This window comes from Actinotignum sp. UMB0459 (assembly GCF_051905915.1).
In the GTDB taxonomy this organism is placed as follows: domain Bacteria; phylum Actinomycetota; class Actinomycetes; order Actinomycetales; family Actinomycetaceae; genus Actinotignum; species Actinotignum sanguinis.
In genome coordinates this window covers 14,471-72,141 of record NZ_JBQAIK010000002.1, presented here as the reverse complement: position 1 = coordinate 72,141, position 57,671 = coordinate 14,471, and the positions used below count along the sequence as shown (strand labels likewise).

General features: G+C 61.8%; 39 protein-coding genes and 2 tRNA genes (1 of these 41 cut by a window edge). 15 read left to right on the top strand and 26 right to left on the bottom strand.

Annotated elements, in window-relative coordinates:
- The 3 genes from rho to ACTFPK_RS00695 all read right to left on the bottom strand — a co-directional run.
- On the bottom strand, nucleotides 1-1,883 hold the 5' portion of the coding sequence (gene rho / locus ACTFPK_RS00705; protein WP_274732431.1) for a transcription termination factor Rho. Its footprint begins 70 nt before the window's first position; 1,883 of the gene's 1,953 nt are visible here — the first part of the coding sequence; the start codon lies at nucleotides 1,881-1,883; its stop codon lies beyond the left edge, outside the window.
- Nucleotides 1,884-1,981: 98 nt separating this feature from the next.
- Entirely contained in the window at nucleotides 1,982-2,866 is an 885-nt protein-coding gene (thrB, locus tag ACTFPK_RS00700) for a homoserine kinase (protein ID WP_274732430.1), read from the bottom strand.
- Nucleotides 2,866-4,152, bottom strand: coding sequence for a homoserine dehydrogenase (locus tag ACTFPK_RS00695; RefSeq protein WP_274732429.1), 1,287 nt, complete (start codon nucleotides 4,150-4,152; stop codon nucleotides 2,866-2,868). The genes thrB and ACTFPK_RS00695 overlap by 1 nt, the downstream gene beginning before the upstream one ends.
- Nucleotides 4,153-4,455: 303 nt before the next feature.
- Here ACTFPK_RS00695 and aroD point away from each other — a divergent pair, with 303 nt between their 5' ends.
- Entirely contained in the window at nucleotides 4,456-5,262 is an 807-nt protein-coding gene (gene aroD / locus ACTFPK_RS00690; protein WP_439910883.1) for a type I 3-dehydroquinate dehydratase, read from the top strand.
- Nucleotides 5,263-5,278: 16 nt separating this feature from the next.
- Here the strand turns inward: aroD and lysA are convergent, their stop codons facing one another.
- Complete coding sequence (gene lysA, locus ACTFPK_RS00685) at nucleotides 5,279-6,721, bottom strand: diaminopimelate decarboxylase (protein ID WP_439910882.1); 1,443 nt, start codon at nucleotides 6,719-6,721, stop codon at nucleotides 5,279-5,281.
- Between the two features lie 8 nt (nucleotides 6,722-6,729).
- The gene (gene argS, locus ACTFPK_RS00680) at nucleotides 6,730-8,406 is read right to left on the bottom strand and encodes an arginine--tRNA ligase (RefSeq protein WP_439910881.1); all 1,677 of its coding nucleotides are present in this window, start codon (nucleotides 8,404-8,406) and stop codon (nucleotides 6,730-6,732) included.
- 128 nt (nucleotides 8,407-8,534) lie between these two features.
- Here argS and ACTFPK_RS00675 point away from each other — a divergent pair.
- Nucleotides 8,535-8,607: transfer RNA gene (locus ACTFPK_RS00675), tRNA-Arg, on the top strand.
- A gap of 119 nt (nucleotides 8,608-8,726) precedes the next feature.
- On the opposite strand, the gene ACTFPK_RS00670 is transcribed toward ACTFPK_RS00675, so the two are convergent.
- The 5 genes from ACTFPK_RS00670 to ACTFPK_RS00650 form a co-directional block, all read right to left on the bottom strand.
- Nucleotides 8,727-9,671 carry a zinc-binding dehydrogenase gene (locus tag ACTFPK_RS00670; protein ID WP_274732425.1) on the bottom strand — a complete coding sequence of 315 codons (945 nt, stop codon included), beginning with the start codon at nucleotides 9,669-9,671 and terminating at the stop codon, nucleotides 8,727-8,729.
- Between the two features lie 220 nt (nucleotides 9,672-9,891).
- Nucleotides 9,892-10,734 (bottom strand): glycerophosphodiester phosphodiesterase family protein, encoded by an 843-nt coding sequence (locus ACTFPK_RS00665; RefSeq protein ID WP_439910880.1) that lies wholly within the window; start codon nucleotides 10,732-10,734, stop codon nucleotides 9,892-9,894.
- Nucleotides 10,734-12,386 carry a M23 family metallopeptidase gene (locus ACTFPK_RS00660; protein WP_439910879.1) on the bottom strand — a complete coding sequence of 551 codons (1,653 nt, stop codon included), beginning with the start codon at nucleotides 12,384-12,386 and terminating at the stop codon, nucleotides 10,734-10,736. Before ACTFPK_RS00660 ends, ACTFPK_RS00665 begins: the two co-directional genes overlap by 1 nt.
- Nucleotides 12,387-12,579: 193 nt before the next feature.
- Nucleotides 12,580-13,605: a hemolysin family protein gene (locus tag ACTFPK_RS00655; RefSeq protein WP_274732422.1), complete on the bottom strand. Its 1,026-nt coding sequence runs from the start codon at nucleotides 13,603-13,605 to the stop codon at nucleotides 12,580-12,582.
- Nucleotides 13,598-14,899 (bottom strand): hemolysin family protein, encoded by a 1,302-nt coding sequence (locus tag ACTFPK_RS00650; protein WP_126134854.1) that lies wholly within the window; start codon nucleotides 14,897-14,899, stop codon nucleotides 13,598-13,600. The genes ACTFPK_RS00655 and ACTFPK_RS00650 overlap by 8 nt, the downstream gene beginning before the upstream one ends.
- A gap of 167 nt (nucleotides 14,900-15,066) precedes the next feature.
- Here ACTFPK_RS00650 and ACTFPK_RS00645 point away from each other — a divergent pair, with 167 nt between their 5' ends.
- Complete coding sequence (locus ACTFPK_RS00645; protein WP_126134853.1) at nucleotides 15,067-15,657, top strand: GDSL-type esterase/lipase family protein; 591 nt, start codon at nucleotides 15,067-15,069, stop codon at nucleotides 15,655-15,657.
- Here the strand turns inward: ACTFPK_RS00645 and ACTFPK_RS00640 are convergent.
- Nucleotides 15,654-16,439: an L-threonylcarbamoyladenylate synthase gene (locus ACTFPK_RS00640; protein ID WP_439910878.1), complete on the bottom strand. Its 786-nt coding sequence runs from the start codon at nucleotides 16,437-16,439 to the stop codon at nucleotides 15,654-15,656. The two genes, ACTFPK_RS00645 and ACTFPK_RS00640, sit on opposite strands and share 4 nt — an antisense overlap.
- Before the next feature lie 334 nt (nucleotides 16,440-16,773).
- Here ACTFPK_RS00640 and ACTFPK_RS00635 point away from each other — a divergent pair, with 334 nt between their 5' ends.
- Together ACTFPK_RS00635 and ACTFPK_RS00630 are read left to right on the top strand one after the other, a co-directional pair.
- Entirely contained in the window at nucleotides 16,774-20,040 is a 3,267-nt protein-coding gene (locus ACTFPK_RS00635; RefSeq protein ID WP_439910877.1) for a DUF4011 domain-containing protein, read from the top strand.
- A gap of 22 nt (nucleotides 20,041-20,062) precedes the next feature.
- Nucleotides 20,063-23,059, top strand: a complete 2,997-nt coding sequence (locus ACTFPK_RS00630) for an AAA domain-containing protein (protein ID WP_439910876.1) — start codon at nucleotides 20,063-20,065, stop codon at nucleotides 23,057-23,059.
- Between the two features lie 144 nt (nucleotides 23,060-23,203).
- Here ACTFPK_RS00630 and ACTFPK_RS00625 read toward each other — a convergent pair whose 3' ends face one another.
- The 10 genes from ACTFPK_RS00625 to ACTFPK_RS00580 form a co-directional block, all read right to left on the bottom strand.
- On the bottom strand, nucleotides 23,204-23,473 hold the full coding sequence (locus ACTFPK_RS00625) for a Txe/YoeB family addiction module toxin (RefSeq protein WP_320757586.1): 270 nt from the start codon (nucleotides 23,471-23,473) through the stop codon (nucleotides 23,204-23,206).
- The gene (locus ACTFPK_RS00620) at nucleotides 23,467-23,703 is read right to left on the bottom strand and encodes a type II toxin-antitoxin system Phd/YefM family antitoxin (RefSeq protein ID WP_320757587.1); all 237 of its coding nucleotides are present in this window, start codon (nucleotides 23,701-23,703) and stop codon (nucleotides 23,467-23,469) included. Before ACTFPK_RS00620 ends, ACTFPK_RS00625 begins: the two co-directional genes overlap by 7 nt.
- A 53-nt stretch (nucleotides 23,704-23,756) precedes the next feature.
- The gene (locus tag ACTFPK_RS00615) at nucleotides 23,757-24,551 is read right to left on the bottom strand and encodes a hypothetical protein (RefSeq protein ID WP_439910875.1); all 795 of its coding nucleotides are present in this window, start codon (nucleotides 24,549-24,551) and stop codon (nucleotides 23,757-23,759) included.
- Complete coding sequence (locus tag ACTFPK_RS00610; protein ID WP_439910874.1) at nucleotides 24,548-25,399, bottom strand: ABC transporter ATP-binding protein; 852 nt, start codon at nucleotides 25,397-25,399, stop codon at nucleotides 24,548-24,550. Before ACTFPK_RS00610 ends, ACTFPK_RS00615 begins: the two co-directional genes overlap by 4 nt.
- Nucleotides 25,392-25,793 carry a hypothetical protein gene (locus ACTFPK_RS00605; RefSeq protein WP_439910873.1) on the bottom strand — a complete coding sequence of 134 codons (402 nt, stop codon included), beginning with the start codon at nucleotides 25,791-25,793 and terminating at the stop codon, nucleotides 25,392-25,394. The genes ACTFPK_RS00610 and ACTFPK_RS00605 overlap by 8 nt, the downstream gene beginning before the upstream one ends.
- Before the next feature lie 2 nt (nucleotides 25,794-25,795).
- A complete protein-coding gene (locus tag ACTFPK_RS00600) occupies nucleotides 25,796-26,593 on the bottom strand; it encodes a DUF5808 domain-containing protein (protein ID WP_439910872.1) in 798 nt (265 codons plus the stop codon).
- The gene (locus tag ACTFPK_RS00595; RefSeq protein ID WP_320768159.1) at nucleotides 26,580-26,930 is read right to left on the bottom strand and encodes a PadR family transcriptional regulator; all 351 of its coding nucleotides are present in this window, start codon (nucleotides 26,928-26,930) and stop codon (nucleotides 26,580-26,582) included. Before ACTFPK_RS00595 ends, ACTFPK_RS00600 begins: the two co-directional genes overlap by 14 nt.
- Before the next feature lie 253 nt (nucleotides 26,931-27,183).
- A complete protein-coding gene (locus ACTFPK_RS00590; protein WP_439910871.1) occupies nucleotides 27,184-27,756 on the bottom strand; it encodes an MIT C-terminal domain-containing protein in 573 nt (190 codons plus the stop codon).
- Nucleotides 27,757-27,934: 178 nt separating this feature from the next.
- Complete coding sequence (locus ACTFPK_RS00585) at nucleotides 27,935-30,106, bottom strand: thrombospondin type 3 repeat-containing protein (RefSeq protein ID WP_439910870.1); 2,172 nt, start codon at nucleotides 30,104-30,106, stop codon at nucleotides 27,935-27,937.
- A gap of 699 nt (nucleotides 30,107-30,805) precedes the next feature.
- Entirely contained in the window at nucleotides 30,806-31,678 is an 873-nt protein-coding gene (locus ACTFPK_RS00580; RefSeq protein ID WP_320756099.1) for a LysR family transcriptional regulator, read from the bottom strand.
- Nucleotides 31,679-31,863: 185 nt separating this feature from the next.
- Here ACTFPK_RS00580 and ACTFPK_RS00575 point away from each other — a divergent pair.
- Nucleotides 31,864-31,937, top strand: a tRNA-Met gene (locus ACTFPK_RS00575).
- 390 nt (nucleotides 31,938-32,327) lie between these two features.
- Here ACTFPK_RS00575 and ACTFPK_RS00570 read toward each other — a convergent pair.
- The 3 genes from ACTFPK_RS00570 to ACTFPK_RS00560 form a co-directional block, all read right to left on the bottom strand.
- Entirely contained in the window at nucleotides 32,328-33,734 is a 1,407-nt protein-coding gene (locus ACTFPK_RS00570) for a Na+/H+ antiporter family protein (RefSeq protein WP_320756057.1), read from the bottom strand.
- Nucleotides 33,735-34,102: 368 nt separating this feature from the next.
- Nucleotides 34,103-37,183, bottom strand: a complete 3,081-nt coding sequence (locus tag ACTFPK_RS00565) for a UPF0182 family membrane protein (RefSeq protein WP_320756056.1) — start codon at nucleotides 37,181-37,183, stop codon at nucleotides 34,103-34,105.
- A gap of 138 nt (nucleotides 37,184-37,321) precedes the next feature.
- A complete protein-coding gene (locus ACTFPK_RS00560; protein WP_439910869.1) occupies nucleotides 37,322-38,458 on the bottom strand; it encodes a YlbL family protein in 1,137 nt (378 codons plus the stop codon).
- A gap of 238 nt (nucleotides 38,459-38,696) precedes the next feature.
- Between ACTFPK_RS00560 and ACTFPK_RS00555 the strand changes: the two genes are divergently transcribed.
- Both ACTFPK_RS00555 and ACTFPK_RS00550 read left to right on the top strand, forming a co-directional pair.
- Nucleotides 38,697-40,265: a zinc-dependent metalloprotease gene (locus ACTFPK_RS00555; protein ID WP_016441697.1), complete on the top strand. Its 1,569-nt coding sequence runs from the start codon at nucleotides 38,697-38,699 to the stop codon at nucleotides 40,263-40,265.
- Nucleotides 40,266-40,444: 179 nt separating this feature from the next.
- Nucleotides 40,445-41,503 carry a hypothetical protein gene (locus tag ACTFPK_RS00550; RefSeq protein WP_016441698.1) on the top strand — a complete coding sequence of 353 codons (1,059 nt, stop codon included), beginning with the start codon at nucleotides 40,445-40,447 and terminating at the stop codon, nucleotides 41,501-41,503.
- Nucleotides 41,504-41,529: 26 nt separating this feature from the next.
- Here the strand turns inward: ACTFPK_RS00550 and ACTFPK_RS00545 are convergent, their stop codons facing one another.
- On the bottom strand, nucleotides 41,530-43,524 hold the full coding sequence (locus ACTFPK_RS00545; protein WP_016441699.1) for an ATP-dependent helicase: 1,995 nt from the start codon (nucleotides 43,522-43,524) through the stop codon (nucleotides 41,530-41,532).
- Nucleotides 43,525-43,628: 104 nt separating this feature from the next.
- Here ACTFPK_RS00545 and ACTFPK_RS00540 point away from each other — a divergent pair, with 104 nt between their 5' ends.
- Nucleotides 43,629-43,886, top strand: a complete 258-nt coding sequence (locus tag ACTFPK_RS00540) for a mycoredoxin (protein ID WP_016441700.1) — start codon at nucleotides 43,629-43,631, stop codon at nucleotides 43,884-43,886.
- 20 nt (nucleotides 43,887-43,906) lie between these two features.
- On the opposite strand, the gene nudC is transcribed toward ACTFPK_RS00540, so the two are convergent.
- Nucleotides 43,907-44,932 carry an NAD(+) diphosphatase gene (gene nudC, locus ACTFPK_RS00535; RefSeq protein WP_231366634.1) on the bottom strand — a complete coding sequence of 342 codons (1,026 nt, stop codon included), beginning with the start codon at nucleotides 44,930-44,932 and terminating at the stop codon, nucleotides 43,907-43,909.
- A 46-nt stretch (nucleotides 44,933-44,978) separates the two neighbouring features.
- Between nudC and glgX the strand changes: the two genes are divergently transcribed.
- The 6 genes from glgX to glgB all read left to right on the top strand — a co-directional run bounded on the left by glgX (nucleotide 44,979) and on the right by glgB (nucleotide 57,498).
- Nucleotides 44,979-47,213, top strand: a complete 2,235-nt coding sequence (gene glgX / locus ACTFPK_RS00530; protein ID WP_439910868.1) for a glycogen debranching protein GlgX — start codon at nucleotides 44,979-44,981, stop codon at nucleotides 47,211-47,213.
- 89 nt (nucleotides 47,214-47,302) lie between these two features.
- Nucleotides 47,303-48,403 (top strand): tryptophan--tRNA ligase, encoded by a 1,101-nt coding sequence (gene trpS / locus ACTFPK_RS00525; RefSeq protein WP_126134888.1) that lies wholly within the window; start codon nucleotides 47,303-47,305, stop codon nucleotides 48,401-48,403.
- A 740-nt stretch (nucleotides 48,404-49,143) separates the two neighbouring features.
- Nucleotides 49,144-51,540: an alpha-1,4-glucan--maltose-1-phosphate maltosyltransferase gene (locus ACTFPK_RS00520; RefSeq protein ID WP_279058338.1), complete on the top strand. Its 2,397-nt coding sequence runs from the start codon at nucleotides 49,144-49,146 to the stop codon at nucleotides 51,538-51,540.
- Between the two features lie 4 nt (nucleotides 51,541-51,544).
- Nucleotides 51,545-53,416, top strand: coding sequence for a maltose alpha-D-glucosyltransferase (treS, locus tag ACTFPK_RS00515; protein WP_274778654.1), 1,872 nt, complete (start codon nucleotides 51,545-51,547; stop codon nucleotides 53,414-53,416).
- Nucleotides 53,413-54,855 (top strand): hypothetical protein, encoded by a 1,443-nt coding sequence (locus ACTFPK_RS00510; RefSeq protein ID WP_279058335.1) that lies wholly within the window; start codon nucleotides 53,413-53,415, stop codon nucleotides 54,853-54,855. Before treS ends, ACTFPK_RS00510 begins: the two co-directional genes overlap by 4 nt.
- Before the next feature lie 288 nt (nucleotides 54,856-55,143).
- Nucleotides 55,144-57,498, top strand: a complete 2,355-nt coding sequence (gene glgB / locus ACTFPK_RS00505; protein ID WP_439910867.1) for a 1,4-alpha-glucan branching protein GlgB — start codon at nucleotides 55,144-55,146, stop codon at nucleotides 57,496-57,498.
- Nucleotides 57,499-57,671: the final 173 nt, after the last annotated feature.

The following is a 57,671-nucleotide window of genomic DNA, read 5'->3' as shown; positions in this document are numbered from 1 at the left end:
CGCATCCGCTTGAGCACGAAGTCCGCCGCTTCATCCACTCCGAGAGTTCCCAGGGCCCGGCGCAGCTGCCAGATGACCTTGAGTTCTTCGGGCTTGTAGAGCATTTCTTCGCGGCGGGTACCCGAGGCGTTGATATCGATCGCCGGGAAGATACGCCGATCCGCGAGCTGGCGCGAGAGGCGCAGCTCCATATTGCCGGTGCCCTTGAATTCTTCGAAAATAACTTCGTCCATCTTCGATCCGGTTTCCACCAGCGCGGAAGCGATAATCGTGAGCGAGCCACCATTTTCGATATTGCGCGCCGCACCGAAGAACTTCTTGGGCGGGTAGAGCGCCGCGGCATCCACACCACCGGAAAGGATACGCCCCGAAGCCGGTGCCGCGAGGTTGTAGGCACGCGAAAGGCGGGTGAGGGAATCGAGAAGAACCACCACATCCTGACCGAGTTCCACCAGGCGCTTGGCGCGCTCAATAGCCAGTTCGGAGACGATAGTGTGATCCGAAGCCGGGCGGTCAAAGGTGGAAGCAATCACTTCGCCCTTGACGATGCGACGCATATCCGTCACTTCTTCGGGGCGTTCATCCACGAGAACCACCATGATATGAACCTCGGGATCATTCGCGGCAATCGCCTTGGCGATCTGCTGCATAATCATGGTTTTCCCGGCCTTCGGCGGGGAAACAATGAGGCCGCGCTGGCCCTTGCCAATGGGGGCAACCAAATCGATGGCGCGGGTAGACAGGCCCTTGCGTTCGGTTTCCAGGCGCAAAATCTCATCCGGGTAGACCGGGGTGAGCTTATTAAAGTCCGGGCGGCGCGCTGCTTCAGCTGCGGGCAGGGAGTTAATAGTATCCACCTGGACGAGCTGGTTACCGGACCGGTTATTGTTTTGATTATTGTAACGACGGCGCGGATTACGCTTGTTATTGCGGTTATTATGCGAGGAATTATCCTCATCGTGCTGGCGAATAGCACCCACCACGGCATCCCCGCGGCGCAGACCGTACTGGCGCACCAGCGCGGTGGAAATCTGCGCGTCATTGGGGCCGGGCAGGTAGCCGCCGGTGCGCAGCACCATCTGGTTACCCTGGGTATCCACAATGCCAGCGACGGGAACGAGGGTATCCTCCGCCTGGCGCTTACCGGCCGGGATCTCCTGGCGTTCTTCACGTTCGGGCTTCGCAGCCGGGGCGGCATCCTCCACCTCGTGATCCGCGCGATCAGTACGTTCGGCGCGTTCCGAGGTGCGCCGGGAGCGGCGGGCTTCTTCGTGTTCCTCACCGCGCCGGTTGCGCTTGCGACGGCGGCGCTCCGAGGTGGTGTCATGGTGGTCACCAGCGCGGCGTTCCGCGGCATCGCCAATGGCATCCAGGGCCGCGAGGGTGTTTTCATCACTGAGGGAATCGGAACGGCGGGCAGTCGAGGCAGCTTCCTGCTTCGGTTCGGGCAGATCGATATGCACCGGTTCGCGGTGATCCCGGCGCACCCGGCGCCGCACTTTACGTTCCTCACGATCATCGTGGCCGGCGGTACTGGGCGCCGCCACCGGTGCGGCATCAGCACTGGCGGCACTTACCGCGTGGGTGCGGGTGGCTGCTTCCGCGGCGGTGGACACCGATGCGGCTTCATCCGCGCTTTCCTTCTTCGCTGCGGGCTTTGCCGTGGTGGCAGCAGCGGGCTTTTCGCGTGTCTTCTTGATATTAGCGAGGCTATCTTCCTTGCGGGGCCGCCCGCGCCGCGCGGGGCGAACTTCGCGAATGGCCGCGAGCAGGTCCGCCTTCTTAGCTTTCGGGTCAATGTCCAGGCCGAGTTCTTCGGCGAGCGCGCGCAGCTGCGGCACCCGCATCGTTGAGATTGCGCCTGATGTTGGGGTTTCCGTCACGAGGTTCCTTCCTCGGAATTCAGGGGTTGTTAACGCACTTATGACAATTTCAAGTACGTGGGAAATAACCGGTATAAGAACGTCGGTTAGACCTTAGTCTACACCAGATAGGCGCCCCGTGTGGACATTCCAGCGGTATTCACCGTAAATCCACGCCGCTGCATCATAGAAACTGTGTCAGCGTCAAGGCGTGAAAATACTAGCACGGATGGGCCCGCACCGGAAATAACGGCCGGGAACCCGGCCGCGCGCAGTGCCCGCACCGCGTCCGCGGAGGCCGGCATCGCCCCGGCGCGATAGTCCTGGTGGAGGCGATCCTCGGTGGCCTGCCACAGCAAATCGGGGTAGTGCTCCAGGGCAAGGGTGAGCATGGCGGTGCGCGACGCATTAAAAGCGGCATCTGCGTGCGGAACGGTATCCGGCAACGCGGCCCGCGCCTTTTCGGTCAGGAGCTGTTCACCGGGAATAAGGAGGGTGGTGTCCACCGCGGTGGGGATACGCGCCGCCCGGGCCTGCGTTCCTTCCATCCATGTAACGACGGCGCCCCCGAAAATCGCCGGTGCGGCATTATCGGGGTGCCCTTCAAATTCGGTGGCGAGGGAGAGGAGCACGCCGTCGTCGAATATATCGGGGCGATCTACCAGGCCGCGCACTAACAGTAAGCCGGCCACCACGGCCGCCGCGGAAGAACCGAGGCCGCGCCCCTGCGGAATTGCGTTAACGCAGTGCAGTTCAAAACCGACGCCGGGCAGGGCCGCCGCCTCAAAACCGCGGCGCAGAGCCCGTACGATGAGGTGATCTTCACCGGTGGGAAGAACATCCGCGCCTTCCCCTTCGATACTCACCCGGGTAGCGCCGGTGGTGAGGCGCACGCTCACCTCGTCCCAGAGGTTATGCGCCATGCCCATGCAGTCGAAGCCGGGACCGAGATTGCCGGAGGTCGCCGGGACCCGCACCCGCGCTTCGGAGGTGGCGATACGCATTAGGCCACCTCCACCCGCACGAAGCTCGCGGTGCGTACGGTTGCCAGACCCGCGGCGGCGGAGAGATCCGCAATGGTTGCTTCCACATCGGCTTGGAGGGCTTCGTGGGTGGTAACCGTGAGGCGGCACAGGTGATCCGCGGTGGGCGATTCTTGGCTCACCCCGCTAATGGAAACATTATGGCGGGCAAAAGTCCCGGTAACTTCGCTGAGAACACCCACGTGATCGGCCACGTCCATGCTCAACTGGAAGCGCGAACGCGCCTGGGAAGGGGGCAGAATCGGCAGCTCGCCGTACGCCAGTTCGCGCGGAGCCAGCCCACCGTGCACGCGGTGATGCGCGGCGGCCACCAGATCGGAAAGCACCGCGGTGGCGGTGGGGTTCCCGCCGGCACCCGGCCCGTAGAACATGAGCCGATCCGCGGCTTCGCCCTCCACCACAATGGCGTTATAGGCGCCGTGTACGGTAGCGAGCGGATGCTGGGCGGGAATGAGGGTGGGGCCCACGTACAATTCAATGCCGTCCGCGCGCCGCTTGGCGGAGGCCACCAGCTTGACCACGTAGCCGCCACGCCCGGCCGAGGCAATCATATCCGGGGTGATATCGCGGATTCCGTGGGTGTGCACATCCGAAAGCTGGACGCGGGTGTGGAAAGCGAGAGAAGCCAGGATGGCGCATTTCGCCGCGGCGTCGTACCCGTCCACATCGGCGCTCGGATCAGCTTCGGCGTAGCCGAGCTCCTGCGCCTTCTTCACCGCGGCATCGAAACTTTCCCCGTTGGTGGTCATTTCGTCAAGGATGTAATTGGTGGTGCCGTTGACGATTCCGAGGATATGGGTAACGCGGTCCCCGGCGAGGGATTCGCGCAGCCCGTAAACCACCGGGACGGCCCCGCCCACCGCGGCTTCGTAATAGAGATCGACGCCGGCACGCGCCGCGGCGTCGTACAATTCTGGACCGTGTTCGGCCAGCAGCGCCTTATTTCCGGTGACCACCGAGGCACCGGCGGCAAAAGCGGCCAAAATATATTCGCGCGCCGGTTCGATGCCGCCCATGAGTTCAATAACAATATCCGCCTGGGCAATAATGGCGTGGGCATCGGTGGTGAGCAGTGTGCGATCAATGGCCGGATCGCGCGGGGCCTCCAGGTTGCGCACCGCAATTCCGATCACGCGCAGGCGCGCCCCGGCTCGCAGGTTAAATTCTTCCGCATTGGCTTGCAGCAGGCGGACGACGGCGCTTCCTACCGTTCCCGCCCCCAGCAGGGCAACCTTGACTTCCTTCACGCCTACTCCTTATCTTGACGAACGCGCCGCGCGGATGCCGGCTCGGCCTGCGCGGATACCGGCTTGGTCCGGGCGATGCGCCGGCCCCTCATCTGTCCTCGCGTGTCCTAGCCTAGCGAAGGTGGAGCCGGTGCGCGCTGTCGGCCCGCCCGCTGCGGGTGGACGAGCTCCGCGTGCGGGCACACGCGAGTGTATGAGCTCCACGCGCGGCCATACGCGGGTGTGGCGCTCACCACCCGGATGGGTACAATATCCCCATGGAAAATGCATCGAGCGATGCACAAAGAGAAAGCGAGGTGCGCGATGCCCACTGTGAAAATCAAGGACGTCACCTTCGGCTCCGGGCCGACGAAAATCCTCGTGTCCATAACGCCCGCCAATGGTGACGAGCTACGGACACAGGTAGCGAAGCTTCCCGCACAGGACATTGACGTCCTGGAATGGCGCGTGGATTTCCTCGAGGATCTTTCCACCCTCACCGAGGTGGGAACCCTCTTGCGCCAGGCCACTAACCTGCCGATTCTGGGCACTTTCCGCTCCGCGGCGGAAGGCGGTCAGAAAGCGATCATGCCCGATGATTACGGGCCTTTGGTGATCCGCCTTATCCAATCCGGGCTGGTGGATGCGGTGGACGCGGAGCTTTTCCGCACCGGGGCTTGGACCGAGCGCATTATTCAGGAAGCGGCGCGGGCCCAAATTCCGGTGATCGGGTCCTACCATGATTTTCGTTCCACTCCGCCCGAAGATGAAATCGTTAACCGCTTGCGGCTCTTGCAGGTACACGGGGCCTCCATCGCGAAAATAGCGGTGACGCCCGCGCATCCGGGCGATGTGGTGACGGTGCTCAATGCAACCTATCGGGCCAGCCAGGAGCTGCACGTTCCGCTCATCACCATCGCCATGGGGGCCTTGGGCACCATGAGCCGCATTACCTCCGCGATTTTCGGCTCCGCGGGCACCTGGGGCCAGGCCGGGCATACCACGGCGGCCGGGCAGATTGCCGTGCATGAGCTGCGCCCGGTCGTGGACGCTATTTCGGCCTGGAGCAGCGCCCCGGATACCTGGGAAAAGCCCGCGCAGGTGAGCGAGGCGGTTCTTCCGGAGGGATAACGATGTTTCCGGAGGGCTAGTTGTCCCCAGCGGTGGCCGGAGATTCCACCGCCGGGGAATCCGCGGCCGGGTAATCCGCGTCCAGCGCGAAGAGATCGGCCACGGTCTCCCGGCGAATAAGCCAACGGGCCCGGCCATCGCGCACGGCAATAACTCCCGGGCTGGGAAGCATATTGTAATGGGAGGCCATGACCCGCCCGTAGGCGCCGGTGGCCGGCGTGACAAGCAGGTCACCGGCGTGAATATCCTCCGGAAGGGCGACGGCGCGCACCACAATATCGCCCGATTCGCAATGCTTACCGACCACACGGCATACGCGCGAATATCCGGGCTCTCCCGGGGCGGTAGGAGCGCGGTCCACGAGCGCCGCGGTGTAATCCGCACCGTAGAGTGCGGGGCGGATATTATCGGACATTCCCCCGTCTACCGACACATAGGTGCGGGTGCGGGTGGCATCCACGTGGACATCCTTGATGGTTCCCACGGTGTAGAGCGTCATACCGGCCGGGGCAATAATCGAACGGCCCGGTTCCACGGATACCCGCGGGGCGGGAATGCCACTCTGGGCGCTGTGCCGGGCCACTTCCGCGGCGAGCACGGCGGCGAAGTCGCGCGGGGAGGGCGGAATCGGATCCGCACCGGTATAGCGCACCCCGTAGCCGCCCCCCAGATCTATTTCAGGGATAACGGTTCCCAACTCGCCTGCCACCCGAGCCCGCAGGTCAAGGATGGCGCGTGCCGCCGCCACAAAAGCATCCGTCGCCACGATTTGGGAACCGATATGCGAATGCAATCCCACCAGGCGCACCCACGGATTGGCGCTAATACGCCGGATAGCCTCCCAGGCGGCGCCACCGGCAAGAGACAACCCGAATTTTTGGTCCTCATGAGCGGTAGCAATGAAATCGTGGCCGCCCGCGTGAATACCGGAAGTCACCCGCACCACGACGGCAGCTACCTGCCCGCACCGCGCGGCTGCGGCCGCCACCATCTCCACTTCGGCCAGCGAATCAACCACGAGGTGAGCAACCTCGTGGTCCAGTGCCAGCTCAATTTCCGCCGCGGATTTATTATTTCCGTGCAATCCGAGCTGTTCCCCGCGCGCTCCGGCCGCCAGGGCGATGCGCAACTCACCTTCGGAGCAGGTATCCAGGTGGAGACCTTCCTCCAGCATCCACCTAGCCACGCCCACGCTGGCAAAAGCCTTGCAGGCGTAGTAGACATCCGCTCCTGCCAACTCCGCAAAAGCCTCGCGCATGGTACTCACCCAGGCTGCGGCCCGCGCGCGAGCATCAGCTTCGTCCAGGATGTAGAGCGGGGTGCCGAATTGCGCGGCCAGCTTACTTACCGAGCAGCCGCCCACCTCAAGATCGCCAGGAACGCGGCGCACCGTGGTAGACCACAGCCCGGTAGCCGAGCCATCCGGGACGGGCGCGGGTAGCTGCTCGAGAGCACTCACCGCGGCGCTCACATTTTCTCCGGAGCGCTGACCCCGAGCAGGTGCAGCCCGTTAGCGAGAACCTGACGGGTCGCATCATTAACCCACAGGCGGGTGCGATGCAGATCGCTGACTTCCTCATCCGCGCGCGGGGTGACCCGAGCCTTGCCGTACCAGGTGTGGTAGGCACCCGCGAGCTCTTCCAGGTAGCGGGCCACCCGATGCGGTTCGCGATTGGCCGCGGCCAGGGAAACCACTTCCGGGAAACGGGCGAGCTGCCCGATCAGATCAGAATCGGCCTGCTCCAGCAGTTCCGGGGTGAAAGCGTCCGCGCGCCGCACCCCGTGTTCGGCCGCATTACGGGCCACATTAGCGGTGCGGGCGTGCGCGTATTGCACGTAGTAGACCGGGTTGTCATTAGTGTGCGAAGCGAGAACATTGAGATCCAGGTCCAGGGTGGTATCCACCGAGGCCCGCACCAGCGAATAGCGTGCCGCATCCACACCCACGGCATCCACGAGGTCTTCCAGGGTCACCACGGTGCCCGCGCGTTTGGACATGCGCACCGGAACGCCATCACGCTTGAGATTGACCAACTGGCCGATGAGGATTTCCATATTGCCGCCCTTACCGGCGGTATCCCCGAACGCGCGGGCCATGGCATACATGCGCCCGATATAGCCGTGATGATCCGCGCCGAGCATATAGACGGCGTGATCTGCCCCGCGGTCCCGCTTATCGAGGTAGTAGGCGATATCACCGGCGAAGTAGGCGGTTTCCCCATCCGATTTGACGATAACGCGATCCTTATCATCACCGAAATCGGTGGAGCGCAGCCACACCGCATTGTCTTCTTCGTAAATAACACCGTGTTCACGCAGTTTTTCAATGGCTGCGGCAACCGCTCCGGAATCGTGAAGGGATTGTTCGTGGAAGAACACATCAAATTCGGCCCGGAAATCTGCCAGGGAGTGCTTGATCTCCGCGAACATGAGCTCAACGCCCCCGGCGCGGAACACTTCCTGCGCTTCGACTTCCGGGAGGGTGCGCGGATCGGGATGGCCAGCAGCTAGCTCCTGGTCAATAACCTGCTGCGCAATATCGGAAATATATGTTCCACCGTAGCCATCTTCCGGTGTTTCGCGGCCCAGCGCCGCGGCCAGCAAACTTTCCGAGAAATGATTGATTTGGTTGCCGTGATCATTGAAATAGTATTCGCGCACGACATTCGCGCCGGTGAAGCTGAGAATCCGGGCGAGGGTATCCCCCACCGCAGCCCATCGCGCTCCCCCGATATGGATAGGACCGGTGGGATTTGCCGAAACGTATTCCAGATTAACGGTGGTCCCGGCACCGGCCTGTGAAGAACCGTAGCGTTCCGCCTGCTCCACGATGGTACGGGCCAGTTCCCCGGCCGCACCCGCGGAGAGGCGAATATTAATAAAACCGGGGCCGGCTACCTCTACCTGGGCGATACCGGCGACGCCCTCAAGGCGCCCGGCCAGCAGGGTGGCCAGGTCACGCGGGGGCATTCCCGCGCGCTTGGCGAGCTGCATAGCCACATTGGTGGCCCAATCCCCGTGCTCACGCGAACGCGGGCGCTCGATTTTCACCGCGGGAATATCACCATCGAGGTGAAGCTGACCTTCATTACGTGCGGCGCTGATTTCCGCCGCGATACATGCACTGAGTTCTTCCGGAGTCACGTATCTAAGTGTACGTGCTAAGCCCGACAAAATTGCACGCCACCCGCAGCCACATACGATATGGCACTCCGTTGGAGAATCCGCGTATTTTTCCTGGCGCCCACCAACGTGGTAAAGTAGCGCAGTGCGCCCCGATAGCTCAGGGGATAGAGCGTTCGCCTCCGGAGCGAAAGGCCGCAGGTTCGAATCCTGTTCGGGGCACAAATCGCACAAAGATGGGCCCGCGTATCGAAAGATACGCGGGCCCATCGTGCTGAGCTGGTGGCCGCAGCTGCGCCGTCGTTCCTACACCGCGTGAGGCGCGAGAACGCTACCGGCGCTTAGTACTCAACAACTAAACGCCCCACAACCTCGTGGTTCTTGAGCTTTTCAATACCTTCGGGGATCTCCTCGAAGGGGATGGTGGTCACCTGCGGGGCGAGCTTGCCGGTGGCCATGAAATCGTATACGCCGGCAATATCGGCCTTGGTGCCGCCATTAGATCCAATGAGGCGGCACTGGTTGAGGATGAGGCTCTTCGTGGAAATAAGGGATTCCAACTTGCCCATGCCCACAACCACCACGGTGCCATCGCGGCGAATAACATCCACGGCATCCGCGGTGGTGGTACCGAAACCTGCAAAGTCCACGATGAGATCAAAGGTGATGTCCGAGAAGTCCTTAATGCCCTTCTTCACGCCCTTGGCACCGATCTTTTCCGCCAGCGGCCACACCTTCTCATTGATTTCAGCCACGTACACATCCGCGCCGGCGAGCACCGCCACCCGCGCCCCGATTTGCCCCAGGCCGCCCAAACCAATAATCCCCACGGTCTGGCCCTTGCGCAGGCCGCCCTGGGTCACAACCGCCGCGTGCGAGGTCATCCCGGCATCCGTTGCTGCGGCACCGAGAATGAAATCAACTTCATCCGGAAGGGGAACAAGCGCTTCAGCCGGAACGGCCATCTTCGGGGCGAAACCGCCGTCGAAGCTATATCCGGGTGCCCCGGCCGCGGTGGTGGGGCACACACCCACGCGATCCCCGACCTGATACTCCGTGACGCCCTCACCAACTTCGGCCACAACTCCCGAATTTTCATGCCCGATGGTGATAGGACGCTTGGCGAGCATGGACAGCCAGCCCTCATCCGTGAGCAGCCCAACATCCGAATGGCAAATACCCGCCGCCTTCATCTCCAGCACCACTTCACCCGGACCGGCCTTCGGTTCGGGCACCTCGTTGAGAACAAGCGGTTCATTGGTATTCGTAAATTGCCAAGCCTTCATCACATCTCCTTTGCATGTGGCGGGAGCAGCGCTTCGATACGCCGCAAGGTACTTTCAGCCTAACAGCCCCTGTGCACTTCGTCACCGCTGTCGCGGCAGTTGCGCTGAGAGCGTGGCGCGGGAATAAGCGTGGGCACGCGCTCGTGCGGTGCAGCTTTCCGCGCGGAATATAAGCACGACGCCGCCGCTACCGGCAGCGTTCCCCTCCCGCTACCGAGATTTAAATCCGCACCGAGTACTGCGAACGGTCGAAATAGCTGCGCATAGTGCTCGGTTCGTCGGTAATAATGCCATCAACACCCAGGTCAAGAAGCCGCTCCGCCTCAGCGGTCGAATTAATCGTCCAGGCGTGCACCGCGAGGCCCTGCGCGTGGGCAAGCTGCACGAAACGCGCGGTGAGCACGGGAACCGGGCGCCCCAGCTTGCCGCCACCCGCAGCCCGGCGGGAGCGCGAAAGCGGGCGGGGCAGCGCGATATCGACCGGCACCTGAACAGCCTGGAAGCCGCGCTGCGAGCCGGGGAATTTGGCGATGCGCACTCCCTGCACCCCGGGCAAGCGGGAAAGAGCCATGAGCCAGGCCACCGCGGAGCGACCCAGCGAAAATGTGGCGCCCGGCAGCTGGCTACGCATACGCTCCACGCGAGCCTGGGAGAAACTGGCCAGGCAGACCCGGCCGGCAGCCCCGGTGCGCCGCACCGCCGCCACCAACGGTTCCACGGCCGCATCGGATTTCGCGTCAAGATTAAAAACAGCATCCGGGAAGGCATCGAGCACTTCGTCCAGGCGCGGCGGGCGTTCTCCGGCTTCGTTACGGACCTGCGCGACTTCCGCCCAGGTGTGCGCGCTGACCGGGCCGACGCCGTCCGTTGTGCGATCCAGGAGCGGATCGTGAAGGATAACCGCCACCCCGTCCGCGGTGGTGTGCACATCCGATTCGATATGCCGAAATCCCGCGCGGTACACCGCATCAAAAGCGCGCAGGGAGTTTTCCGGGTATTCGTTACCGCCACCGCGGTGGGCGATGATGAGCGCCGGCCCATCAATATCGTAGAGTCGCCCCATTACTTGCAATCCGCCTCGAGGGGCTGGGCTTGGCGTTCTTCCAAGAAGGCGAGCGGGTCGAGGAGTTCGTCATTCGCGGCGTGAATCTCCAGGTGGAGGTGCGGGCCGGTGGAATAGCCATTCGAACCCACCGCTCCGATCACGTCACCGGCCTTGACCTTGTCACCGGCCTTGACGAACACTCCGTCGTCGTACATATGGATATACCAGGAACTGAATTTTTCCCCGTTAATGGTGTGCTCGATAATAATGAGATTATTTGAGCGGCCCTGGATGCCTTCGCCAGCGTGCTTGACCACGCCGTCGGCAATGGCGTGGATCGGGGTGCCGGCCGGAGCGCCGAAATCCTGCCCGGCGTGGGAAGATACCTCACCGGAGATCGGATCCACGCGGGTGCCGAACGGCGAGGTGAGGCGGTAACTCCCCTCGGGAAGCGGCTTGACGATGAGGCTATCCGTGGGAATATCAAAAGCGGCGCGGGTGCCGGAGGCGCCGGCGGAGGTGGGGCAGGCGCGGCGCGGATTTTCTGCCGCGGTGCGAGCCTGGGCGCGTTGAATAGCGCCCACTTCCCCGGTGAGCTGGGCCGGGGTGGTGAATTCTTCGGCCATGGGGGCCACAAAAGCCGGGTTGACGGCCTGCGCCGCATTGCCCTGCAAGGTGGACATAACAGGAAGTACCATGCCCAGGCAGGCCACCGCACCGATAAGAATATTGCGGTAGGGAGAAACGGAACGCGCCACCGCCCATTGTGCGGCAGCTCCGGCCAGGATGCGGTCCGAACGCTCCCGGTTCTGCGCGCGCCCGCGGGCTTCTCCCGCGCGGACCGCCGCATCGATATCCGATTCGGAGAGGACTTCCGTGCCCTCGCTATCGGTGGTAATTCCCCCGGCGGGTGCTGCCTCGCAGGCAGCGACGGTCAAAGAAGAAGGAAGAACGACGCCGAAAGCGGCCCCGCGCCCCACTTCCACCTGCGGTTTCAGTTCCGGGGTGGGGTGCGCTGCACTGATTGGGTTAGGTTCTGGCAGCGTGCCTAACCGAGTAGCTTCCGACTGCGAGGTAGCTTCCGGCGGTGCGGTAAGCGGTTCGGTGCTTGCCGGCACCGCAGCGCGGGCACGTTTGCCGCGCGCGGGAAGTTCCCGCACCGTTGCGAGCGTTGCGCCCGCCGCGGCGGTGGTAACGGGAGCGAGCGATGCGGGTGGAGCAACCGTTACGACCGCTGCAACCGTTACATCCGTTACAGCAGGAGCGACGGCGGCGGCACGGCGCCCGCGCCGCGTGGGTTGCGAAGCTTCGGCCCGTTTACCGAAGGTGCGCACCTGGCCAGTACTTTCTGCGCTAGCCACCACTCGGGAAGTTGCACGGGATACCGGCGCGGCGGCACGGCGGGCATGGCCGGCAGCAGGCGCAGGAGTTTCAGGCGAAGCGGGTGCCACATGCGGAGTGGGAATTGCGTGCACCGCGTGCACAGCGGGCGCAACGTGTGATGCATGCGCTGCGCGTGCAGCCACCGCGCGCGAGCCCGCGGGCCGCGAAAGCCCCGCACCCGCATCCGCAGCGTTGCGCACGGCGCGTTTCCCGCCACGCTCCTGCGGAGCCTCACTCGCCCGGACGGCCCTGCGCCCGCCGCGAGAGGTGTGGTGTGCCGCGCTCACTGCTCTCCTAATTTTCCCCGCCCTGAGACCGGTCAATCCACCGGCCTATCACTGTTACAAAATGATAACGGTCAGCGCTCGAAAGGCAAAGAGTTTTCACCACATGAGCCGTAGCGCACCCCGCGCTCCCCGCGCCGATGCGCTCGCTGAGTACCGCCACCGCGCCCCACTAAATCCGCGCTATCTTGCGGTTTTAGGAGCGGCGCTGCATGGAATCACGCACGTCACCCACGAGGTCTTCAATGACGTCTTCGAGGAAGATCACACCCGTTACCGTTCCGTTATCTTCCACGATGGCCATATGCGTTCCCGAGGTTTGCATGGTTCGCAGGGCATCCTCCACGCTGGTGCTGGCAGCGAGGCTGCGGACCGGGCGCACCAACCGGGCAGAGATAGGCAGGTCGCGCTGCGCGGCGTCGAGAATATCTTTCACGTGAATGTACCCGACGATATTCCCGCCACTGACCAGCGGGAAACGCGAATACCCGTGATCCGCGACCAGGCGTTCCACCTGCGCGGGCGTGGCGTTACGCGGGCAGGTCACCACTTTTTCGAGGGGCAGCATGGTATCCCCCACCCGGTGTTCGGAAAATTCCAGCGCTCCGGTGATGAGCCCCTGGGTATCTTGGAGCACCCCGGCCGCCTGGGAGGCGTGCACAATCGCCGCCACTTCCGAGGCGGTAAAAGCGGAAATGACCTCGTCTTTAGGTTTCATCCCCATCCAGGAAACGATATGCACCGCGAGCCAGTTGAGCGATCCGGTCACCGGGCGGAATACTCGATCAAACACCAGGAGCGAGGGCACAAAAAGCATGCCGAGGCGTTCGGGGTGGGTGACCGCGAGATTCTTCGGCACCATTTCTCCCAGAATCACGTGCAATGCCGTCACGAGCAGCAGGGCCAGCACGAAGGCTATCGTGTGGGCAAGGACCGGCCCGGCACCCACCGCGGCTAACGGCACCAGTAGCAGGGCCGCGAGCGCCGGTTCCGCGAGCGCCCCGAGCGCCACCGAGCACAGGGTCACGCCGAGCTGACAGGCCGCCAGCATTTCGTTGAGGTTACGGGATGCCGCCAGGGTTTTCGCGGCGCGCGGGTTGGTTTCCGCCAGGGGTTCCAGGCGGGAGGGCCGCGAGGCGGTCAAGGCGAATTCGCAGGCCACGAAATAGGCGTTTCCGGCGAGCAACAGTACGGTGAGGATAAGGGCGAGGGTATTACTCATGGATTTTCACCTCCACCGTTTCCACGCGTCGCTCGTCCATAGCACGCACGGTCAGCTGGGCGTCGTCGACCTCCACCGTGTCCCCCACCACGGGAATGCGGCCAAGTTCCGCCATAATCAACCCGCCGAGGGTTTCGTAGGGGCCGTCTTCGGGCAGGCGCACCCCGCAGATACGGAAAGCTTCGTCCGGGCGCAGCAATCCGGGCACCACCCAGGTTCCCGGTGCGGTGCGGCGCGCGCCGCCGCCGCGACGGTCGTGTTCGTCCGCGATATTGCCGACGATTTCTTCCACGGCGTCCTCGAGCGTCACGATTCCGGAGGTACCGCCGTATTCATCAACGACGACGGCCGTTTGGCCACCGATATCCCGGAGCACCACCAGGAGCTCGGGCAATTCCATCGTTTCGGGCACCGCAAATGCTTCGCGCATCACCGAGGAAGACGTAACGGGCACATCCGCGCGCCGCTCGGCGGGAATGGCCACCGCGGGGCGCAGGTGCGCGAAACCGCGGATATCGTCCAGGCCGCCCTCGCCCACCACGGGGAAACGCGAGAAGCCGGTGGTGCGGGCCGCGGTAATAACATCCGCCGCCGAGGCTGTTTCTTCCAGGTACTCCACCCGGCCGCGGTCGGTCATAATATCGATGGCGGTGAGCCCGCCCGCGCCAATGGAGGCGGTGAGCAGGCGCGCGGTGGAAGGCTCCAGGGTGCCGGCCGCCGCGGATTGGCGTACCAGGGCGCCCAGTTCCGGGCCCGAGCGCGCCCCGGAGATTTCATCGGCCGGCTCCACGCCCATGCGGCGCAGCAGCCAGTTCGCGGTGGCGTTAAAGGAAACGATCACGGGTTTGAAGACCACGCTGAAGGCGTGTAACGGGCCGCCCACCCGGGCCGCCGTGCGCAGCGGTTCGGCCAGCGCCATATTTTTCGGCACCAGTTCCCCGAAGAGCATGGAGAAGAGATTGACGAGGAGGAAGGCCGCGGCCGCGGCAATAGCAACCGCCGCGGCACGTGCCACCCCGGCCGCACCGAGCCAGCCCGTCAGTATCTCCGTGAGGGGTTGCTGGGCCACGTAGCCGAGCAGGATCGTGGTGATGGTAATGCCCACCTGGCACGCGGACAGGAAAAGGGAGAGGTGGTGGAGGCGTCCGGCCACGCTGGCGGCGGCCGGGTCCTCCGCAGCACGCGATTCCACCGCGGCCGGATCCAGGGCCACCAGGGAGAATTCCGCGGCCACGAAAAGCGCGGTTCCCAGCGTGAGGAGGATGCCAAGAAGTAAGAGAAGAGCGTTGGTCACATAAACTCCAAGATAGGTACTTCTTGCAGTCTAGCGATTCCCACCTCCCGCGCGGGAGCCGTAGTGCGTGAGCCGAACCGCGGGCGTGAGCCGTGCGGGCGCGCGCATACGTAACCGGACCCCGCGGCAAGCACGGTAGGATTTACGTAGTAACAAGGGAGGCAGCCGTGGATTCTTTACGTGTCATCTTCATAGGCGATGAGTTGGTGGCCGGGTACGGCGATGCGCGGGCGCTCGGGTGGACGGGCCGCGTTATGGCACGCACCCTCACCGATCCTCCGCTTCTCCCTCTCACCTTGGCGGTTCCCGGTGAAACCATTTCGGAGATGGCCGAGCGCTGGGAGCGGGAAGTTGCTTTACGTACCGGGCCGGAAATTGAAGCACGCCTGGTTATCGGGCTGGGCAGTCACGATCTGGAGCGCGGCGGCACCATGGCGCGGGCGCGCCTGCACCTGGCGAATCTGCTGGATTCCGCGGACCGGATGCGGATGCGCCCCTTCGTGGTAGGCCCGCCCCCGCGCCCGGATCTGCCCCGCGATGTGCAGCTCAATTTGTCCAATGCCTACCGGGATGTCACAGAGCGGCGGCGGTTCCCCTTCGTTGATACTTTCAGCCCGCTCGTTGATCACGAACAGTGGAATACCGATATGGACCTGAGCGGGGGTTACACTCCCCGCCAGGCCGGTTACGGGCTCATGGCCTGGCTGGTTCTCCACCACGGGTGGAACCAGTGGCTCGGGATTCGCGAAGCTCTTTAGTAGTACGCTCCCTGCCGGAAATCCCAGCTGAGGAAGGATTCCGAAAGCAGCTGGAGAATCCGATCCAGGTACACACCCTTACGGATAAGCACCGGCGCGGGGGTGACCATGCGCTGCCCGTTCTGCTCGGGAACAAGGTTCCCCGCCGCATCAACGAAGGACACCATAACGCCCTGCTCCCAGCGCGTAGCTTCGGAGGCATCAGGCTGGATGGACGTCACGTAATCATCGGCTTCGATCACCAGGTCCGCTTCGGTGGCAATATCGGTTCCGATCCCTTCCACCTTGCCGCGGTTCCCACGCCCGGAGGGGTTCGCCGAGGAAGCGAAAACGAGCTTCTCATCTTTTTCCCACAGCTCCGCGGCGATCTGCTCGGCGGCCTTGCCGTAGCGGATCACGAAGCAGGAGGTTCCGCGCCCGTCGCGCACCAGGTTACGCGCTTCACCTTCTTCGGGAATGTATTTTTCAGCCGCCTCGGCCCGCCACGGCAGGATGCAGCCCATGAGGATATCTGCATCCCAGTTCTTCTGGTAAAAATCGCGGATCTCCGGGGTCAGCTGCGCCAGGGTTTCCAGTTCTTCCATAGAGCCGCACAGCACCACGGCAGGCTTATTGCGCTTGCGGTTCTTCACCGCAAATTTCCGTTCCAGCCCGGCCGAATCCGTGGTGGCGATAATATAGCCGACCTTGGTGGGGAGCACGCACATGGCGCCGCCCGCGCGAAGTAGCTGGGTGGCTTCCGTATTCAGTTCGCCATTCCAGTGCACATATCCTTCAGCCACGCGGGCCTCCTTATTTCTCTCATCCGTGGGTGCTTGCGTTTCTCCGCGAAACGTTCGCGCAAGGTTCCTTGCCGCGTTCTTTTCGGTACGACGCCGCCCGGCGCGTGCCGCGCCGGGGAAACCGCGCGCTCTCGAGACTAATGTAAATTCCAGATTTTGAGACATCTTGTTCACATTCTGGACGTTCGGGAAGTGTTTCGCGGATCAAAATACCCGCCTGTGCGGGGACTATCCGGAGTAACATAGCACGTGGACTGTCGAGGATATTGCCGTTTGCCAATGGGGACACGGCGAATGAAAACCATACGGAAAGGCACTAGCGGGAATGAGCGGAGTGGGATCTGAGGGAGTCGACGTTCTTGTTGTGGAATCCGGAATCCTCCGTGTTGAGATCTCCTATGCCGGGAAAACTGGCTGGGCGCTCGCCCATAATCAGGTTCCGGTTGTCAAAAATATCCTCGTTTCCAATGGCTCAGAAAGCGAGGCGAGCGAATGCGCACATCTGGAACTCACCGCCCGCATTGGCTCGAATCTACTATTTGACATCACCGTTCCCGTCCCCGAACTTCGCCCCGGAAAAACTACCGCGATAGCGCCTCGTTTCCTTGAACAGACTCGCCTAGATCCGAATAATCCTCTGTTACAAGCTACCGAATCACAACCGGGCACCCTTGAGGCGCACCTGCGGTGCGAAGGAAGTAGCACGGCCGAAAGCGCCCGCACCAGTTTGCGTATCCTCGCTCCGAATGAGTGGTTCCACGCTCCGGCGTATTTTGAGTCCCTGGCAGCTTTCGCTCAGCCCAATGCGCCGCAAATTCCCGCGCTTGTGCGCAAGGTTTCTGATTTGCTCAAAGAGGCTACCGGGGATGCCTCAGTGCAGGGGTACCAGGCCGGTACCGAGCGGGTTCTCCAGATTATGTCCGCGGTCTACGCAGTCTTAGCTGCTGAAGATATCCGTTACGTCACCCCGCCTGCCTCTTTCGAGAATACCGGCCAGCGCATTCGCACCACTGAGGAAGTTCTCACCGCACAAGCGGGGACCTGTATCGACCTGGTCCTCGCGTATGCGGCTTTAGCGCAGGCATGCGGCCTTCTTCCGGTCATTATCCTGGTGCCGGGCCATGCCCTTGTCGGCATTGCAACCACGGAGGATGGCCTGCGCGAACCGGTTATTACCGAACCGGCCGCCATCAATAATTATTTACGCTCCGGTGCGGTCCTTGCCTTAGATGCCACTTTTTACGATGCCTCACTCAGCTTCTCCGATAATCTCAACCGCACCAAGGCACAGCTCACAGACGGTACCGTCCTTGCCCTCATCGGACTGACAGAATCCCATAGAGACGGCCTGCCGGACACCGCAACCGCAGGAGACACCTCCACTTCTAGAGCTCAGCTGTCCTCCCCCGCGGCTGATATTCGGGCTGCCGGAAAGCTGGTACAGCAATTGCGGTTGGAAGACTCCGCGGATCATCTCACCTTGGATACAACAGATCCGGCCCCCGCGCGTGTCCAGCGCTGGAAGCGCGAGCTATTGGATCTCACCTTGCGCAATCGACTCCTCAATATCAAACCGGCTAAGGAAGTTCTTGAATTCGAGGTCCGGGCCGGAATGCTGGCGGATATCGATGATCGCATCTCGCGCGGGGATCGTATTACGATGCGAGCTCAGGATGATCTTTCCGATAATCGTTTCCTACGCGGAACCACGGATGTCAGTGATTTATCCGATTCTGAGGTGAGCTCCGAATTGAGCGAACGTGGAATCCTCTTCGGGCACGTGACGGACTACCGTTACGCCGACTTCTTTAAAAACTTGGCCCGTACCACGAAAACTCTTGCAGAAGAAACGGGATCCGCCAATCTTTACCTCATGCTCGGAACGATGCGCTATACGAGCAAAAACGGAAAAGATGCCCGCGCACCGCTTTTCCTGCTCCCGGTACGGCTACGGGGCGGTTCGGGCCGTTCTCGTTTCACGATCCAAGCCGATAACAGTGCCGAAGCCACCCCCAACCATTCTCTGGTGGAATGGCTCCATCAGGAACACGGCGTGCATATCACCGCACTTTCCGAACCGAAGCTTGATGACTCCGGTCTCGACATCGACTACGTTCTACGTGAGATTTCTGCCGCCCTTGTCCGCGAAAATCTTCCCTTTACCGTCACCCGGGATGCGTACCTTGGGATCGCAAAGTTCTCCACGTTCGGAATGTGGCGTGATCTGCGCGATCACTGGGATATTTTTATGGAATCTCCGGTGTTTGAACACCTAACGCTGCATCCCGGGGAAAGCTTTGTGGAACCGGGGGACCTCCCACCGATTGAGGACATTACCCCGAATGAGGCGGAGCTTAATCTTCCTATTCCCGCGGATGGCGCGCAGATGCGCGTGGTATCGGCTGCCGGCAAGGGATATAGCTTCGTGGTGGAAGGCCCTCCGGGAACCGGGAAATCTCAAACAATTACGAATATTCTGGCCCATCTCCTAGAACAGGGGAAACGGATACTGTTCGTAGCGGAGAAGCAGGCTGCGCTCGACGTCGTTAAAACACGTATGGAGCGTATCGGCCTGGCACCTTTTATTCTCGATTTACACGGTGGAGAGCAGCGCCCGCAGGCGATTCGGGATCAATTGCGCGGCGCGATTGATGCGAGTGTTCATTACGATATGCACCGCTGGGATAATGCGCGCGCACTCTTACGCTCCCGTTTAGAACCTCTCGCGGCCTATCCGGCGCTCGTACACGGAATGAATGCGGCCGGGCATTCGCTATGGTCAGCTGTCACCGCCTCCCTCGATCTTGGCGAGGGTGCGGTAGCGGTAGTTCCGCAACGCTGTGTCACCGATCCGAATGCACGTGCGACTATTGCTGCTATTGACGAAGCTCTGCCCAATATCGCGGTGCGAGCGCGCAGTACCGATCTGGCCGCTATGTCCGCCTGGCGGCTGGTAGGCCCTCATCACGCCCCGCTCCCTGAGCTCATACGCGCTTTTGAGGGGCTCGCGATCATGGCCGCGCACTGCGAGCACTACCCTGAGATTGCCGATACCCTCGAGAGTGTTCCGCTTGCGGACGTGCGCAAAGCACTCGATGGCACAACGCCTTTATTGGATCCGGCTGAAGCACGGCATCTGGCCTCGTCCACGTGGAAAATCGCCTCAGTTGCCGATAAGCTTGCCCGGCTCGCTCCCGAACTGAAGTTTTTCACCGACCTTTTCTCTCCCACATTCTTCGCGTACGGCGAGACCTCCTCACTCACTCACGCGCTCGATGATCTCGCGGAGGGCGGCTTCTTCGGGAAAAAGAAACGCTTGGCAGCCTATCGTTCGGCCCTCATCCCGGCGCTGCCCGCAGGTAAAGAGCCAGATATCGAGGGAGAGCACTCTCCCGATGCAGTCCGAGCAGCGCTCGGTCGGCTCAGCTATATGCGCCGCGCGGTTGCGGATCTGGAGACCGAATTAGAGAGTATTCCAGGAGCCCGGCAGCGAGTGAGCGTTCCCCTCAGCGACCCGAGCGCTCCGACAGCTCTCGCGGAGGCCGCGAGCTCTCTCGAGCGTTCTGTGGAACTTATCTACCCGCTTCCCCGCCTTGGTTGAGTTGACTCGCCGCGCAAACAACATGGATGATGTACGCGCCGCGCTCGAGGTGATCAGCGCCAGCTGGAATTCCTGGGTGCATGCCGCCGATCTACAGCTCCCCGCGGAGAACCGGTGGATGAGCGTTTTTAAAGAATGGTATCCGCGCTGGTCAGCAGCCGGGCGAGATTCCCTAGCTGCCGCGGTTGAGTGGCGCCGCGCCACCGCTATCTTGCGCGACAACGGTCTGGAAGAATTCCAACACCAAATCGAAATGGGTGAAGTGCCAGACCGCGATATCTCCCTCGCGTTCCGCCGTGGAGTAGCCTCCACCAGCGCCGAAGAACGCATGCGTTCCTTCAGCGGTCATATTTCCCTATCGGAACAAAATAGCTCGGATCTTGCACGTCTCCAGGAAGCGTTCGCCACCATTCAAGGTGAAGCCACCCAGGCACTGCCGGCCACTCTCATGGCGCGTCGTTCCTTCCGGCCCGGGGAACTCCACGGAAAAGTAGGCACTCTGCGGCGCAACCTGGATCGCAAACGCGGGGCGCGCAGCTTCCGCTCGTTGCTTGAAGAATTCACCGAGGAGATCCTAGAAGCCACTCCCTGTTTCTTTGCGAGTCCGGCATCGCTCGCCACTTTCGTAGATCCCACTGCCGTAGTTTTCGACGTCGTCATTTTTGATGAAGCGAGCCAAATTACGGTTGATCAGGCAATGGGTGCGATCGGCCGTGCCAAAGCGGTTATTATTTCCGGAGACAGCCGGCAGATGCCGCCTACTCGTTTCGGGAAAACCGGTCCTTTCAGCGGCGACGATGAGGACCTCGACGATCCAGATCGCCCGCTTGTGGAGACAGTCGTAAGCGATTTGGAGTCTATTCTTTCTGAGGCCGTTGAATCGGGCCTTCCGCGCCTCTGGCTGTCCTGGCACTACCGCTCGCGGGATGAATCCCTCATCGCCTTCTCTAATGAGGCATATTACGAAGGCAAACTCTCCAGTTTCCCTTCGCCCGGTAGCGCGGGACTTTTCGGCGGCGCGGGTGTGAGTATGCGGCGTGTAGATGGAACATTCGACCGCAGCCGCGGTGCCACGTTCCGAACCAATCGGGTGGAGGCCGAAGAAATTGTGCGTGATATTCACCGGCGCCTTAATTCTCCGGCGTTAGCGCACCAGTCAATCGGCGTCGTCACCTTTAATATCCAGCAGCGCAACCTTATCCTGGACTTGCTTGAAGACTCGCGCGATCCGCTTATCCGCGCCGCAATGGAACAGGAAAAAGATCCACTTTTCGTGAAGAACCTCGAAAACGTTCAGGGCGACGAACGCGATGTCATTATTTTCTCAACAGCATTTTCACCGCGCGAGCCCGGTGGTCCACTCCCCCTCAATTTTGGTCCGCTCAGCCGCGAAGGCGGTGAGCGCCGTTTCAATGTGGCCATTACCCGCGCACGCAGTGAGGTTCTGGTGGTCACCTCGTTTGATCCGGAAGACATCGATCTCAATCGCACCCGGTCGCGCGGAATGCAGGACTTGCGTGAATACATGCTCCGGGCTCGCGCCCGCACGCACAACGACGGCGCAGCTGCCGCGCCAGCGGATACGGATGCGGAAGGGAGCTCCGCAATTCCCCGCGCCCTGAGCATTAATGACAACCCGGTCCGTGACCGACTCATGCACGAGCTGCGTGAGCGCGGCTGGGAAGTGGAGGGCGATTACGGCCTCTCGAGCTACACCCTCGATATCGTGGTGCGCGAGCCGGGGAGCAAGGTGTGGCTTCTGGCTGTCATGTTCGACGACGAAAAATGGAGTTCGCTCCCCACCGTGACTGATCGTGACATCACTCCGCAGCTTCTCACCTCTATGATGGGTTGGCTCGCGGTGGAACGAGTGTGGCTTCCGGAGCTGCGTCGCGATGCGGCTGGGGTTATTGACCGCATTGATGCTTCGGCGCGCGCAGCCAGGGAACGGTACCTGGAAGAGGAACGGAAGGCAGAAAAACGCCAGGAGCGTGCCGCGAAAAAGCTGGCTGGCCGCAAAGCCGAACTCGTCCGCGAGGCTGCAACGGATCGTGATGCCGTGCCCGGCGAGGATCTCTCTCAACATGGGGAACTCACTCCGAAGCCTGACCTCACCCGCCGCGACCCGGTAAGTGCCAACCGCGCCCCGGTACGCACCCACCAGGACCCGGATGTCGAACCGGCCCTCACCTGGCGAGAAGTACCTTCTGTGCAGCGCAGCACGCCCACAAAAGCGAAACGTGCGGCTGAGCCAGCTCAACGCGGCACCCAGGAGGATCCGCAACCAACCCCGCAATCTGCCCCGCAACCGAAGCGAAGTACAATTCGGGTCGCTCTCAAACCAGCCACCCCAGAAAATCCCACTGATACTTCTGAGGAACGCTGGCGTTTTGGTGAAGCCTGGGAAAAACACGGCACGCAACCCGGAAAATCCGCCCGTCAAACAAGCGCGAGCGTTGATGACTGGGGCGCGGATATTCCGCCGTGCCCAGCACCTCTAACCCTCCCGGACACGTCACCCTTGGGGAGTCGGGAGGAGCTAGAATTCCCCATGTCTACCGCGCGAACAGCCGAAGTACGCGAAGCTGTGCGGGAGATGATCGAAGAGAGTGCACCACTTCCTTTGCAGTCCTTGCGGGTAGCGATTGTTAAGAGGTTCGGGCGGCAACGGACTTCCGAGAAGGTTAACAAAATACTCGATACGTTCATCCCTCAGGATCAGATTTTCGTTGATGATTCCGAGGGCCAAGAATTCGTATGGCCTGAGGATGTCTACCCGGAGAATTGGCATTACTACCGGCCCTATCCTGGCCGGATTCTCAGTGAGATTCCGCTGCGCGAAATTTATAATATGGCGCGCGTATTGGTGGAAAAGTATCCCGGAGAATACCAGTGGGGCCAATTCCCTGATGAGGATTTCGTGCGCCGTATTCTCAAAGAATTTAGCCTTTTGCGGCTCAGCCCGGATTCCCAGGCTCGGGTGAGCGAAGCGCTGCTTTTGTACGGAAAGCGCCAGTAATAAGCGCAAATAATTCGACATCCGCACGTACCTTGTTTAAAGCGCGGCCTAGTTTTACTGCTCAAGCGAACCGCTTGCCCCGCCCGCGCGACGGGCTTGGTTCACCGATGCAGTGAAACTGGGGTTTCCTAACGCTTGCTAGTTTTACTCGTAGTGCGTCCACATCCTTAGAATCGTGACACACCTACGTTCTTCATCCACTTCGTAAACAAGGCGATGCTGAATATTGATCCTTCGCGAAAAGCATCCCGAAAGTTCACCAATAAGCTTCTCGTATCGCGGCGGTGTCTCAAAGGGATCGCGCGTTAAGATTTCGAGCAACTTGGCGGCTTTGATTTTAAGGCCGCTTTGAGAGAGAAGTTTCGCGTCCTTTCGAGCCTGACGAGAGAATTCTAACGACCACGCCTCTACCAATCGAGAGCCTCACTCGTGCCGCCCTCACGCCGAGCCTCCTTTACCGACTCAACGAAACCGGGAATCTTCGACAAATACAAGGTTTCTTGAATAGCACGCCAGTCATCTTCCCCAACCAGGACAGCGTTATGGCGTTGCCCCGAAATGGTAACCGGCGTGCTTTCCTCGTTCACGTCATCGATAAGACGATACAGATTCGCTCTAGCCGCGGTCGTGGTTATAACGTCCATACCAGTAGCGTACGCCATTCCGTACGAACTCTCTAGAGGCACTTCCCTCCCGCTTACCCGAGCGGGCGGCGCCGGTAGAGGCGCAGCGCGAGCCAGAGGAGCGCGCCGGCAGCGAGCGCCGTCGTAGTTACTATCCACCACAGCCCCTGGGCCGCAGCGCCACTCGCCACGGCACCCACCGCATCATTCAAACCGAGCGGGCTATAGCGCGCGCCCGCCTCCCACATGCCGCCGAAAGCCAGCACGAGGTAGGCAACGAAACCGATACCGGCGCTGGCCAGCATATTTCCCGTCGCCACCGCGGCCAGAACCACCACGGAAAGCAGGAAAATAATCGCGAGCAGCCAGAGCGCCGCGGCTCCTAGGAGCGCGCACACGGCGCCGTCGTCGAAAAGAATACGGGTGAGGATGCCGGCCACCGCGCTCCCACCGAAGGCCACCGCCGCCACCAACAGAACCGTGCTTAGCATTTTCCCGGCGAAAACGGCCGCGCGGCTCACCGAACGCGTGACGATCACAACCACCGTGCCACCGAGCAGCCCGGTAACAATCTGGTAGGCGCCGAGCATCACAAAAAGGATCCCGAAAATCTGGTGGAGGTTTTTCACCCATTGCGCGTGCGCCTGGATCCAGGTCGGCTCGGGCATGGCCGCGCCGAGTGCGGCCGCGGTATCAGGCCCGGCCAGCGCAGCAATAATATCTGGGGCGTAAAGCGCCGTCAGTGGGGAGATAACCGCGAGCAACAGCGCCAGGCCGAGCACCACCCACGTGCTGGGCACCCGCGCCAGCCTGCGCAGGTCGTACCGCAGCACCGCGCGGTTTCCGGTACGAATTTCTGCAGAATTCATTGGCTTACCTTTCTGCGCGAGAGGTACTCGTACACATGCTGGAGCGAGGGCGGGGCGACTTCCAGGCGCGCTTCCACACCCGCGGCCTCGCACGCCGCCGCGATGGCGGTACGGGCCGCCGCGGTATTCGCGCGCTCCACGCTCACCTGCACCGTGGCGCGTTCGGGCCGATAAAGAGCGAGCACCTCATCGAGGGGGCCTTCCGCAAGAAGGGTGCCCTCGTGCAACATCCCCACGTGGTCACACACCTGCTGCACATCCGCGAGCAGATGCGAGGTGAGAAGCACCGTGGTGTGCCCGGAAAGCTCGCGAATAATATTGAGCACATCCGCGCGCCCCAGCGGGTCGAGGGCGCTCGTCGGTTCGTCCAGAACCAGGAGCCGCGGGGCACCCACCAGGGCCAAGGCGATGCCCAGGCGCTGCGTCATGCCGCGGGAAAATCCGCCGATATTCCCCGGGGCGCGGGTCAGGCCCACCAGCTCCAGCAGATTGGCGGCGCGACGCCGGGCAATCGCGCGTTCCACCCCAGAAAGCTCACCGAAGAATTCGAGGGCCTGCGGCGCGCTCATCCACCCCGGCAAGCTGGGCACGTCCGGAAGATAGGCGACGCCGGGCACCGGGGCGGCCGGCAGCGTCCCCCGCTCACGCCCGAGCACCCGCGCCGTGCCAGAACTGGCGGCGATAAGCCCCAGCAGAATTTTAATTGTGGTAGTTTTCCCGGCGCCGTTTCCGCCGATCAACCCGTAAACCGAGCCCTCGGGCACGTGCACATTGACATTCGTGAGGGCCGCGAGTCCCCCAAAATTTTTACTGAGATTTTCGGTGTGAACCGCGTACGTTTTATCCATAAAGCTCACGCACCGTTTCGCTCGCGCTGGCGGCTTGTGTTGCGGGCGCTTGCGCCGCGCCTTGCGTTGTTCCCAACGCCGCGGCCGTGCGCGTTCCAGCCGTTTGAGTTCCAGCCGTGCGCGTTCCAGCTCCGGCAGCACGCTGTTCTTCCCAGGCCCGCCGCTGCGCCAGTGCCGTGCGCGCCCGCGCGTACATAAAGAGGAACAGCAACGTGCCCACCAGCGAGCCGACTAGAACAATCACCACCCAGCCCAGGCGCGGCACTCCGGCGAGCTGCCGTTCCGGCCACCGCGAGAGCAGCACCAGGCTGGTGATCAGCAGGGCGAGTTGAATAAGTGCCACGATTCCCAGGGCGATCTGCGCCGGCAGGGGCAAAGCAAGAAAATCTTCCATGGTTACTCAGTTCCTTTCGTATCGGATGAGCGCTTGGTGCCGTGTGCGGCAGTGGCGGCGCTTGCGACACTCGCCTCGTTTTCGGCAGGATTTTCCGGGTGCTTACGTTTGAGCACACGGTCCAGATTCCGCAGTGCTCCGCGCGTCGTAGCGACGACGACGCCAGCTGCCACAGCGGGAAGTGCCATCGCGGTACATCCGGCCAGGAGGGATGCTGAGGCCGGGCGGTGGCTGGCACTGCGATCCTGTGCCGCAACCGAGAGGATCGCCGTGGATTGCAATCCGACCGCGAGCGCGGTAGCCGCAACATCCACGCGTTCGCGATTGCTCCAGGCGGCGAGTGCCGTGCCAGCAACTCCGAGGAGCGCTGCGGGCGCCACGGCCTGCGGCGCCGGAACTATGTTGCGCGGGCGCAGGTTGGCATGAAAACCGGAAGGCAGGAGCCGGTAGCGGCGAGCCACCAAAGTAGCCGCTCCCACGGCGAGGAGTCCGCCCAGAGCAGGCGCGAAGGTGAGAGCGCGGCGGGTGCGGGGCGGAATATAGCCCTCAAGATCGGGCAGGGAATCATCCGGGCGGATTATTCCCAGGCGTACCGCGAGCGCCCCCATATTAATATCCCAGCCAATCCCGAAGCTGCGCGGCACAAAAATCCGGGGATTTTCCGGTTCGAACCAGCGCGAGCGAGCCTCGCGGGAACGCAGGGCTTCCAGGGAGGCGGGGATTCCGAAGACCGTGGGAACTGTGGAATCAGTGGGAGTTGCGGTAGGCGTGGGAGTAGTGGGCGAGCTAGGCTCCGGCATTGTTATCACCTCGGTCGGTTGTGAGGGCGGTGAGATGGGACGTGACGACGGCGGCAAGATTGCGCCATTCGCCAGCGAGGCTTTCCCCGTAGGTTCGGCCAGCCGCGGTGATCGTGTAGATCTTGCGCGGGGGCCCGGCCGGGGATTCCTCCCAGTGAATGGCCAGGTGGCCAGCCTTTTTGAGGCGGTTGAGAAGCGGGTAGAGGGTGCCGGCCGATACCGCCACACCCGCGTTTTCCAGGCGCTGGAGCAATGCCCCGCCGTAAGCCGGCGCTCTGGAAAGCGAGGCGAGCACGATAAGTTCAAGCACGCCTTTACGAAGCTGGGAATCAGCCACCACTTCCCCCTTTCAGTCACTGCGGCGCAGGCGCTAGCTTGGTCCGTTTCCGTCTGCACATTCACACCGCTTATATGCATCACATAGTAGTAGGGATAGCCCAGTAGCGCGTCTAGTTTTCAAGATATGAGAAATCCAGCAGTTTCTCCGCTACAATCGGGCCAATAGTTCAGCCCGCCCGAGGTTCCTCGGTGTGGGCTGATCCTCTACCCACGGATGAGTTTGGGGCCTAGCCCCCCATTACCGGTTCCTTTTACTTTTTATCCAGGGAATAGGCGATGCTAAAACCCCGAACCTTTCGGAATTCTTGACGCGAGGTAGGGAAGGCATAGTGGCCACCCCCGAAGTTGTGGTAGATATCGAGGCCGCGGCCTAAGAAGATGAGCCATCCCGTATCGGCACGCAACCAGCGGTCATGCGCACGCGAATCAAAAATCACATCGAGGTCAATACCCTGCTCAGCGGCATTTTCCGTGATCTTATCGAGCATCCGAACCTGAAGTTCGTGATGCTCATCTTTCTTCGCCCTCAGTGTGAACAACCGAAAGCGGCATCGCTTTTCGGGATTTTTCACCAGGGCCACAACCGCCATGAACTCAACGAGGTTACGTCCCTGATACGAATAGCTGATGAATGGGTCATGTAATTCAACATCCGTACATCCCCGCAGATAGGAGGCAAATAGCAAATCGAAGGTAACACCGGTTTGCCCCTCGTCGAAGATGCGGTAGCCCGGAAACGCGACACTGTGCCGACCAGACCCGTATCGATGCAAAGATCCCTGCACGCCGTGGTCACCACTAGTTTCCAATACACGTTTCCCCATAAGGAAAATATAGATGACCGGCCAGCCGTTCTCGGCAGGGGTGGCTGATCCCACCCCGCGGCCCGCAACTTCTACTCGTTCTACTCGCAAAGCACCGCGCGAGCCACACCTTCGTCGCCGCATACTTCCTGCATAGTGACATTCACACTGGCCGGGGCTGCGGACTGTTTATTGGACATTATTGCTTAAAACCGCTTGACGCTGTTCCATAATTGTTAAACCATCGAACTCCAGGCTTACCATCACCATCACCCCAAGCCGGGCAACCATTATTAGAAGCCGGCCCAGCAACCGTGGGGCACTGATCAAGCGAATCCGGGACAGTATCACCATCAGTATCCGGATCAGTGACAGTCACCTTCGACGTATCGAAGACCTTGTCACCATCCTTGACCGTGACAGTAATCTCGTCCTTATCCTTCGCGTCACCAGGAACCTTCACAACAACGTTCCCGTCCCCATCAAAGGAACAAGTAGCACCATTGGAAGCTTCACACGTAGCCGTATCCGGAATCGGCCCATTAGCCGGATCCTTCGCAAGCGTCACATCCGCGCCAGGCTTACCATCACCATCACCCCAAGCCGGGCAACCATTATTAGAAGCCGGCCCAGCAACCGTGGGGCACTGATCCTTCAGATCTGGAGTGCCATCGTTGTCACCGTCGGCATTCGGATCGCGCACCGTGATCGGAGCAAGGAGAATCTTTTCGCCCGTCGGGGTGGTCATCTTAACTGGAATGAGATATTCACCCGGTTCGGCTTGACCCTTCTTCGGCGCAAGCGAGATGGTTCCGTCCTCATTAACCGTCGCCCAGGGCTGCTGGCCAATCTTCACCTTGTTCTGGTCAACATCAGCAAGAAGGTCCGCCGGAATCTTCGCGTTATCCTCTAGAGGCGCGTACTTCGCGTCTCGCGGCTTGGTCCCGTTCTCCTTATGGAGCGGCGAAGCAACAGTCTCGGTCGTGTCGAGATCGACCAAGGTGTGCTTGTACTCTGGAGTGGGCTTCGCAGCGAACGCGTCCTTTGCTAGCGCAGTATCGCGCGATCCTTCAGGATAGATCGTTGCCGTGTAGATTTCGTCATGATCGAGATCAGCCGGAACCGTGAGAGGACACGAGTTTACAACTCCCAGATTAGAGGAGTTCGAGATGCACTTATGCACCTCGTTACCCTCGAAATCCGTCCACACGATTTCGTGACCGCTCGAGGGAACAAAACCGGTAGCCTTCGTTTCGACCGTCACGCCAGGAGCCGCAGGCTTAGTGGTCTGGTTGTATTCCAGAACCTGGAAATCGCGATCTTCCATACGAAGGGCAAAATCCTGATCCCTAATATTGCTCATAGCGCCGTCGGTAGCATAGTCAACAACCTGGGCACCGTATTGATACAAGTTATCCGGGAAGTTATCAAGGGCGCCCCCTACTCCATCAGGAAGAACGGGAGCAACGTACATATATTCGACGTTAACGTGTCGCGACTTGAGGTTACCCTTGAGCCACGAAGCGCTCGCACCTTCGGGAACCGGATCACCGTGTTGCCCAGCATTTACTATTCCCTTGTAGCTGTAAGAGTCACCCCACAGGCCCTGGAACTGGATGTGATAACGTCCCTGCGCATCAGTCACAGCATATGAAGTTTCAGCAATAGCACTCTTGCCCGTATCCTGCTCATACTTCGCCATAATTTCACGCTGCGCAGCTTTAAACTGCTCGCGAGTATAGCCGTTGTGATTCTTCTTCCATTCGTCGAAGAGTTTCGCGACTCCGTCTTGAACGTAAGCGCCGACCACTTTAACGCCAGGTACTGCAACATCACCAAAGCTGTCTTGGAACATGCGCACCGCCTTAGGTGCACCAAACACATTCCTCTGGTCATAGAAAACACGACCCGAAACCCAGCCACCATTTTCCTGGTTGGTGGTTTCCTTCCAGGTGCTCTCATCCGGGAACATCTCGCTAATTTGCGGGCGCTCCTGATATGAAATATTGAAGTTCTCCGCAGCGGACTGTGGCCATGCATTCCACGTACCTACATAACGCTGCACCGTCCCGTTACGAACAAATACGCCGTCGGATTCGACAAATGAATTGACGTACTTGGTTTTATCGGGGTTATCGGACCAAATACGCAAGCCTTGCCCTGCCTGAGCTTTCCACTCATGCTCGATACCAAGTGCGTCCGTCCAATTAGGGAGCTTGATCGAATACTTGCCATCGGCTTTAGTTTCGGTCCAATAGACCGGCGAGACAGCACCCTTCAGCTTTTTATTATTAAAGTCAACCCACTGCGCGTAAACCTTTACGCCAGCTAGTCCTTCATCACCATTATTGAAAGTAGCAACATTCCCCACCCGGTCAAGAAAAACTCGGCCATATACCGAGCTTTTAATTTCACCGAGTACTCCGTCTGACCGCTCCAGTTCATAAGCTTGCGCAGAAGGCGCACTAAATGTAGGGGTGAGACTCAGACATAGCGCTGCAGCCGTGATACCGGCCCACAGTTTCTTACGGAGAGCACCCCCCCCGCGTTCGCGTGCCAGCCGGAGTGAAAATGCCGGGTGCCGATTTAGGCACCCCCGTGTAGTGAGACATCTTTTCTCCATTGGTAGATAATCGGATGACTTGCGGGTGCGCATATCGCCACTTAGGTGAATTATGTGAAAGAGATGCGCCTGAGCATCACCAAAACACAATAAGTAACGCGCCACACCAGCTAAATCATTCAGAATCGTAACATAACTATAAATTGCAATTTTTGGATTTAATGAGATTTTATTAATCGCACGATTACGATTCTGACCTGGCGTTTCACCCTAATACCCCCGCAAGGAGGGAGGACTTTCTACCTATTTAAAGGTCTTCCGCAAGAAATTTCCCAGCAAAATATGACGCAAATAACTATCTACCCAACCTCCACATACACCCCACATCGACATTTAACTATATTTCAATCGCGGGATAGAAACTGTCCCATTTACATAATTAACGTATATTCTATTAAATATCGATGGTCGCGGACTTTCATGGTTGCGTACGAACTACCGCCTTACCTACGCACCGATCCCGCGAACCTCTTCCAAGAACGCAAGTTCCACGCGGGTTAGTGCGCGACTCGGATCCCATACCAGGCTCGTACGCGAGCGGGTCAATGGGGCTAACGGAACGAATACTAAACCGAGCGGTGAACACCGGCCGGCCGAGCAGTCATTGATAATGGCATAACCAACCCCGGCGTCAACTAATTGTGGTGCATGGTAGACGACATCATAAATAATTTGGCATTGATCGCCATGGTCGTCCAACCAACGAGCCAACAGTCGATGACCCACACTATCATCCGGACAAATGAGCGGAAGGCCTTCAAGATCTTCTACAGTCACGCTTTCCTTAGCGGCAAGAGAAGACGCAGCAGGAACCAGAATCCCCCATCGATCTGCCGTTGGCAAGGAAAGCCGCTCATACCCTGCTAGATCCCAGGAATCTGGAGCGACAGCAAAAGACAACGCGTTACTCGCAAGTTTTTGCAAAATGGTCTCTCTACGTATCCTACGTAGTGTTACACCAACGCCAGGATGCTTATCCCGCACTCGTTTAATCGCGTGAGCAACATCCATAACGGCCGCACTTTCAACGGTACCCACGACCACATGCCCACCAATATCGCCGTGTAACATGCTGAATTCTTCGACCGTACGCTGAGACAGACTAAGAATCTCTCGGGCCCTGCCCGCAAACAGCACCCCTACAGGAGTAAGCCGTATTCCGCGTCCAGACCGGTCGAGGAGCTCTTGCCCCAGTGTCTTTTCTAATTCGCGAATCTGCTTCGTAACCGAGGGCTGACTGCAGTTCAGTTCAACGGCAGCTTCTTTAATTGATCCGACCCTCGCGACCACGACAAAGGCCTCCAGATGCTGCAGCTTCACCACACCTCCATCAGTATGTGCATATCTTGACTTTAGTTAGTTTACTTATACTACTGAATTTCGTGAAATCCGCGCTACACACCTAACATCTCGAATAAATTTTCACACCAACAGCACACTCACCTCACGGAGACGGGGATCATACTTGCATCATAAAGGGTGGACGTGTATAGTAGAACAGTCGCCGCGGGGTGGAGCAGTTCGGTAGCTCGCCGGGCTCATAACCCGGAGGTCAGAGGTTCAAATCCTCTCCCCGCCACGAAAGAGAGTGCCTGACCAGGTAGAACACCGGTCAGGCACTCTTGTCATACCCCCCCCAGCGAACGCACATTTACTTATCTACGAGTTCCCTTAAAATCTCTAGGAAACCGGCTACGTCCGAAGTTCCTTATGACTCCTGATATGCCAGGAAGGCGGTAAGAACCTCCGGTATCTCGTACCATCCTCGTGCTTACGGCCTGTATACCCAAGCGCATCTAAACGCTGAGCATCCCGACCGGCGGGAGGACGGGTATATTTTTCAAAGCTGTACTTCACATGTTGTACAGGCGAAGTACAGCTCGGAAAAAGAACCCCCACCCCGCCGGGACTGCTGTTACTCCTGTAACGAGTGGGAATCATGGGCACGCTGTTGGCCTCGCCTCACCCGCTACAGCACCAGCGAAGCAATCCATCCTGCGATGAGCAGCGGGATATTGAAATGGATAAAGGTGGGGATGACCGAGTCGCGGATATGGTCATGCTGGCCGTCTGCGTTGAGCCCCGCCGTCGGCCCTAAGGTGGAATCCGAGGCAGGCGAACCAGCATCTCCCAGCGCACCGGCCGTGCCGATAATCGAAACGGTGGCCAGCGGGGAGAAACCCAACGTGACACACAGGGGCACGTAGATCGCCGCAATAATCGGCAGCGTGGAGAAAGATGAACCAATCCCCATCGTCACCAGCAGGCCAACAAGTAGCATGGCCAGCGAAGCCATCGCCTTATTACTCCCGAACATCGCCGCGGTAGCGTTCACAAGTGGTTCGATCTGCCCGCTCTCGCTCATGACATTCGCGAAGCCCTGGGCGCTAATCATAATAAAGCCGATAAGAGCCATCATTTTCATGCCGCCAGTGAAGACATCGTCGGCCTCGTGCAGCTTGATGGCGCGGGAGAAAATGAAAACGCACAGACCCACCAGCGCACCCACCAACAGCGCATCAGCATCCGAGTCCACCGCATTGAGAATCAGCTGGATCCCGAAGCACACCAGAATCGCCACCAATGAGACCACGATGCGGTAGCGGGAAATAGCCGGGGTCGCGCCGGCACCCGCGCCGCTCGCATCACCCGCGCCGTTCGCACTAGCACCCGCAGCACCCGCGGCACTCGCATCTACCGCCACGTCCCGATACTCGCGCGGCTTACGATACGTCACGAAAACCGCGAGCAGCAGACCGACCACCATACCCGCCGCCGGAATCGCCATCGCGCTCATCACGTTAATACCGCTCACGTCCATCCCGGCCTTCGCGATATTCCCCAGCAGAATATCGGTAAGGAAGATCTTCCCGAAACCGATAGGGAGGAACATGTAGGTGGTCACCAGTCCGAACGTGAGTGCACACGCCACCGCCCGCCTATCCAGGCGCAGATTATTCATAACCACCAGGAGCGGTGGGATAAGCAGCGGAATAAAAGCAATATGCACCGGGATGAGGTTCTGGCTCATCACCGCCATCGCGCAGATCCCGGCTAGCATGGCCCAGCGGGTGAAGGCACGCTTGCGAGCGCCCCTCCCGTCAGAACTGCGCAGATGGCCGAGCATCCACTGCGCCAGCAGATTCGGAAGCCCCGAGTGGGCCACCGCCATCGCGAAAGCACCGAGCAGCGCGTAGGAGAGCGCAATTTTCGCCCCGGCACCCAGGCCTTCCTGGAAGGCCACCATGGTCCCTTCCAGGCCCATCCCGCTGAGTAAACCACCGGCGAGCGCGCCGATAAACAGAGCCAGTACCACGTGCACACGAAGTACCGCGAGGAGGAGCATCAAACAAACAGCCACCACAACAGCATTCATAAAGCTGAATATACCCAGACTGGGGCGCCCGCTGGATAAGTATCCATAAATGCGCAGCTTTTCTATTATTACTTGCACTACCGGCCGCGTGCCACGACCGCCCTGGTGCCGTTTCGCTGCGGCTCCGTTGCCCGCGTACCGTATTTTTATCGACGACGCCGCGCAGCAATAGCCCAGCTCAACCCATGAATAACCACTCGGGCGGCTAGCCCTTCCACCCGGCTCCCGCTCCCGGAGACGCCAGTGGCGGCCACCCGTTCTCGGGTGGCCGCCACGTGAGAGGAGCATGGCCGGGATCAGTCCCGCCACAGGATCAGTCCCGCCGCAGGGTCAGGCCCTGCCCAGCTACCGGGATGCCCTAAGCGGACTTACTTAGCTCCTTCCAGCTCCTTCTGAGCTGCGATGGCCTGATCCAGCGCGGTCTGCAGGTTCTTCTGGGCCTGCCCGTAGGCCGCCCAATCCCCGCTCTTCATCGCGCTATCTGCCTGACCCACCGCCTGCTTCATGCTCTGCAGCGCGGCATCCAAACGCTCCTGCGGGGTGCCACCCGCGGCCGGAGCCGGAGCGGGAGCCGCGGCACCCGGTGCAGCGCTGGGCTGCTGGGGCGCGGGTTGGGCGGGCGTCGTCGTACCGGGAGTAGGCGCGGCGCCCGGGGTAGTACCGGGCGTGCCCGCCGCGGGCGCCTTGCCATCACCGGCGGAAATATCTTCCTTGACGTTCTGCAATCCGGCGTCCCCGGCCTGGGCACCCGAATCACCCCCGAAAGTCTGGTTGAGAGCCTCTTCCAGGGTGGGCGCGAATCCGATATTCCCATCACCGAAAGCAGTGAGCACGTACTGCATGAGTGGGTAGGTGGTGCCCTGCGAAGCCTGCACATAAACCGGTTGCACGTAGAGCATGCCACCGCCCACCGGGAGCGTGAGCAGATTACCCATCCGCACCGTGGTACCACCCGAACGCAGCAGGTTGAGCGCGCGGGAAACATTCTGGTCGGAAAGGAAGTTATTCTGCGCCTGGCCCGGGCCGGGTACCGTGAGGTCGCGCGGCAGCTCGAGGAGCCGCAGCTTGCCGTACCCCTCGCGTTTCTCCCCCGGCGTGGATCCCGCATTGGAATCCACCGCGAAGAAACCGGTCATAATATTGCGATCCGTCTGCCCGCCCGGGATATAGCCCGTGGATAGGGAGAATTCCGCGGAATCCTGGCCCGGCATCTGCAACGTCAGGTAGTAGGGCGGCTGCTTGCTATCGGTTTGCGCCGCGGCGATCCCGCTAGCCCCAGCGGTATCCACCGCCGGTTCGTTCGGAACATTCCAGAAGTCACCACCGGAGTAGAAGGAGGCCGGGTCCTTGACGTGGTAGCGGGTCAGCAGCGAACGCTGCGTCTTGAACAGGTCCTCCGGGTAGCGCACATGCGCCATGAGATCACCGGACATCTTGTCCATCGGCTGCACCATACCCGGGAAGATTGACTCCCAGGCCCGCAGGATCGGGTCTTTCTCATCCCACTTGTAGAGGGAAACCGAACCGTCATAGGCATCCACAACCGTCTTGACGGAGTTACGGATGTAATTGACGTCTTGGCCGGAGGCCGCCCCGTACATGCCGCGCGAGTTGAGGGCGTCCGTGGTGGCCGCGGCCAGGGATTCCCGCGCCGAATAAGGATAGTTATTCGAGGTGGTGTACCCGTCGATAATCCACACGAGGCGCTTAGGAGTGGCCGGATCCCCGTCCATATCCACTACGGCCGGGTAAGCCTTGGAATCAAGCGTGAGGTAGGGGGCCACCTTGCGCACCCGCTCGTGCGGGTCGCGATTGAAAAGAATCTGCGATTCGGAAGTCACACGATCGGAGAAGAAAATATCCGTGGAGCGGAACTTGATGGCAAACATGAGTTTGTCAAAGAAGTTCCCGACCGAGGGGCCGCCGTCGCCGGTGTAGGTATTGAGAACCTGCGAGCCTTCCGCGGCATCGGAGGGATAGTCAATTTCCCAGGGCGCGGTGCCTTCCGGAGCCCCCACGATGGAGTATTCGGGGCTGTTCTGCCCGAAGTACACGCGCGGCTCATATTCGCCCAGCTCACCTTGGGAGGGAATACCGTACTGGAGGAATTGCGGGGCGCCGGAGGCGGAAGTGGTATTACCGTAGGCAGCCACCACGCCGTAGCCGTGGGTGTAGACCGTATGGTCATTGACCCAGTTGCGCTGGTCCGGGCCCAGGCCGTCCAGGTTGAGTTCTCGCACCGCGATCACGGTATCCCGGTCCGTCTTATTGAGGTTGTAGCGATCCACCGCCAGCTGGGAGGCGAAACCGTAGTACTGGCGGTTCTGCTGCATTTGGTTGAAGGTGGGGGACACAATATTCGGGTCGAGGAGACGGATTTGCGCGGTGGATTCCGCGTCATTGCGCAGCTGCCCGGCTTCCGCATCGGTGCGGGCGTTATAGGGAATGGTCTCCACGTTATCCAGGCCGTATGCCTTGAGAGTGGCCGAAATATTGCGGTCAATATACGGTGTTTCCATCTCGATAGCGTTCGGGGTGACCCGGAAGCGCTCCACCAGTGCCGGCCAGGCCCAGCCCACCGTGGCCCCGGTGACCAGGGCCACCACCAGCCCGGCGGTAATAATCCGCCAGGAACCGCGCAGCGCCGAAATCACGAAAAGCACCGCGATAGCCAGGAAGGTAATCGCGAGGATCGTGAGCCCGGGCAGCTTGGCGTTAATATCCGTATAGGACGCCCCGGAGAAACGATCATTATTGGACAGCAGCAGGGTGTAGCGACTCAACCAGAAGTAGGCAGCCACCAGGATAAAGGCCAGCAGCCCCAGCACGGAGAAATGCACCCGAGCCCGGTTGCGTACCCGCACCTTGCCCGAATCCACCGTGACCCCGCCGTAGAGGTAATGGCCCAGCACCGCACCGATCGCCCCGATCACCAGCAGGGTAATCGCGAAGCTCAACGCTGATTGCAGCACCGGGAGCGTGAAGACGTAGAAGGCCACATCGCGCCCGAACTGCGGATCCGTATCCCCGAAAGGCGTACGGAAAATCCACATGAGGTAGGTGCGCCATTCACCCGCCAGCGGCGCGCCGAAAATCAGGCCGGCGAGCAGCGGCAGGCCCAGGTTGGTGGCCCAGCGGTACTTTTCCGCCGCCTTGCGGTAGCCCGCGACGCTGGGGGCCTGGATGCCCTCATCTTTTGTGCGCGCGAGGCGGAAATTCAGCCACAGCACAATGGCAACCAGGAGGGTGCCAATGGTGCCCAGCGCGATGGTCCAGCCCCATTGGGTCCAGAACACGCGAGCCGCGCCGATTTGTTCGTACCATTTAACGTCGGTGTAAACGCCCGATCCGACGACGAGCGCCACGAGCAGAATGGCGAGAACACCCAGTGTCCACCAAAAAGCTCCCGGCGTCTCCCGCCTCAAACGGGGATGTGCGGTTGTACTCAAACGAAATCCTCAACTTCTTCCGCGGCGCAGGGGTGCGCCCGGCCATCACTATTCCCTATCAAACATAGCGGAAAAAGCTGAGAATCGCGCGTGCGTCAACGGTTTTTTGGTACGACGACGCCGCCCGCGAACACGCCCCTACCGGCCCGCAGCCATATCCTGGCAGGTGGGGAGTTTCGGGGTACGCCCCGCGCCGATGGCCCGGACGGCAGCTGCGGCGTCGTCAAAATTCCGGACCGCCCAGATACGTAAGCCTTCCGGTTCGTACCCGATTGTTTCCCCGCAATTCGCGGCCGGGGCGAGGAAATCGGTGGCGCCCCGCTCGCGCGCCCCCACGATCTTGTGCTGGATTCCGCCGATGGGCCCCACCTCCCCGTTGAAAGCGAGGGTGCCGGTGCCGGCAATAACGGCACTGCCGCCCAGGGAGCCGGGAGTGAGTTCGTCGTACATGCCCAGCGCAAATATGAGGCCGGCCGAGGGCCCGCCGATGCCTTCCACCGCGTAGGTGACGGTGGCCGGGAGCTGCACGTCCTCAACAGCGAGGGACACTCCCAGCAGGGAGCCGGGGTGGATCCAGCCGGTTTCATCCGGCGGGAAGGGCGCGGTAATAATTGTTGTGGTGCCGGCTTCGCCGCCGCGCTGGTAGGAAACCGTGACGGTGCTCCCCGGTTCGGTAGCGTGCAGGACTTTCGAAAGTTCCCCGAAAGTGGAGACGGTGGTGGGTGCGGTGCCCGGGGCAGCAATGCCGGTAATAATATCGTCTGCTTCAAGCTGACCGGCCGCCGGGGAGCCTTCCGGAATGTCCGCCACCCGCAGCTTCATGGTGACGTGGTGGCCGGCCTTTTCCAAAGCAACTCCGGCCGCGACGGTTTGGGAGTTATTCATAAGTTCAGCATTGCGGGCATCGTCTTCCGCGCTGGAAAGCGTGGGCGGGTAGAGCAGGCGCACCGGCAGTAGCTGGGATTCCTGATCGACCAGCGCCCACAGGGCGTGCGCGCCCAGGGTTCCCGCCTCGGGGTTCCCCGCCGCGGACACCGTGGTCATATACAGCTGGGTATCGGTGGGATAGGTAGGCACACCCTCCACGCTGACCAGTCGGGTACCGGCCACCTCCCCGGTTACGTCAAGGGCGGGGCCGGCCATTTCCACCGTGTAGGCACCCGGGAGCAGAAGGGCGAGGACCGCCAGGCTCGCAAAAATAAAGCCGCTGCGGCGCGCGGCCCGAGAATTGCGGCGCGCGGAACGGGGACTACCTGCCTGACCACGTTTTTTCATCACCTCTCCATCATGCCTGATCGCGCGGCTCAGTCCTACCGCTGCTCACGTGTCCCGCTGCTCACGTGTCCCGCCGCTCGCCTATCCCACCGCTCGCCTATCCCGCCGTTCGCCTATCCCGCCGTTCACGACAGCGTGCCGGTACCGCGCGGGCCCCGGCTCCTGCGCCAGGGGCGGAGGCGCCTACCCGCGCGGGCCCGCGGTGTTTTAGGCTTAGTGGTGGACCTCGAGGAGAAGAATGACTGAGAATTCACAGCCGCGTGACGAATGGGAAAAGATGCTGCGGGCAGTCCTCGGCGATGAGGCGGCCGAGGAAATCCTGCGGTCCCTCGCCCCCGGCGGCGATGCAACATCCGGGAACGGCACTGGCACCGGCACGGGCAGCGGAGCGTTCCCCGGGCTTCCCGGGATGGGCGGCGCGGCCGGCGCGGGCCTGCCGGCTGATATCGGGCTGGTGATGAATCAGATCCGCGCCATGCTCGGTTCCTCGGGTGAGGGGCCGGTCAATTGGAAAATCGGGGAGCAGGTCGCCCGGGATACCGTGAATAAATCCGGGCCGGGGCTTCCCACCGCCGCCGCGGGTGATCAGGCCCGCTCCGCGATGGACGTGGCAAGTTTGTGGCTTGACCCGGTCACGGTTTTCGATCCGCCGCGCGGCCCGAACCAGGTGTGGTCGCGCCTGGACTGGATCGCTCATTCCCTCCCGACCTTCCGGAAACTCACCGCTCCGGTAGGTGCGAACCTCGCGCGGGCTTTCGGTGAAGCTCTCAGCGCGCAGCTCGAACGCGCCCCGGAGGAGATGCGCCAGATGCTATCGGGCGGGATGCTCGGGGGGATTCCCGGCGGGCTGGAGGGGATGCTCTCCGGAATGACGGCGTCGTTACTGGGAATGCAATACGGCCAAGGGCTCGCGGAACTCGCCCACATTTCCTTCGGCACCGCGGACGCCGGTTTCCCGCTGGTGGAGGGCGAAACGGCCGCGCTGGTGCCGGCTAATATTTCGGAATTCGCCGCGGGCTTGGATGTGGATGCGCGTGAAGTTGAGCTCTACGTGGCGGTGCGCGAACAGGCCGCAGCCCGGCTCTTCTCCCAGGTACCGTGGTTGCGCAGCACGATTCTTGACGCCGTGGCCGCCTACGCCGCCGATATCGCCATCGATACCGACGCCATCGAGGAGAAGGTCCGCGAGCTCCAGCTCGATCCCGAACAGCTCATGTCCGGGCAGATGCCGGACCTGGACATGAATGAGGTTTTCGCTTTCACCCGCACCCCCACCCAGCAGGCTACGCTGGAGCGCCTCGAGCATATTGTTTCGCTGGTGGCGGGCTGGGTCAGCGCTGTCACGAGCACCGCGGTGGCGGCCCAGCTTCCCCATAGTATGAAGCTGTCGGAGGCTCTCACGCGCCGCGAGGTAACCGAAGCGCCGTCGAACCGCGTTTTCGGCCCTCTTGTTGGTTTCGATATCGCGCCGCGGCGTTTGCGTGAAGCGGCAGCCTTCTGGGCACGCGCCGCCCGGGAACGTGGCATGGAGGGGCGCGACGCGCTCTGGAAGCACCCCGATTTACTGCCGCTCCCCGAACACCTCGACGATCCGGACCGTTTCTTCTCCCCCGCGGAACAACCCTCCGCGCTGGATGAGGAGCTGGATGCTTTCCTCGCGGAGCTTCTGAGCAATAGTGATGGGGGCACGCCTTTCGGCAACGCGCCGCACGAACCGGGTTTCGGTACGACGACGCCGCACCAGGCCACCGGGGACTCGAGCACGACCGACACGTCCGGACCTGAAGGACCCGAGCAACCCGAGTGACCTGAAGGACCCACGCGCCCCGAGTGACCCGCGGGACCCGAAAGACCCGAGTGACCTGAAGAACCCGCTGTGGATAACTAAGGCAGCTCTGGGGATAATACCCGTGCCTGTGGATGGGCTTTCGCGCTGGTGCGATGCGCTTTTTATGCTGAGGCCATGGTGTTTATCAAGGTGGTCTCATGATGATTCGCTCGCCGCTGGGAGTGTACTGGTCAGATACGCATGAAGTGCAGATCGGTCTTGATCCGCGCGTCGCACTGCGGCTAACGGGGCTTTCTGTGGCGGAACAGCAGGTAGTTTCCTCCTTAGCTTCCGTCGGTACGGAAAGCGAATTCTTCGATGCGTGTAAGCGGCGCGCGGTGAGCAAGGAGCGGGCACGCTCGCTTCTGGGCACGCTTCGGGATTCCGACTTGCTAGAAACTTCCCCGCCGGGTTCCCCCGACCTGGCCTGGCGCACAGTTTTCGTTGAGCGTTTGGATGCCCTGGCGGTAGAGATCTGCACAGTTCTTGCTGCCGGTGGCCTGGGCTATATTCTCACCTCGGATACCAGCAGACCCCACGGCACTGACCACCCAATTTTCCGGCGGCCAAGCTGGCGTACATTCGCGCGGCACCAGGCACTGCAAAGTTACTTTCGCGAGCGCGGCTGGGGAACTACGGTCATCGAGGTTGCTGCGGAGGCCCATCGGGTTACGCCGCTGGGAATAGAACGGGCCGCGAAGCAAGCGAAGCACGCGAACCAAGCGGCGGCCACCGGGCGCGGAAATCGCGTGGCCGCCCAACCGGCCGGGCCTGCTTGGGAATGGGGCCGTCCCGATCTCGCGCTGGTGACCTCTTTGCAGCTACCTGATCCGCTGCGGTGTTCCCCGTGGGAAACGCAGCGCATTCCTTATCTGCTGGCCTATATCGAGGATATTGATATTCGGGTGGGCCCGGTGGTGGTTCCGGGGAGTGGGCCGTGTGCTCGGTGTTTGCTTTTCGCAGCGATGGACGCGGATCCTGCCTGGCGCTATCTGGCTCCCCAGGTATTTAGCACCCGCGGAAATGCTCCCTTCACTCCCGGGGTACCCCTCGCGGCAGCGCTCGCGGTGCACAGCGCGCTTGTAGCCCTGGGTGGGCAAGCGGACTATGCTCGGGGAACCCAGTGGGTAGTGCCGCCGCTGCCCGGTTACCCCTACCGGGTTGCGCTTTCCTCGCATGAGCGTTGCCCCTGCGAAGCAGGCCCCGCAGCGGCCTAAGAATAACCGGCCAGGAGCGCTTGCGCTCAGTGTTCGGCCAGCAGGGCGAGGATTTCCTCCCCGTAGATAGCGAGTTTTGTAGCTCCCACCCCCTTGATTTGGGCGAGTGCGTGGATGCTGCGCGGTTTTGCTATCGCGAGCGCCCGCAGCGTGGTGTCATGGAAAATTGTGTAGGCGGGTTTGCCGGTGGCCTGGGCGCGTTGGGCCCGCCAGGCTACGAGTTGCTCAAAGAGTGCCACATCTTCGGGGTAGTCAGCGGCGAATTCTTCCGCAGCGGCCCGCGAGCGCCGCCGATAGCGGGTGGCCCGCGAGGTTTCTTCCTCTTCTGATTGTGGCCACAGCCCGGTAAGGAAGCGGGAGACTTTCCGGCCCGAACGGTGCCCGGAGGAGGCGGCATAGGAAAGCTGTAAAAATTCTTGAGCCCGGGTGATTCCCACGTAGAGGAGGCGGCGTTCTTCTTCAATAGCCGCAGGTTTCTTCGCGAGGGAAATGGGCATGAGTCCTTCGCTCATCCCCACCAAGAAAACCGCTTCCCATTCCAAACCTTTAGCGGCGTGCAGGGAGGAAAGCGTAACGCCTTCCAATTCGGGAACATTCTGGGTGGCGGCGCGTTCTTCCAGTTCCACCACGAAATCAGCCATGGAGGCAGCCCGGTTATCCTCCATATCCTCCGCGAGAGTGATGAGGGCGTGGAGGGCTTCCCATTTTTCCCGCGCGGAGCCGGCAGTGGCCGGCGCTTCATCCCGCCACCCCATCTGGCGCAGCACGGTGCGCACGTTATCCGCCAGCGGGCCATGCACCCCGGAGCGTGCCGCGGCGCGCATGGCCACCATGGCTTCGCGGACATCACGGCGCGAGAAGAACTTTTCCGCCCCGCGCACCTGGTAGGACACCCCCGCTTTGGACAGTGCTGCCTCAAATTCCGCCGATTGGGCATTGGTGCGATACAGAATGGCTATCTCCGAGAGCGCGGTGCCTTCCGCGGCGAGCGCTTGGATCGCGCTCACAACTGCGGCGGCTTCCGCCCCCTCTGATTCGTATTCCCGGAAGGTAACAGGGCGCCCGGAGCGGCGCTGGGAGACCAGCTGCACCGCGCCTTCCGAAACATCATCGGCAATAACGGTATTCGCAGCCGCCACAATTTGCGGGGTGGAACGGTAATCACGGGTGAGTTCGATAATGCGAGCCCGCGGGTATTCCTGTTGGAAGCGGGCGAGGTAGGAGGAGGATGCGCCAGCGAAGGAGTAAATGGTCTGGGAAACATCCCCGACGACGCACAGATCCTTCCGGTCCCCCAGCCATAGCTGCAGCAGGCGGTGTTGGAGGGGGGAAACATCCTGGTATTCATCGACCACGAAGTGGCGGTATTGCTCGCGTATCTGGCGAGCGATATCCGCCCGATCCAGCAGGATCCCGACGAGGAGGAGGAGAACATCATCGAAATCGAGAACGCGGCGTTCGGTTTTCACTTCTTCATAGGTTTTCGCCAGCCGCGCTATATCGCTACTGAGCTGGCCGGCGACTTCCCCGCGCCCGGCCGCCAGGGCGGCTTCCGGGTAGTTATCCGGGCTGATCATCGAGACTTTAGCCCATTCGATTTCCGCGGTGAGATCGCGGATGCTCACTTTATCGGTAGGTAGACCGATCTGGCCGGCAGCCTGGGAGACCAGCCCGAATTTCGATTCGGTGATCCGCGGGATGGTGCCCCCCACCGCGGTACCCCAGAAGTAGGAGAGTTGGCGCAGCGCGGCGGCGTGGAATGTTTGGGCGGGTACAGCGCCCACCCCGAGATCCCGCAGGCGCGAACGTAATTCCCCGGCCGCGCGGGAGGTGAAGGTAACCGCCATAACGTTGTGTGGGGCATAAACCCCGCTGCGCACCCCGTAGGCGATCCGGTAGGTAATAGCCCGAGTTTTCCCGGTGCCCGCCCCGGCACGCACGCACACCGGACCGCGTAAAGCGGTAGCGACCGCGCGCTGATCCGGATCCAGAAATTCCAGCAATTCCTCGGGTGAGTCCATCGTGTTCCTCCTTGCTCTCTCAGGATGCCACACGCCCCCGACAGAAATTTTCCCCTCATCGAAACCCGTGGCGCGCCGAACATCTCGCACCTTAAGATCACTCCATGGCTGATTTCACAATGTATACAACGCCCTGGTGCGGCTACTGCCGCAACCTTTCCGCCCAGCTCAAGCGGGCCGGCATCACCTGGAACGCGGTGAATATTGAAGAAGATGAGGCCGCGGCCACCAAGGTTGCGGCTCTCAACGGCGGCAATAAAGTGGTGCCCACCCTTGAGTTTGCCGACGGCGCCACCCTGACAAATCCGAGCCTGAAAGAAGTGCAAGCGAAACTCGCTGAACTCGCCTCCCCCGGGAACTAGAGCGGCACTCGGGCTAATTATTACCAGCCCAGATAGGGCCGAATTTCGGGTCCGTACCACTCGGTGATGAGAGCCGCGGCCACCGAGGAAGGTCCGGGCAGGGTGAGGCTACCCTCGCGCAGGGCCGCATCTAATTGTGCGGCGCTGTAGAAGGCGGCATGGTCGATTTCTTCCCCGTCCACGCGCACCAGGGCATCCGCCCCACCCGCCCGGACTTCCGCCTCCGGCTCCACCCGCGCCACGTAGGCGATCATGAGGGAACGCGGGAAGGGCCAGGGCTGGCTGGCGAAGTAGCTTATCTCGCCCAGCGGAACACCTACTTCTTCGCGCACCTCGCGGCGCACCGCCGCTTCCAGTGACTCCCCCGCCTCGGCAAAACCCGCGAGTACGGAGTGCCGCCCAGCGGGCCAGCGCGCGTTATGCGCCAGCAAAATACGATCATTCGAATCAAGCACCGCCATAATGACGGCCGGGTCGGTGCGCGGAAAGACCACGTGGCCTTCCGGGCACTGCCCGCTCCAGCCGCTGCTATCCACGGTGATGCGCTGGCCGCATACCGCACACCAGCGGGTAGCACGCCAGGTATTGAGGATCGCTACCGCCGCGGTCACCAGTGCCGACATATCCGCGCTCCAGGACGGTGCGTAATTTTGCAGCGAGCCAATCCGGTAGCCCGGAGCATCCACTTCCGGGTTATCACGAGTGGGCCCACCGCCGATAACGGTGGTGAGATCGCACGCAAAATAGGGGCGCCCCGCAACTTTCCCCAGGTAAACAGTTGGTGAATCCGCGGTGGCGCGCGGGAGCTCACCGCGGCTCAAGAGGAGGGGTGCACCGTCATTATCCAGGACAGCACCCCACCCCGAAATAAGCAGATATCCCGCATTTTCCGCCAATTCCGCCAGGCGCTGCGGGTCGTTTCGGGAAAGTTCATCCCGGTCCAGATTCCCGCGTGCCAGGATTAAATCGCCGTCGTACCCCACCATCGTGCCCCTTCCGGAACCGGCCGCGTGCCGGTCGCCCTTCCACCAAAATTCTAATATCACTCTTCTGGATTCTTGCCGAACGCCGATATTTTGCGACAATACGAAGGTGACTTCATTACCGGCTACTTCCCCGACCGCATCCCGGTACGTGGCGCGCGCCTCCGAGCGTGCTCTGCCCGTCCGATTGCGGCCCGTGCGTCTGGGGGCGCACCTCACCGATACCGGGGCGGATTTCGCTGTCCTGGCTCCGCACGCGACCGCTGTTGACCTGTGCCTTATTGATCGCAGTGCCTCGGGTATGACCGAGCGTCGCTATTCCCTGCATCGGGACGCGAGTTTCACCACCTGGGTGGGGCACGTGTCCGGGGTGCGTGCCGGTCAAGAATACGGCTACCGGGTACACGGCCCGTGGAATCCCGATACCGGGATGCGTTTTAACCCCGCGCAATTCCTTCTTGATCCCTACGCGCGGGCCATAACCGGCACCCCGCGCTTGGGACCCGAATTGTACGGGCACAAGGTGAATGACGCTCTGGATCCCGTCCCGGTTCCGCCGCAACGTGACGATACCGATTCCCTGGAGGCCATGTGCCGCGGCGTCGTGACCGCACCCACGGAAACGCATATCCGCCACCCGTATACGCCCTGGTCCCACACGGTTATCTACGAAACGCACGTGCGCGGACTCACCCAGCAGCTAGCCGCCCTCCCCGAAGAATTACGCGGGACCTACGCCGGCCTAGCGCACCCGATCGTCACCGATTATTTGCGTTCCCTGGGCGTGACAGCCGTGGAGCTACTGCCCATCCACGCGAAAATGTCAGAACCGTTCCTCACCGAACGCGATCTCACCAACTATTGGGGGTATTCCACCCTCTCCTATTTCGCTCCCGAGCCGAGCCTGGCCACCGCCACCGCGCGCGCCGCTGGACCCCTGGCCGTGCTGCAAGAAGTACGCGATATGGTGGCACGTCTCCACGATGCCGGCCTGGAAGTCATCCTTGACGTGGTTTATAACCACACCTGTGAAGGCGGGGTCAACGGACCCACCGTCTCGCTACGCGGCTTCGGGCAAACCACCTATTACATGCAGGTACCCAACCAGCCCGGCCAGTTTTATGACACCACGGGCACCGGGAATTCTCTGGATTTCCGGCGCACGCCCGTCCTCCAGCTCACCCTCGATTCGCTGCGCTACTGGGTGAGCGAGATCGGCGTGGACGGATTCCGTTTCGACCTGGCCGCCACCCTGGCACGCCGGGGCGATCATTTCGATACCAACCACCCCCTCTACCTGGCGATGGCCACCGATCCCATTCTTTCCAACGTCAAGCTCATTAACGAGCCCTGGGATCTGGGGCCGAACGGCTGGCAAACCGGTAATTTCTTGCCGCCCACCGCGGACTGGAATGACCGCTACCGCGATTCCATCCGGCAGTTCTGGGTGGCCGATCAGCGCGCGGTTGCCGGCGGCGGCCTGGGCGGGGACCTGCGCGACGTGGCGACCCGCCTGGCCGGCAGCGCCGATCTTTTCGGGCACGGGCGTTCCCCCTCCGGGCGCGGGCCGCTTGCCTCCGTCAATTTCATTACCGCGCACGATGGTTTCAGCCTCTACGACCTGGTCTCCTACGATTCCAAGCACAACGAAGCCAACGGAGAAAACGGGCGGGACGGCACCGATAACAACCGCTCGTGGAACCACGGGGTAGAAGGGGAAGGCACCGATACCTCCCCGCTTCCCGAGGGCGTGCTCAAGGCACGCACCCGCACCATGCGCAACCTCATCGGCACGCTAGTTTTCAGCGCCGGGGTACCCATGCTCTACGGCGGCGACGAATTTGCCGATACGAAATTCGGGAACAACAACGCCTACTGCCAGGATAATCACGTGTCCTGGCTGGATTGGGACCGCGAGGAATGGCAGCGCGAGCTGCAGGCAACCGTGGCGTACCTCTTCCGGCTGCGTTCCGAACACCGGGTCTTGCGCCCGAGCATGTTCTACACCGAATCGCCCTCCGGGCGCGATCACATTCCCGATCTGCAGTGGTTTGCTGATACCGGCGAACCGATGCCCGAGCACCGGTGGTTCGATCCTTCGAATCGGTTGTTGCAAATGCTGCGTTCCGGTTCTGAGCGCGACGCCGATGCGCTCGTGGTCATCAACGGCTCAAATCACCACGTTCCTATCCGGTTCCCGCAGGGGCGCGGTAATCCCTTCGCGCTGGCCTGGGATTCTTCCTGGCCCACCCCGCGGTCCTCGGAGCGTATCTACCAGCCCGGGGCCTCCACCCGGGTGGAGCCGCTGACGATGCAGCTGTACTTCGCCAATCCGGAGCGGTAGCGGGCGAGCGGCGCCTACAATAGACAAGCAGAGCGTGCTCCCGGGGAATTCGGGGGTATGACCTGGGTGTATGACTGAAGGAGCAAGGTATGAGTGTCGAGGAATCCCTCGAACGGTCCACGTCCGCCGCGTCCCTGGCGCATGCGCAGCGCCTGAGTGAGAAAATCAAGGAGAAGATCAACACTTCTCCGGAGGAATTCCGGGTTCTCACCGGGGATCGCCCCACCGGGAATCTCCACCTGGGGCACTACTTCGGTTCGCTGCGCAACCGGGTGGAATTGCAGCGCAAAGGCGTGGAAACCTGGCTGGTTATCGCCGATTTTCAGGTCATTACGGATCGGGATGGCACCGGGCCTATCCGGGAACGGGTGCGTTCCCTGGCCACCGATTACCTCGCGGTGGGTATCGACCCGGATGCCGCGGTTATTTTCCCGCATTCGGCTATTCCGGGCCTCAACGAACTCATGCTCCCCTTCCTTTCTTTGGTGACCGACGCCGAGCTGCGCCGCAATCCCACCGTCAAGGCGGAACACGAGGCAACGGGCGGGCGGCCCCTTTCCGGGCTGCTGCTCACCTACCCGGTTCACCAGGCCGCGGATATCCTTTTCTGCAAAGCTAATTTGGTGCCGGTGGGCAAGGATCAGCTCCCCCACCTCGAACAAGCACGCGTGATCGCTGATCGTTTCGAGGCGCGCTACGGCCGCCCGGCCGGGCGTGAAACCCCGGTGTTCCCGCGCCCGCAGGCCCTGCTTTCTGAGGGCACCTCTATTTTGGGCTTGGATGGCGCCAAGATGAGCAAATCGCGCGGTAACACCATCGAAATCGGTATGAGCGCGGATGAAACCGCCAAGCGCATCAAGAAAGCGGTCACGGATTCGGATCGGCATATTACCTACGATCCGGACAACCGCCCCGAAGTGGCAAATTTGCTGCTGTTGGCTTCGCTGGCGCAGGGGCGGCCCGCGGTGGAGATCGCGGAAGAAATTGGCGACGGCGGGGCCGGTACGCTCAAGAAGATCGTCACCGAAGCGATTAATGAGATGTTTGCGCCTATCCGGGCCAAGCGCGCCGAGCTGGCCAAGGATCCCGGTTACGTGGATGGGATTGTGCGCCGAGGTATTGAGATTGCCAACGAGCGCGCCAATAAGACGCTCGCGGAGGTGCGTGAAGCACTCCAGATGGTGTATTAGCGCGCCGGCCAGCCTGGTCGCGGAACGCTTCCCAGCACTCGGCGGCTACCGCCTAACACAAAAAGCAACACCAACTACATTAAGAAACCAATTTCGTGAGCTGTGGTTGCATTTTGTGCGCGTAGTCGCCAGGACGTTGCTTTTTGCAGGCACGTCATGGCGGGAGGTTACATTTTGTAGACCTCCACGTCAGGACGTTACTTTCTGCGAACCCAATGACGGAACTGACCGACCAGTATTCCACCGGCTCGCAAAGTGGTACTGGAGCTACAGCCAGCACCCGGTTTTCTGCCGTGCAGTACCACTCTGTTAGGCCCGGTGTTCTCCAGTACCATTACACCGGACACAAGAGGCGTGCACTACGCGATCCCGTTCAGGAGTTGTGCTTTGGTCGCTCCGTAAACAAGGTCAAGAACAAGGGCAAGAACAAGGGCAAGGACGGGGGCACTTTTCCCGAGGTGTACTTCGCATGTACAACAAATGCAGTACAGCTCGACAAACACATAGTGCCTCCCGTGGCGCCGGACCGAAGCTCACGCATACGACGACGCAGCCAACCTGCCATGCGTCCACCCCCGCGGGCCGGTGTGCCAGAAGCCCGGAAACCTAATAGGATTGGGCTTGTGAGCATCCTTACACAGACGCATCATCGGCTCGTGCGTCGCCGCTCGAGCCGTGGGGTTGCTGCCGCTTGCACGCACTCCCGCCATATGTCGCCCGAGGATACGAGGAGATAAGCCATGTCCATTGAACCGACGACGCCCGCGAAGAATTCGGCATCCACGCCCGAAAAGAAGCCGGCAACCACGCCCGCGGCCCCGAAGCCAGCCGCCGCGGAGTCCGCCACCGCGAAGAAGCCAGCAACGGCAAAGGCAGCGTCCCCGAAGAAACCCGCGGCCACCCGGCGCTCAACGAAGAGCACCACCGCGGCAAAGTCCACAAAGGCCTCCGGATCGGCAAAAAGCACGAAGACCTCCGCAAAAGCCCCCGCGAAGACCTCCGCGAAAACCCCCGCGGCACAAACCACCGCTACGTCCCCAGCCTCCCCTACCACGCACGGCCGTGCAAACGCCGAAGGGTACCCGCCGGCTTTCCCGCAGGCACCTGTGGCCCCGGCCCCCGCCCCGCGGGCCAATATCGCCCGCATCCCGATTATGGATGTGACACCCTGCGTGCAAAACGGCTCGCTGGCCGCTAAGGGAACCGTGAATGAAGCTTTCCCGGTGCAGGCCACCGTCTGGCGCGAAGGGCACGATCTTTTCGGCTGTGAAGCCGTCCTCGTTGATCCGCAGGGTCGCGAAGTTCAGAGCGCTCCCATGGTCCTGGTACGCCCGGGCCTGGGCCGTTACGAAGGCTGGCTCACCCCCACCGAGCCGGGCGATTGGGCCTTCTTTGTGCGCTCGTGGTCGGATCCGCTGGCCACCTGGCGGCATACCGCCGAAGCGAAGCTCCCGGTCGGCCAGGATATTGACCTGGTGTTCCTCGAAGCCGAGCAGCTGCTCAAGAGGGTGGCGAAATTGCTGCCGCGCGGTTCAAAGGACCGGCCGGCGATTAATGACGCTATCGACGTCGTTCGAAAAAAGTCCATCCCGGCTTCGGTACGTTTCGCGGCCGTGACGTCCGACGTCGTCGAAGATATTATCCACAGGTATCCGGTGCGCGATTTCGTGAGCGAATCGGCGCGTTTCCCCCTCGCCGTGGACCGCGAACTGGCCTTGCACGGCGCCTGGTACGAAATGTTCCCGCGCTCGGTGGGAGCCTGGCGCGACGACGAAGGCACCTGGCATTCCGGGACCCTGCGCACCGCGGCGGAAGATCTGCCCCGCATCGCCTCCATGGGCTTCGACGTGGTGTACCTGACTCCGATTAGCCCGATTGGCCTGACTGATCGCAAGGGGAAGAATAATTCGCTGATTGCCCAGCCCGGTGAACCCGGCTCGCCCTACGCGATTGGCAGCGAAGCGGGCGGGCATGATGCCATCCACCCGGATCTGGGCACGTTCGAGGATTTCGATGCCTTCGTAGCCACCGCCCGGGATCTGGGCATGGAGGTCGCCCTCGATATTGCACTGCAATGCTCCCCAGATCACCCGTGGCTGCACGAACACCCCGAATGGTTCCTGCACCGCCCGGACGGCACCATCGCTTTCGCGGAAAATCCCCCGAAGAAGTACCAGGATATCTACCCGCTCAATTTCGATGACGATCCGGAAGGTATCTACCAGGCGGTCAAGGGCGTGCTGGAAACCTGGGTTTCGCACGGGGTCACGCTTTTCCGCGTGGATAACCCGCATACCAAGCCGGTGAGTTTCTGGCAGCGGCTGCTGGCCGAATTCCGCCGCACCCACCCGGAGGTTATTTTCCTGGCCGAGGCGTTCACCGCCCCGCCGATGATGCGGGGTCTGGGCGCGGTGGGCTTCCACCAGTCCTACTGCTACTTCGCGTGGCGTAACGAAAAGAAGGAAATTGAGGACTACCTGTGGGAGGTCGGCCGGGAATCGGATGCGATGTTGCGCCCCACTTTCTGGCCGACGACGCACGATATCCTCACCCCCTATCTCCAACAATCCGGCCCGAACGGCTGGAAGATCCGCGCGATTTTGGCGGCGATGGGAGCGCCCTCCTACGGGATTTACTCCGGTTATGAATTCGTGGAATCGGAGCCGCGCGGCAGCTTCGAAGAAATGAATAACAACGAGAAATACGAATACCGCCCGCGGGATTACACCCGCGATCCCTACGGTATCCAAGGGCTTCTCACCCGCCTCAACGAGATCCGCAAGGAGCACGTGGCTCTCCAGCGCCTGCGCGGGATCACCATTAACCCCACGTCGAATCCGAATATTCTGTGCTTCACGAAGGTGGCGCGCCCGGAGGAAACTCCGTCGGGAACCGCGGACCGCGTGATTGTGGTGCTCAACCTCGATCCGCATACCACCCAGGAGGCGGAGATCTCTCTGGATATGTCCGCTTTCGGTGCTTTCGATGCCAGCGGTCTGCCGCGCGGCGAGGCACCCGAGCATATCGAGGTGGTGGATGAGCTGGGCGGCGGGCATTTCCAGTGGAATAACCGGCCCTTCGTGCGGCTCAACCCCTTCACCACCCCAGCGCATATTCTCTCCGTGAAGGCCCTCTGATCCTATGTCCCTTCCTTCCCTCAACGCTGCCACTTCCGGGCCCCGCATCACCCAGTCCGAACACCCCGGGCTAATCGATGATCCGGAGTGGTATCGCCACGCGGTGTTCTACGAGGTGCTGCTCAAGGCTTTTGGAGATACCGATGCCGACGGCGTTGGTGATCTCCGCGGCCTGATCGCGCATCTCGATTACATCCAGTGGCTGGGGATCGACTGCATCTGGATCCCGCCGTTCTACCCTTCCCCGGGGCGGGACGGCGGGTACGACGTCGCCGATTACACCGCCGTGGATCCTCGCTACGGCACGATGGATGATTTTCGGGAGCTAGTTGATCAGGCCCACCGGCGCGGTATCCGCGTCATCATCGATATCGTTATCAACCACACCTCCGCGGATCACCCGTGGTTCCAATCCTCCCGCGCGAATCCGGAAGGGCCCTACGGGGATTTCTACGTGTGGTCGGACACCGATAAAAAATACGAAGATGCCCGCATTATTTTCGTGGACACCGAGGTCTCCAATTGGACTTTCGATCCGGTGCGCAAACAGTATTTCTGGCATCGTTTCTTCTCCCACCAGCCGGATTTGAATTTCGATAATCCCAAGGTGCACGAAGCGGTCCTCAATATTTTCCGCTTCTGGTGCGGGCTAGGGGTGGACGGACTGCGCCTAGATGCCATCCCCTACCTCTATGAGCGGGAAGGCACGAATTGCGAAAACCTCCCGGAAACACACGCGTTTATCGCGAAGGTGCGCCGGGTCCTCGATGAGGAATTTCCCGGCACGCTTTTGCTGGCCGAAGCGAATCAGTGGCCGGAGGACGTCGTCGAATATTTCGGAACAGCGCAGGCGCCCGAATGCCATATGTGCTTCCACTTCCCCGTGATGCCGCGTATTTATTACGCTTTGCGCGACCAGCGTGCCACCGCGATCCGGGAGATTCTGGAGCGCACCCCCGCGATTCCGGCCGGGGCCCAGTGGGGTACCTTCCTGCGCAATCACGATGAACTCACCCTGGAAATGGTGAGCACGGAAGAACGCGCCCTCATGTACGGCTGGTATGCCGACGATCCGCGCATGCGAGCTAATGTGGGGATCCGCCGCCGCCTCGCCCCGCTACTGGGGAATTCCCGGGCGGAGATCGAGCTGGCGCACGCGCTGCTGCTTTCCCTGCCCGGTTCGCCCTACCTCTACTACGGCGACGAAATCGGGATGGGCGACAATATTTGGTTGCCGGATCGCGACGGCGTGCGCACCCCGATGCAGTGGAGTCCAGATCGCAATGCCGGTTTTTCCACCGCGGATCCGGGTCAGCTCTACCTGCCGGCTATTACCTCGCTGTCCTATAACTACCAGGCGGTCAACGTGGAATCGCAGCTCGCGCAGCCGGCGTCGCTGCTCCACTGGATTCACGGGATTCTGGAGGTGCGGCGCGGGCACCCGGCCATGGGCTCGGGTGATTTTGTGCTGCGCGAATCGAATAACGACGCGATCCTCGCTTTCACTCGCTCCTGCCCGGAGGAGACCCTCCTCTGCATCATGAACCTGGCCAATACCCCGCGCGCCGGGCGCATCGAGCTGCCCGACTATGCCGGGTGGCTGGCCACGGATGTGTTTGGCGGGGCAGGTTTCCCGGCCGTCGGTGCCGCTGGCGGTTATGACGTCACGCTGGGCAGCCGCAATTTCTTCTGGCTCAAACTAGATGCGCCCGGGCAAGCGGAACCGGGCCCGGTGGAAGGTGCCCGCGCCGCAGAAAGCGGAGAACAGGTGGACTTCGCTGCGCTCTCCCGCCCGGCGCCGCCGGCGGCCGCGGCACCCGCGCAAAAGCCCACCGCGGCGAACACCGCAGATCATGAAGAAGGGAACGCAGCGTGAGTTGGGACATCGGTGAGCGGATTCCGGAACTCGAGGCGTGGATGCACGCCCGGCGCTGGTACCGGGGCGAAGCCCATCCGCTCTACCTGCGGGCCCGCGCTGACTTCACGTGCGGCGCAGAGCCTTTCACCCTCACCTGGCTCATTATTGACGCCGGCTCTACGCTCTACAACGTCCCGCTGCTCCTCGCCCCCGCTACCGGGTCCGCGCTGCACGACGACGCCGCGCCGAGCGCGCCAACCGCGCCGGCCGCGCCAACCGCGCCGGCTGAGCCACCCGCCCCGGTTGCCCGCGCCCGCGGCCACCTTATTTTCGACGCGACCACGCATCCTGCCGGCCAGCGTTTCCTCTTCGAGGCCGCCACCGGCCAGCCGGGCAGCGAACCCCTCCTACATTCCCCGGCGCTCAGCAAGGCACCGAGCCAGCCCACCAACAGCACCCTTGACCTGGTCACGCGCCCGGCCGACTTCCCGGGGAGCTACCGCGCTGCCCGGCCGCTGAGCGGCGAACAATCCAATAGCTCAATCATCTACCAGACCAGCACCGTGCCCCTCATTATCAAGCTCTTTCGGGTGCTGAGCCCGGGCGCGAACCCGGACGTGGAGCTGCAGGCCGCGCTTTCGGATACCGGCACAGTCCCCGCGCAGTGGGGCTCGGCAGCGCTCGTGGGCGGTCCGGCCGCAGCGGGCAGCGATGTGCTGGTGGCGCAGGAGTTCCTCACCGGCGCCCACGACGCCTGGCGCGTCGTCACGAGCTCTTTCCCCGCCCCGAACAGCCCCGTTCTGAATACTCCCCGCGCGCTGCTGGGCGATTTTTCCGAACGCATCCGCGAACTCGGCTCCCTCACCCGCGCTTTCCACACCGCACTCGCCACCCGCCTGGGTACCACCGCGGCGACGCCGCAGCTGCGCGAAGCGCAGCTGGCCAGCTGGCATGCACGAGCTCGCGCCGCCCTTGCTGCGGCCCCCGAGCTAGCGGCCAGCCGTGCGCGCATCAACGAGGTTTTTGCCGCCGCCGCGGCCACTGCCTGGCCGGCGCTCCAGCGCATCCACGGGGACTACCACCTCGGGCAGGTTGTGGATGTGCCGGGGCGTGGCTGGGTGGCCCTCGATTTTGAAGGTGAGCCCCTGCGCCCGCTCCCCGAGCGCGTGGCCCCCGACCTCGCCCTGCGCGATGTGGCCGGCATGCTGCGTTCCTTCGATTACGCCGGTGGCCAGGGCGAACGCGATGGCCAGCCCGCCTCCCGCATGCGCGCGTGGACCCGCGCCGCGGAAGTTGCTTTCCTATCCGGCTACGGCGCGATTCCCGCCGCGCACCGGCCCCTGCTGCGCGCCCTCCTCCTGGACAAGGCACTTTACGAAGTTGTGTACGAGGTCAATCAGCGCCCGGACTGGATCGATCTCCCCCTGGGCGGAGTCCACCGCCTGCTCGAGAACTAGCAGATCCGCAGGTCAGCCCGCCGCCCCGCGGCGGGCTGCGGCGTCGTCGCCCTTCGCACACCACCACCCACGCCCGCCACCTCCTCCGCACCCGGCCCGCGCACTGTCCACGGCAGGCAGCCGCGGCCCGGGATCGCGCATCTTTCAGGTATCCTGGGATATGTAGATAGTCGCGCGGTACTTCCCGGAAATTCCGCGATGCCGCTTGGCAGGACACAGCACATCACCGGCGCGCGCGGGTGGTTTCCCGCTCTGACCGCCTACGCTCCATCGTGCAGAGAGGCACACATGTCTGATTACGTAGAAGTTGATGAAGGCACGCTCGAGGCTGTTTCCAAGGGTTGGTACTACGCACCCCACGATGTCCTCGGGCCCCATTCCAACGGCAGCACCGTCACCATTCGCACCATTCGGCGGCTCGCGGATGCGGTATTTATTGAAACGCTGGACGGGCGGGTGCCTGCCGTACACGAATACAACGGAATTTGGCGCGCGGTGCTCGACACCCCCAACGTGCCCGATTACCGGGTGGTGGCCTCGTACGGGGGCGTGGAAAGCCGCGGGGATGACCCCTACCGTTTCCTGCCCACCCTGGGCGAAACCGATATTTACCTCATTTCGGAGGGGCGCCACGAAGAACTGTGGAACGCACTGGGCGCGCATGTGCGCCACTTCCCCTCCGTTCTCGGGGATGTCACGGGCGTGGCCTTCTCGGTGTGGGCGCCCAATGCGCTCGCCGTACGGGTGGTCGGTGATTTCAACGGCTGGGATGGTTCCCTGCACGCCATGCGCTCCCTGGGCAGCTCCGGGCTGTGGGAAATCTTCGTGCCGGGCGCCGGCGCGGGGGCGCGCTACAAGTTTGAGATCCAGTACAAGGACCTGAGCTGGCACCAGAAGGCCGATCCCATGGCCCGCTACAGCGAAACCGCGCCGTCCACCGCCTCTATCGTCACCGAATCCAACTACGAATGGAACGACGACGCCTGGATGGCCCAGCGTACCGATCCGGCTTCGGGGCCGGTCTCCATTTACGAAGTCCACCTGGGTTCGTGGCGCAAGGGGCTTTCCTACCGGGAGCTCGCTGACCAGCTCATCGGGCACGTCAAGTACTGCGGCTTCACCCACGTGGAATTCATGCCGGTGGCCGAGCATCCTTTCACGCCGTCGTGGGGCTACCAGGTGACCGGGTATTACGCCCCCACTTCGCGCTACGGCACCCCCGATGACCTGCGCTACCTCATTGACCGGCTGCACCAGGCTGGGATCGGGGTCATCACCGACTGGGTCCCCGCGCATTTCGCCACCGACGAGTGGGCGCTCGCGCGTTTCGACGGCCAGGCCCTGTACGAAGATCCGAATCCGCAACGCGGCTCGCATCCGGATTGGGGCACCCTGGTCTTCGATTTCGGGCGCCGCGAAGTGCGCAACTTCCTGGTCGCCAATGCGCTGTACTGGCTGGAGGAATTCCATTTCGACGGCATCCGCGCGGACGCCGTGGCCTCCCTGCTCTACCTGGACTACTCGCGGGAAGCCGGGCAATGGCAGCCCAATATTTACGGTGGCCGGGAAAACCTCGAGGCGATTTCCTTCCTTCAGGAAGTCACCGCCACCGCCTACCGGCGCAACCCCGGCGTCATGATGATCGCGGAAGAATCCACCTCCTGGCCGGGCGTCACGGCGATGACGGATAGCGGCGGGCTCGGCTTCGGCCTCAAGTGGAATATGGGCTGGATGAATGACACCATCCGCTACTTCGAGGAAGAACCGGTCAATCGGCGCTGGCACCACGGGGAAATCACTTTCTCCATGGTCTACGCCTATTCGGAGAACTACCTGCTGCCCCTCAGCCACGACGAAGTGGTACACGGCAAGGGCTCGCTCTACCAAAAGATGCCCGGGGACGACTGGCAAAAGCGCGCCGGCGTGCGCGAATTGCTCGCTTACCAGTGGGCGCATCCGGGTAAGCAGCTACTGTTCATGGGCCAGGAATTCGGGCAGATCCGCGAATGGAACGACGACGCATCTCTCGACTGGTGGCTAACCGACCAGCCCGAACACGATGGCATCTTGTCCCTTGTCAAGAGGCTCAACGAGATCTACGTGGATCACCCGGCCCTGTGGAGTGATGATTTCACCCCGCACGGATTCGAGTGGATTGACGGATCGGACGCTGATAATAACGTCATTACCTTCCTGCGGCGCTCCGCCGACGGTAAGGACGTCATTGTGGTGGCCTGTAATTTCGCGGGTATCCCCCACCACGATTACCGCATCGGTTTGCCGGCTGGGGGCACCTGGAAGGAAGTCCTCAATACGGACGCGGTGGAATACGGCGGTTCCGGGGTGGGCAATCTCGGGGAGGTCCACGCGGAGGAGGTCGGCTGGAATGGCCGGCTCTATTCGGCACCCGTGCAGCTGCCCCCGCTCGGGGTGGTTTATCTCCACCACGCGGCTGAGAAACTCGCGGGCGTTGAGGCAGGCGAAGCCCTCGATGCAGAAGCTGAAGCAACAGCAGGAACTGAAGCTGAAGCTGAAGGTGGTGCGGCCGGGGCGGCTGGCGGGGATGCCACGGCTGGCGGGGATGCCACGGCCGGCGGGGGCGATGAGGGCACGGAGGAATCCGCAGCAGCTGCGGCCGCCTAAAGCAGCAGGCTACGGCAGCCGCCTAAGATAGCCGCCTCCGCGCGCCGCGTACTAGCTCCTTCGCGGCGGCGCCTGGCAGCGGCGCAATAGTGGGGCCGCGGGGGGGGGGGTCTCCCGCGCCAACGCCAGCTGGACAACAAAAATAAAAAAGAAATTTACGAACCCTTTTTGCG

Excerpts from the sequence above, each read along its gene's own strand:
- ACTFPK_RS00560 (WP_439910869.1), bottom strand. The coding sequence starts at position 38,458 with ATGAAAAAACGTGGTCAGGCAGGTAGTCCCCGTTCCGCGCGCCGCAAT.
- treS (WP_274778654.1), top strand. The coding sequence starts at position 51,545 with ATGTCCCTTCCTTCCCTCAACGCTGCCACTTCCGGGCCCCGCATCACC.
- ACTFPK_RS00545 (WP_016441699.1), bottom strand. The coding sequence starts at position 43,524 with ATGGACTCACCCGAGGAATTGCTGGAATTTCTGGATCCGGATCAGCGC.
- ACTFPK_RS00555 (WP_016441697.1), top strand. The coding sequence starts at position 38,697 with ATGACTGAGAATTCACAGCCGCGTGACGAATGGGAAAAGATGCTGCGG.
- ACTFPK_RS00620 (WP_320757587.1), bottom strand. The coding sequence starts at position 23,703 with ATGGACGTTATAACCACGACCGCGGCTAGAGCGAATCTGTATCGTCTT.
- ACTFPK_RS00590 (WP_439910871.1), bottom strand. The coding sequence starts at position 27,756 with ATGGGGAAACGTGTATTGGAAACTAGTGGTGACCACGGCGTGCAGGGA.
- ACTFPK_RS00550 (WP_016441698.1), top strand. The coding sequence starts at position 40,445 with ATGATGATTCGCTCGCCGCTGGGAGTGTACTGGTCAGATACGCATGAA.
- ACTFPK_RS00615 (WP_439910875.1), bottom strand. The coding sequence starts at position 24,551 with ATGAATTCTGCAGAAATTCGTACCGGAAACCGCGCGGTGCTGCGGTAC.
- thrB (WP_274732430.1), bottom strand. The coding sequence starts at position 2,866 with ATGCGTATCGCCACCTCCGAAGCGCGGGTGCGGGTCCCGGCGACCTCC.
- ACTFPK_RS00670 (WP_274732425.1), bottom strand. The coding sequence starts at position 9,671 with ATGAAGGCTTGGCAATTTACGAATACCAATGAACCGCTTGTTCTCAAC.
- ACTFPK_RS00600 (WP_439910872.1), bottom strand. The coding sequence starts at position 26,593 with ATGCCGGAGCCTAGCTCGCCCACTACTCCCACGCCTACCGCAACTCCC.
- aroD (WP_439910883.1), top strand. The coding sequence starts at position 4,456 with ATGCCCACTGTGAAAATCAAGGACGTCACCTTCGGCTCCGGGCCGACG.
- ACTFPK_RS00540 (WP_016441700.1), top strand. The coding sequence starts at position 43,629 with ATGGCTGATTTCACAATGTATACAACGCCCTGGTGCGGCTACTGCCGC.
- ACTFPK_RS00630 (WP_439910876.1), top strand. The coding sequence starts at position 20,063 with ATGGATGATGTACGCGCCGCGCTCGAGGTGATCAGCGCCAGCTGGAAT.
- trpS (WP_126134888.1), top strand. The coding sequence starts at position 47,303 with ATGAGTGTCGAGGAATCCCTCGAACGGTCCACGTCCGCCGCGTCCCTG.
- ACTFPK_RS00605 (WP_439910873.1), bottom strand. The coding sequence starts at position 25,793 with ATGGAAGATTTTCTTGCTTTGCCCCTGCCGGCGCAGATCGCCCTGGGA.
- ACTFPK_RS00520 (WP_279058338.1), top strand. The coding sequence starts at position 49,144 with ATGTCCATTGAACCGACGACGCCCGCGAAGAATTCGGCATCCACGCCC.
- ACTFPK_RS00570 (WP_320756057.1), bottom strand. The coding sequence starts at position 33,734 with ATGAATGCTGTTGTGGTGGCTGTTTGTTTGATGCTCCTCCTCGCGGTA.
- glgB (WP_439910867.1), top strand. The coding sequence starts at position 55,144 with ATGTCTGATTACGTAGAAGTTGATGAAGGCACGCTCGAGGCTGTTTCC.
- ACTFPK_RS00655 (WP_274732422.1), bottom strand. The coding sequence starts at position 13,605 with ATGAGTAATACCCTCGCCCTTATCCTCACCGTACTGTTGCTCGCCGGA.
- ACTFPK_RS00665 (WP_439910880.1), bottom strand. The coding sequence starts at position 10,734 with ATGGGGCGACTCTACGATATTGATGGGCCGGCGCTCATCATCGCCCAC.
- ACTFPK_RS00610 (WP_439910874.1), bottom strand. The coding sequence starts at position 25,399 with ATGGATAAAACGTACGCGGTTCACACCGAAAATCTCAGTAAAAATTTT.